The sequence below is a fragment of the Bordetella genomosp. 5 genome (genome assembly GCF_002261315.1).
Classification (GTDB): domain Bacteria; phylum Pseudomonadota; class Gammaproteobacteria; order Burkholderiales; family Burkholderiaceae_B; genus Bordetella.
The window spans coordinates 115,344-169,767 of the sequence record NZ_NEVP01000001.1; the positions used below are offsets into that span (position 1 = coordinate 115,344).

A 54,424-nucleotide genomic window follows, 5' to 3' on the forward strand; every position below is an offset into this window, starting at 1 on the left:
GCAGAACAGCCCGCCCCCAGCGGGTCCCCGTTGTTGCGGTTTTTCGTCAAGGCCGGCATTTTCTGTGCCGGGCTCGCACTATGCGGAGCGTTGCTCGCCGGCATGGCGCTGGCATTGGCCTGGCCCAACCTGCCCGATCTGCACGCCATGACCGACTATCGGCCTCGTGTGCCGCTGCGCGTGTACACGGCCGACAAGGTACTGATCGGCGAGTTCGGTGAAGAGCGCCGCAACGTGCTGCGCTTCAACGAGATCCCCGATGTCATGAAGTCGGCCGTGCTCGCGGCCGAAGACGACCGCTTCTATCAGCACGGCGGCATCGACTGGATGGGCGTGGCGCGCGCGGGCCTGACCAACCTGGTCAACATGTCCAAGACGCAGGGCGCCAGCACGATCACCATGCAGGTGGCGCGCAACTTCTATCTGTCGTCCGAGAAGACCTACTCGCGCAAGTTCTACGAGCTGCTGCTCACGTTCAAGATCGAGTCCGAGCTGTCGAAAGACCAGATCCTCGAGCTCTACATGAACCAGATTTATCTGGGTCATCGCGCGTATGGTTTCGCGGCCGCCTCGCGGGCCTATTTCGGCAAGCCGCTGTCGCAGGTCACGCCCGCCGAGGCCGCGATGCTGGCCGGCATTCCGAAGGCCCCGTCGCGCTTCAATCCGATCTCGAATCGCCCGCGCGCCGAGCTGCGCCAGCGCTACGTGCTCGGCCGCATGCTGTCGCTGGGCTACCTGACCGAGCCCGAGTACAAAGAAGCGATGGCGCAGCCCATCGTGATGAAGTCGGCCGAAGGCACGCCCGCCGGCGGCTACGCGATTCATGGCGAATACGTGGCCGAACTAGCGCGCCAGCTGCTCTACGGCGTCTACCAGGACAACCTGTACTCGCGCGGCATCAATATCTACACCACGGTCACCTCCAAGGATCAGGAGGCCGCCTACCGCGCCGTGCGCGAAGGCGTGCTCGAGTACACCCGCCGTGCGCCCTACCCGGGCCCCGAAGATCAGCTCGACATGCCCCCCGGCGTCGAAGACAACCCGCAGGCGCTCGACGACTTCCTCGATGGCGTCTTCGACAAATACTCGGACAGCGCCGATCTGCTGACCGCGCTGGTGCTCTCGGCCAGCCCCACCGAGGTCAAGGTGGCGCGCAGTTCGCGCGAGATCATCACCATCACCGACAAAAAGGCGCTGGGCGTGATCGCCCGCTCGCTCAACGACAAGGCCAAGCCCGAACAGCGGCTCAAGCGCGGTTCCGTCGTGTACATCCACAAGTACAACGACAACTGGGAAGTGATCAACATGCCGTCGGTGCAGGCCGCCTTTGTGGCGCTCGCCCCGCAGGATGGTTCGATCCGCGCCCTGGTCGGCGGCTTCGATTTCTATCGCGGCAACTTCAACCGCGTGACGCAGGCCTGGCGCCAGCCGGGCTCGAGCATCAAGCCCTTCATCTACGCCGCCTCGCTCGAGCGCGGCCTGACGCCGGGCACGCAGATCTCCGATCAGCCGTTCGAGCTCTCGGCCGCGCAGACCGGTTCCAAGGCCTGGCACCCCAAGAACTACGGCAACCAGTACGAGCCCATGCTGACCATGCGTCAGGGTCTCTACAAGTCGAAGAACATGGTCTCGATCCGCATCCTCGAGGCCATCGGCCCGCAGTATGCGCAGGAGTACCTGACCCGTTTCGGCTTCGACAAGGCGCGTCAGCCGGCCGTGTTGCCGCTGGCCCTGGGCGCGGGCTCCGTGACGCCGCTGCAGCTGGCCGGCGCCTTCTCAGTGTTCGCCAACGGCGGCTATCGCATCACGCCCTACCTCATCGACCGCGTGACCGACAGCTCGGGCAAGGTGCTGATGCAGGCTCGTCCGGTCGTGGCCGGCGACTCGGCCGCCCGCGCCATCGACCCGCGCACGGCCTGGGTGGCCGACGACATGCTGCGTGGCGTGGCCACCAGCGGTACGGCCGCGCGTGCCCGCGTCATGCTCAAGCGCAACGACCTGGCCGGCAAGACCGGCACGACCAACGAATCGGTCGATGCCTGGTTCTCGGGCTACACGCCGGCCCTGGTGGCCACGGCATGGCTGGGCTTCGACCAGCCGCGTTCGCTGGGCTCGCGTGAGACCGGCGGTGGCGTCGCCATGCCGATCTGGGTGGATTTCATGCAGGAAGCGCTCAAGGGCGTGCCCGAAGAAAAGCAGCGTCCGCGTCCCGAGGGCCTGATGGCCGAGGGCGGCGACTACTTCTTCTCGGAATTCCCGCCCGGACAGGCCGTGGCCCGCCTCGGTCTGCCGCAGCCGGGCGACGCGCTGGGTGACTTCCTCAATGGCCTGAGCGGCAATCCGGAAAACGCCATCCGGGTCGCCCCTGGCGTGGGCAGCACCACGCAGCAGCCCTGGAGCCAGAACATTCCGTTCTAGTCCGCGCCGCGGGGGAATCCCCCGCCGCACGGCAGACACGGCCCCGCCACGGCGGGGCCGTGTCGTGTTTTACAGCTTGACGGTCACCGGCACGCCGGCGGCAGCAGAACAGATCTGCGACAGCGCATCGGAGAGGTCGGGCCCGCCGCGCGTGTCGTTCCAGTGTTGGCCGTTGTAGCGATAATGAAAACCGCCGGTACGCGCCGCGACCCAGATCTCCTGCATCGCTGCCTGGCTGTTGACGACGACGTGGGTGCCGTCCTCGAAGACGAGCGTCAGCACGTTGCCGCTACGGGTTGCCTCGACATCGACATCGAGGGATGCGGCCCAGTCGTCGGCCTGGCTCTCGATCGAGTCCAGGACCTGGTCCACCAAGGCAAGAAATTCGGTTTCGGTCATAATCTAACCTGCAATGATTACGGAGTTCCCAGTGTTCCACATGGCACGAAGCCGCATGGCTCTTCGCATTGTAGCGACGCTCGCCGCGGCAGGCCTGATGGCCGCTTGCGGCTTCAAGGGTCCACTCTACATGCCCGCGCCCGACGGCTCCAAGCCGCAGACGCAAAATCGCAATCAGGGCACCAATCCCATCCCGCAAACGCCGCAGACCCCCGGCGCCCAGCCCATCCCCGTACCCCAGCCGTCAGCCACCCCATGAACGCCCGTCAGACCGCCCAGCCCGAACTCGCTGGACACCCGCACTTCCACTATGTCGACGGCGTGCTGCATGCCGAAGGCGTGCCGCTTTCCGATCTGGCCGATGCCCTCGGCACCCCGCTCTACGTCTATTCCCGCGCCGCGTTGCACGCCGCCTGGAACACGTACCGCGACGCCATCGGCGAGCGCCCGGTCCTGGTCTGCTACGGCATGAAAGCCAACTCCAACCTCGCGGTGCTCAAGGAGTTCGCCCGTCTGGGCGCGGGCTTCGACATCGTGTCCGGCGGCGAACTCAAGCGGGTGCTGGCCGTGGGCGGCGATCCCGCCAAGATCGTGTTCTCCGGCGTGGGCAAGCAAGCCTGGGAAATGCACGAGGCCCTGATGGCCGGCGTGAAGTGCTTCAATGTCGAGTCCACCGCCGAGCTGGCCCGTCTGTCCGACGTCGCCCAGGCGTGCGGCCGCACGGCGCGCGTCTCGTTGCGCGTGAATCCCGACGTCGACGCCCAGACGCACCCCTACATCTCCACCGGCCTCAAAGAAAACAAGTTCGGTATCGCGATCGATGAAGCGCTCGAGGCCTACCAGACCGCGGCCTCGCTGCCCGGCCTGCAGATCGTCGGCGTCGACTGCCACATCGGCTCGCAGCTCACCGATATCAGCCCCTACTTCGACGCCCTCGAAAAGCTGCTCGATCTGATCGACCGGCTCGCCGACGCGGGCATCCGCATCGAGCACCTGGATCTGGGCGGTGGCCTGGGCATCCGCTACACCGACGAAGTTCCGCCGTCGCCGCGTGCCCTGCTCGACCGCGTCTTCGATCGCCTGCAGGCGCGTGGCCTGGGCCATCTGCATCTGATGCTCGAGCCCGGCCGCTCGCTGGTCGGCAACGCCGGCGTGCTGCTCACCACGGTGCAGTTCCTCAAGCACAACGACGCACGCAATTTCGCGATCGTCGACGCCGCCATGAACGACCTGCTGCGTCCCACGCTGTATCAGGCCTACCACGGCGTGCGCGCCGTGGTGCCGCGCGGTGGCGCGGGCCAGGTCTACGACGTGGTCGGCCCGGTCTGCGAGAGCGGCGACTGGCTCGCCAAGGAGCGTCTGCTCGACATCCAGCAGGACGACGTGCTGGCCGTCGAATCGGCCGGCGCCTACGGCATGGTGATGGCGGGCAACTACAACACGCGCCCCCGCGCCGCCGAGGTCATGGTCGATGGCACGCAGTATCACGTGGTGCGCCAGCGCGAGACCTTCGACGATCTGCTGCGCGGCGAGTCCACGCTGCCGTGATGCCGCGCGCTGCCGGCTCACCGGCATGCCCGCCTCACGACAAAGCCCCGTGCGATGCACAGGGCTTTTTTCTTGCCTCGCCGCCTGCGGCGCAAGACGCACCGCGCCTCAGCGCCGCCGCGCCAATTCCCGCAGCCGTCCGGCGATGCCCGTGGGAAAGTAATACACCGACAGCACGAACAGAATGCCGAGCCACAGCAGCCAGCGGTCCGGCTCGAACAGCAGAGCCAGGGGCGTCACGCTGCCCACCGCCTCGTGGATCACATGCAGGCCGTCCTGCAGATAGCTCTGCGCGAACACGAACAGGCTGGCGCCGATCACCGCGCCGTACATCGTGCCCATGCCGCCGATCACCACCATCAGCAGAATGTTGAGCATGATCTCGAACGACAGCGAGGTGTCGGGTCCGTTATAGCGCAGCCACAGCGCGTACAGCGCGCCCGCCAGGGTCGCGAACGTGGCGGCCAGCAGGTTCGACAGGCTGCGGTACAGCACCGTGCGGTAGCCGATGGCTTCCGCACGGAACGGGTTCTCGCGGATGGCCTGCAGCACGCGGCCGAACGGCGAATTGACGATCCGCAGCAGCATCAGGAACAACACCACGCACACCGCGGCGATCAGGTAGTAGGTGATGATGCGCCCGTCGATCGTGACGCCGAACACGGGCTCGGACAGCGGCCGGAAGGCCGGACGCAGGACCTGCGGCACCTTGAAATTCAGTCCGTCCTCGCCGCCGGTCAGGTCGGACAGTTGCGACACCAGCGTCTGGAACGCGGCAGCGACCGCCAGCGTGATCATGGCGTAGAAGATGGCGCGCACGCGCAGGCTGGCCAGGCCGATGACGAGCGCGAACACCAGCGACACGAGCAGTCCGGCGGCCGTGCCGGCCAGCACGGCCAGCCAGCCCGCCTCCATGCGCACGCTCGCGATCGCCACGCCATAGGCGCCGATGCCGAAAAACATGGTGTGCGCGAAGCTCACGATGCCGGTGTAGCCCAGCAGCAGGTCGTAGCTCGCGACCAGGATCACGAACACCAGAATCTTCGCCGCCACGGCGAGCGACTTGGGCCCCGGAAACAGAAACGGCGCCGCGGCGAGCGCGACGACGATGGCGATCAGCATGACGGCGAGCACGGTGCTGCGCGGCGGATCGCCAGAGAGCAGGCGGAAGGACATGAGCGCGACTCCTAGCGATTCGTGACCGGGTACACACCCTGCGGACGCCACAGCAGGATCGCGACCATCAGCGCGATGTTCGAGAACAGCGCGGCCTTGGGCATCAGAAAGCCGGTGTAGTTGGCCATCAGCCCGACCAGCAGCGCGCCGATCAGGCAGCCCACGGTGGAGCCCAGCCCGCCGATCATGATGACGATGAAGATCAGCACGTTCACCTGCGCCCCCAGCTGCGGCACGATGGACTGCTGATAGAGGCCCCACAGCACGCCACCCAGACCGGCCAGCATCGAGCCCGCCACGAACACGCCGACAAACAGATGGCGGATGCGGTAACCCAGGCTTTCGACCATTTCACGGTCCTCGACACCCGCGCGGATCAACAGGCCGAGCTTGGTGCGGTTGAGCAGCCACAGCATCCCGCCCAGCACCGCGAGTCCGACGATCAACGCGACGATGCGGAATTTCTCGATCGCCGCATCGCCGAACAGCAGCGCCCCGCGCAGCGCCTGCGGCAAGGGCAGCGACAGCGTCTGCGGCCCCCACAGCATCTTGATGATCTCTTCGCCGATGATCATGCCGCCCATCGTGATCAGAATCTGCTTCAGATGCTGGCCGTAGACCGGCCGCACGATCACGCGCTCGAAGGCCACGCCTACCGCGCCCGCCACCAGCATGCCGACCAGCATGGCCGGCAACACCGCGGCCAGGTTCATCCACAGGCTGCCGGATTGGGTCCAGTCGGACATCGAGCCGAGCACGGTGGCGGCCATGTAGGCGCCGATCGCGATGAACAGGCCGTGGCCGAAGTTCAGCACGTCCATCAGGCCGAACACCAGCGTCATGCCGGAGGCCACGATGAAGATGATCATGCCCATCGCCAGGCCGGCGAAGGTGAGCGTCACCCAGGTCGAAAATGAGCCGACCAGCGGCAGCGCGATGGCGGCGAGCGCCAGCACCAGCAGCGCCGGCAGCAGGTCGGCGCGCGTCCGAGGCAACGGTGTATCGATATCGGCGGTACTCATTGGTGGACTCCCAGCGATAGCCCCAGCAGGCGCGTCTGCAGCGCCTCGTCGTGTGCGAGCGCCGACATGTCGCCCGTATGCACGACCTTGCCGTTGTCCATGATGGCGACGTGGTCCCCCACCTGGCGCGCGAAATTGAAGTTCTGTTCGACCAGCACAATGGTGGTGGCGGCCTGCTTGAGTTCGAGGAACGCGTCGATCATGTTCTGGATGATGGCCGGCGCCAGTCCCTTGCTGGGTTCATCGACCAGCAGCAGCCGGCGCGGCTCGATGATGGCGCGTGCCACGGCCAGCATCTGCTTCTGGCCACCCGACAGCTTGCCGGCGGGATACAGCCAGAATTTTTTGAGTGCGGGAAAAAAGCCGAAGATCCACTCCAGCCGCGCGGTATCGAGCTGCGCGGCGCTGCGCGCCTGACGCGCGGCGAGCAGGATGTTCTCCTTCACCGTGAGGTCGGCGAAGATCCCCATGTTCTCCGGCACGTATGCGATGCCCATGCGCGCCATGTCGGGCGGCGACGCGCGCACACCCGGTCCGCCGATCGCGGTACCGTCGAAACCGATATGCCCCTGCGCGGCCTTCCACAGCCCCATGATCGTGCGCAGCGTGGTGGTCTTGCCGGCGCCATTGCGGCCCAGCAACATGGTGACGCCGCCGGCCGGCACGGCCAGATCCACGCCATGCAGGATGTGATACGCGCCGATGTGCGTGTGCACGTCGCGCAGCTCGAGCAAGGCGGGCGTGCTCATGGGGTTTTCTCCGGCAGGCTGGCGCCGAGATAGGCCTGCTGCACGATCGGCGAAGCGATCACCTCGGCGGGCTCGCCGTCGGCCACGAGTTCGCCGTTGTGCAGGACCACGATGCGGTCCGCCAGTTCGCGCACCACATCCATCTTGTGCTCCACCAGCAGAATGGTCTTGGTCGAATCCGTCTTGATTTCGCGGATCAGGTCCAGCACCACGGGCACGTCGTCCACGCTCATGCCGGCGGTCGGCTCGTCGAACATGAAGACCTGCGGCTCCAGTGCGATCAGCATGGCGATTTCGAGCTTGCGCTGATCGCCATGCGGCAGATCGGCGGCGGCCTGATCGCGCCGCGCCGTAAGCCGCGTGCGCGCGAGCAGCGCGTCGGCGCGCTCCAGCAGCCCGCGGTCATCGTCCCAGGTGCGCCAGAAGCGGATCTGGCGCCAGCCCATGCCCTGCTGGCGCGACTGCAGCGCCAGCCGCACGTTCTCGCGCACCGACAGGCGCGGGAACAACTGCGTGAGCTGGAAGGCGCGGCCGAGGCCGGCATGCATGCGCGCCGGCGCCGACAGGCGCGTCAGGTCGCGGTCATTCAGATGCACCGATCCGGCGGTGGCGCGCAACTGCCCCGAGACCAGATTGAAGTACGTGGTCTTGCCCGCGCCATTGGGTCCGACGATGGCCGTCAGGCTGCCTGGCGCGAAGCGGCAGCTCACCGCGTTGACGGCCACGTGGCCGCCGAAGCGGACCGAGAGCGAACGGGTTTCCAGCATGAGGAGCGTCGCTCAGCGCTTGTTCTGGATCGGCACCGCCATCTGATCCGGCGTGATTTCCTTCACCAGATCCTGCACCGCCCACGGCACCGAAGCATCGTTCTTGATGCGGAAGTGATACATCGACTGCATCGCCTGGTGGTCTTCCGGACGGAACGTCATCTTGCCCTTGGGCGTGTCGAAGCTCATGCCCGCCATCGTCTTGATGAGCGTGTCGGTGTCGCTCTTGCCGGCGCTCTTGTTCAGCGCGGTCGCGATCGCGATCCCCGCGGACATGCCGCCCGCCGTGAAGAAGTCGGGCGGCTGGCCAAAGCGCTTCTGGTGTTCGGCCACCAGCCAGTCGTTGATCGGATTCTTGGGAATGCCGTAGTAGTAATAGGTGGCGCCTTCCATGCCGGCCAGCGATTTGAGCGGCGTCATCGCGGCCAGCGTGTTGCCGCCGGTGGCGATTTCGATGCCGAAGCGCTTGGGGTCGAGGTCGGCGATCTTGAACGGATTACCGGCGCCGGCCCACAGGATGAAGATGATCTTGCGGCCAGGCTTGTCCTTGAGCGCATCGAACAGGCGCTGCGCACCGGCGGTGAAATCGGTGGCGTTGGCCGGCAGGTATTCCTCGTGCACGATCTTCGCCTGCTTGAGCGCGCCCTTGAACGCCTTCACGCCGTCGCGGCCGAACGCGTAGTCCTGCGCCAGCATGGCGATGGAGGTGTTCGGCTGATCGAAGGCCACGGCGTTGGCGATGGCGTCCTGCGAAGAGTTGCGGCCGGTGCGGAAGATGTATTTGTTCCACTTCTCGCCGGTGATGGAGTCGGCCACGGCGGGCTCCACCAGCAGGATCTTCTCGTACTCCTCGGCGATGGGCAGCATCGCGAGCGCCACGCCCGACGACGTCGGGCCCACCGCGATGTCGGCGTTGTCGTCGGCATATGCCGATGCCAACTGCGCGCGGGCGACATCGGGCTTGCCCTGGGTGTCCTTCTCGATCACACGGATCTTGCGGCCGGCCACGGTCATGGTGCCTTGCGTGGCGTACTCCAGGCCCAGCACCAGCCCATTCTGGGTCTGCTTGGCGTAGGCCTCCAGCGGCCCGGTCTTGTCGTACACGTGCGCCACCACAAAGTCCTTGGCGGCGGCGGCCGGGACCGCGGCCGAACTCAGGCACAGGCCGCTCAGCGCGGCGAGCAGGATGCGTTTCATGGGTGTCTCCTTGTTCCTAGTAGGCCCCGGCGGCTGCGTCGGCGACCGGAGTGGCAAGAAAGTGGCGGATGGCGTCGATCTGCGGCGCGACATTGAGCGCGGGCGCGTGACCGCAATCGGGAAAATCGATGCGCTGCGCGCGCGGGCCACGGCGTGTCATGGCGTCGGCCACCTCGGGCAACAGCAGGTCGGAATCGGCGCCGCGCAGCAGCAGCACGGGCATGCGCAGCGTGTCGTACTCGTCCCAACGCTCGTAGTCCGCAGGGTGATGCCGGAACTGGCCCACGATGGCCGGGTCGTAGTGCGCCGTGACACGGCCGTCGGGCAGGCGCCGCACCGAGGTCTCGGTCATGCGCCGCCACTGCGCGTCGCTCAGCCAGCCGTAGGGCTTGTACGCCGCGCGCAGCCAGGTTTCGAGCTCGGTCACGGTGTCGAAGGCCGGCGGGCTGCCCGCATAGGCCAGGATGCGTTCGATCGCGGGCTGCGGCAGCGTCGGGCCGATGTCGTTGACCACCAGATGCGTGATGCGGTCTTTCAGCGTGGTGGCCGCGGCGTACATGCCCGTCGCGCCGCCCATCGAGGTGCCCACCCAGCGCAGGCGCCCAAGGCCCAGGCCGTCGGCCAGCGCGCGCGCCAGTCGCGCATAGAAATCGAGCCGGTATTCGGCCACCGGCTCGGGGCTCCATTGCGACAGGCCGCGGCCGATCGTGTCCGGGCAGATGATGCGGTAGTCGTCGGCCAGCGCGTCCGCGAGTTCGTCGAAATCGCGGCCGGTGCGGGCCAGACCGTGCCACATGACGAGGGCGGGCGCGTCCGGCCGCCCCCACTCGGTGTAATGCAGCTCGCGGCCCTCGCAGCGCAGATAGCGCGAAGCCGGTGTGTGGCGAGCGGCCTGTGCGGGCGCGTGAGCCATGCGTCTCCTCCCGGGTTGCCCAGGTTGTGTGCTTGTCGCGCTGACTATAGACTTGCCCGAAGCGCGGCCACAATGCGCCAGACCGCCCCCGGCAGGGTGAGTCAAGAATATGTAGACGCTGGGTCATGCGCTCCCCGCCGACCCCGCGAACCAGGAGACCGGGCCATGCCCGACACGGAATTCGCCACGTCGGCGGTCGCTGGCGCGCAGCGTTACGAGCAGTGGCGCGCGGCCCTCGCGGAGGCCTTCGGCCCCTTCGAAGTGCACCAGGGTCAGGCGGACCAATTCGCCGGCCACGTGCGCTACGTGCGGCGCGCCAGCCTGCAGTTCAACGACCTGCACTACCAGGGACAGCGGCTCGAGCGCACCGCCGGCAACGTCTCGCGCCTCGACCAGGAGTTCTATACCTTCGGCCTGCCGCTGGCCGGGCCGCTCGCCGTCAAGCAGCGCGGCCGCGAATTCGAGGTCGAGCCGGGCTGTGTCTATCTGATGAACCAGAGCCTGCCGTACCAGGCCACCGCGCTCGGCGCCGATGGCTATCGCAGCCTCAGCGTGTCGTTTCCGCGCAGCGCGCTGTCGCAGCGCGATTCGCGCATCCAGCCCTTTTACAAGCTGCGTGTCGACGACGGCTCACCGCGCGGGGCGATGCTGGCCAGCTACATGGATCATCTGTTCAAGGGGCTCGACGGCTGGTCACCGGCCGAGGCGGGCGAGCTGGGCGAACGCCTGATCGATCTGATCGTGCTGTTCCTGGTTCAGCCGGGCCAGGGTCATACCTCCGAGGCCGACAGCAGCGTCACCCTCGCGCACCGTCAGCGCGCCATGGCCTACATCCGCCAGCACCTCGCCGACCCGTCCTTGTCGCCGCAGCGCGTGGCGCAGGGCTGCGGCCTGTCGGTCGCCTATCTGCACCGCATCTTTCAAGCGGGCGACCTGTCCGTCGAAAGCTTCGTCTTCGACCAGCGGCTCGAGCGCTGCCGCGACCTGCTGCTGAATCCGGCGCACCGCCATCGTGGCATCGCCGAGCTGGCGTATCAGGCGGGATTCGCCCATCCCTCGCATTTCAGCCGTTTGTTCAAGCGCCGGTTCGGGCTGTCGCCACGCGAGTGGCGCGCCGGACAGCCATGACAAAGGCCCGCTCGCGCGGGCCTTGTCGTTAGGGTGCCTCAATCCGGCGCTGCAGGGGCGGCACTGCGTGGGCGGCGCGGCTGCGGCTGCGGCTGCGGCCAGCGGCGCGCGGCCAGCGGCGCGCGGCTAGCGGCGCGCGGCCAGCGCCGGGCCGGTTGCGATCAGAGCTCGCCGTACGAATGCAGCCCCGACAGGAACATGTTCACGCCCAGGAAGGCGAAGCCCGTGATGAGCAGGCCCACCAGCGCCCAATAGGCCGCCATCGAGCCGCGCAGGCCCTTGATGAGGCGCATGTGCAGCCACGCGGCGTAGTTGAGCCAGACGATGAGCGCCCAGGTTTCCTTGGGGTCCCATTGCCAATAGGCGCCCCACGCATCGGCCGCCCACAACGCGCCCAGCACCGTGGCCACCGTGAAAAACGCGAAGCCGATCGCGATGGCGCGATACATGATGTCGTCGAGCACCTCGAGCGACGGCAGGGCCTGCGCGATGCGGCGCCGCGCGAGCAGAATGCTGCCCACGATCACCACGCCGATCCCGCCGTAGATCATCCAGGTGGCCGACAGCCCATCGGTGCGGAACACCATGGGCTCGGCGCACAGCAGCACGCCCAGCACGAACAGCGGCGCCAGTTTCTTCCAGGAGGTGGTTTCGCCGTGCTGCTTCACGAGATAGGCGAAGCCCACCATCGCCGCCAGCGAGAACGTGCCATAACCGATGAAGTTGGCCGGCACGTGCAGCTTCATCCACCAGCTCTTGAGCGCCGGCACCAGCGGCTGGATCTGCCCGGCGTCACGGGTGAACGAATACCAGAGCAGAAACACGATGGACGACGAGATCACCAGCAGCACGAAGCCGCCCAGCGCCCGCGTCGAATACTTGCGCTCGTAGTAGAGATAGAAGAGCGCCGTGATCAGCGCAAATAGGACGAACACCTCGTACAGATTACTGACCGGGATGTGGCCCAGGTCCGGTCCCATCAGGTGTCCCTCGCGCCAGCGCACGAGCAGGCCCGTGGTGCCGGCAAAGACCGCCCCCCAGCTGAGCGCCGTGCCGAGCCAGGCCGCCGTCGGGCTCAGGATGCCCGCCCAATAACAGACCGTGGCAAGCATGAAGAGCGCGCACATCCACAGAATGGCCGACTGCGACGAGAACAGATACTTGAGGAAGAACACCTGCTCGGCGCGCGCCAGATCGTTTTGATAGAGCAGCAGCGCCAGCCCCACCGACAGCGCGCACGCCACCATCAGGCGGCGCAGCGGACGCCAGAGCCAGCCCAGCCAGGCCAGCGACGGCACCGTGCCGCACAGGATGATCTTCTCGTAATAGTCCATCGCATAGCCGAAGCGCGCGAGGGCAAAGCCCGCCCCCGCGGCCAGCAGGATGAAGAACACCAGATCGGTCCAGTCGGGACGGCCGCGCTGCGCACGGTTATCGCCGGTCTGGGAAAAGGATTCGCTCCAATCGGCATCGGGCAGCGGCGGGCGTGTGGTCGTGTTCATGGCTGATCTCAAGACCGGCCCAGGCGCTGCATGGCCTGACGGAACCGGTCGAATTCCTGATTGAAGTCCAGTGTACGCTTCTGCGACGTCATGGCCGCCTGCACGTCGGTGCCCTGGCCATCGCGCGCGGGCGTGAGCCAGACCCAGATACGGCGGTCACGGATGTAGAACATCGAGAACACGCCGATGATGAGCAGCAGGCTGCCGAGATACACCGCGCTCTTGCCGGGCGTGCGGCTCACCTGGAAGCCGCTCGCCTGGATGTGCTTGAAGTCGCTGAGGGTGAACAGTACCGGGGCGGGATAAAGCGTCAAATCGGACAAGGCCCCCATCGCCACCTGTTGCCAGCGTCCCACCTGCTCGGCCTGCGGACCCGACTCGGGCAGCGGCGGCATGCCGTTGCGCTCGCGCATGATCGCGCGCACGTCGTACATCGTGCTGCCCAGCAGCCGCAGCACCACGGCCGCCGCGCGCTCGGTGTCGGCGGGATCGGTGCCCTGCTGCAGCAGATCGGCGAGCGCGCGCAGCCCGCCACGCGCATAGGTGTCCAGGCCGCGTTGCGCCGCGGCTTCGAGCGACTGGCGATCCGCCCCGGCGGGCAGATTGCGCTCCACGAAACGCCGCACGGCTTCGGCCCGCACCGTGGGATCGGCCAGCGCGGCGCGCAGGCGCAGGAACTCGGTCGGCGAGCCGTCGTCGTCGACCGGAATGCGCAGATAACCGAAGTTCTGGGAGGGGTTATCGCGCACGCCGGCCAGCAGCACCGGCACCTCGTTCAACTCGATGGGCAGCATGTAGACGCGGTAATCGCGGGCCTGGCCCGCGTCGTCCACGAGCTGGTACTCGACCGTCGGACCGACGTTGCGCAGACGTTCGTTTTTCTTGCCGGCGGCGCTGCCCGTCACGGCGGCCAGATGCTCGGAGAAGTCCTGTTTGACCGCGTCCTGCGGCCTGCCGTCGGTGATGTCCTCGACGTTGATCGGACGCAGATCGGTCACACGCAGCTTCATGCTCTGCGTGGTCTGGCCGTTGGCCTGCGCGTTGATGTCGTTGGTTTCGTCGACGGTGCCGTTGACCGTGAACGGCGCGGCCTGCGCACCCTGCAGCGGATAGCCGGTCAGCGTGACCTTGCTGCCGCCGTCGCCCATATTGCTCTGATAGACGGTCACGCCCTTGTAGCGCAACGGTTCGTTCACCTCGATCACGGACTCGAACGACTTGCCGGTATCGGGATCGGTGACTTCGACATGGCTGGCGAACCGGCTCGGCATGCCGGTGGAGTAATACTCGACGTCGAACTTGTTGAGCTTGAGCGTGAAGGGCAAGGGCTGCACCAGCACGCCGTCGCCGATCATGACGAGCGCCGTATTGCGCTCGGACCCCTCGGGCACCAGCACGTTGGCGCGGAAGCTCGGATTGCCCATCGGCAGGCGGCCGCTTTGCGGCACGTCGGCGATCAGCATGTTGTCGACGATGGGCTTCTTGTCGGCGAACAGCAGCTGCAGGCGTACCGGCAATTCACTGTCGAGCAGCCCGCCGATACAGATCACCACCATCGCGGCGTGCGCACAGATATAGCCCAGGCGATTGGCGCTGCCCTTCTTGGCCGCCAGCAGCACGCCGTCGCCATCACGGCGCTCGCGCACCGCATAGCCCTGGCCGCGCAACAGGGTGCGTATCGCGCCCTCGGTGCCCGGCAGATCGAGCGTCGCGCGGGTATCGACCCGGTGCGGAAACGCGCGCAGGCTGGAGGCGCGCACATGCTCGCGGAACGAGCGCGCATCCTTGAGCATCTTGGGCGCGTTGCGGATCAGGCAGACGGAGGTCGACACGACCAGAAAGCCCATGATCAGCAGGAACCACCAGCTGTTGTACACGTGCCAGATCGAAAACTTGTCGAACACATCGAACCAGAAAGGTCCGAACTGATCGATGTAGTTGCTCGCCGGACGGCCCTGGGGCAGGACCGTACCGACCACGCTGGCCACACAGATGAACATCAGCAGGCTGACGGCGAAGCGCATCGAACCCAGGAGCTCGAAGACATCACGCGGGAGGCTGCGCAGGCGGGAGAGGGAGTGTGTCGAGGTTTGATTCATGAAAAAAGAGGGGCTGCGTGTGCGCGCCCCTCACATAGACAGCCAGACCCCGGCGGGGTTCCGGGCGGATCCAGGCGTGGGCCGCGAGCGGCCCCGCCGGGAGCGCCCCACGCTAGCGCAGACCGGCTGCGTAATCCGCCACGGCCTTGATGTCGGTGTCGGACATGCGGTCGGCAATGGTGTGCATCGGCTCGTTGGTTTTCCGGTCGCCGCTGCGGAACAGCTTGAGCTGCTCTTCCAGATACGAAGGGAACTGACCCGCGAGTCGGGGATACTGGCCCGGAATGCCCGCGCCGGAGGGACTATGGCACGAAGCGCACGCCGGAACATTGCGTTCGGGCAAACCGCCGCGCCAGATCTTCTGGCCGAGCTCGACCAGATTCTCGTGGCCCGCGGTGGCCGGCTGCGTGAGTTGTTGCGTTGCAAGGTAAAGCGAGACGTTCTGGATATCCTGCGGCGTGAGCGGCTGGGCCAGCGCGCTCATCGGCGACGGGTTGCCCCCGGGACCGAGACGCGCGGGCAGCTTGGCGCCTTCCTTGGTGCGGAAATCGTGAAGTTGCTTGGCGAGATACTCGTGGGGCTGGCCCGCAAGATTCGGGTTGGCCGGGATGCTGCTATTGCCCCCCGGTCCGTGACAGGTGATACAGGCAATCACCCCACGGGCGGCATCGCCCTGCTGGAATAACTGGGCGCCTTTGGCCGCATCGGGCTTGGCCGGGGCCGGGGCCCCATCAGCGGCGAAACTCGTAGACATGACAGACGCACCGAGCACAAGCCCGCCTGCAGCAATCATCCGGGACAGCACACGCTTCATGTAGACCTCGACGATCGGATGTCGATTCGAGCACATTGCAGTTGCTGGTGAGCATCCACATGTCATGCCCGACGCCTGCCCGCGCGAACGGTACTCTACTGCTTTTGCCAGCCCCGGCAGCCCGGCCATTGAAGTCCGGCGAGCCCGCAGGTAGCCGCCCCCACGCGCGGGGACCACTGTTGCAAACGCCGGATTATACAATAGGGATCGCCATCAACCGTTCTGAAGCCAACCCGTGTCCCTACTCCATCGTGCCTCCTTCGTTATTTCGGCAGCCCGGCTCGACCAGTTGCCCGCACCTGGCGCGCCCGAGGTTTGCTTCGTCGGCCGCTCCAATGCAGGCAAGTCGTCGGCCATCAACGTGCTGTGCAACCAGCGCCGCCTGGCCTTCTCCAGCAAGACGCCCGGCCGCACGCGCCTGATCAACATGTTCGGCATGCCCGATCCGCTCACCCCCGGCGAACAGCTCGGGTTTCTCGTCGACCTGCCCGGCTACGGCTACGCCTCGGTCGCGCATCGCGAGAAAGAAAAATGGGCCGATATCCTGGGTGGCTATCTGCGCGATCGCCAGTCCCTGGTCGGCATCGTGCTGCTGATCGACATCCGCCGCGGCGTCACCGACCTCGACCGCCGCCTCGCCGATTTCATCGCCCCCACCGGCCGTCCGGTGTTGGCATTGCTGACCAAGGCAGACAAGCTGCCCTATGGCCAGCGCGTGCGCGCCGTATTCGACGTGCGCAAACAACTGGCCGACATCGGCGCCCTGCATATGGTGCCGTTCTCGTCGACCGAACGCATCGGCCTCGAAGAAGCCGGTGCCCATATCGAGAACTGGATTTCACCCAAGGTAGTGCCATGAACCCGCAGATCGTCTCCGCCGCTTTCCCGAACTCCCGCCCCCGCCGCCTGCGCCGCGACGACTTCACGCGCCGCCTCGTGCGCGAGAACACGCTCACCGCCGATGACCTGATCTATCCGGTGTTCGTGGCCGAAGGCAAAAACCTGCGCCAGGACGTCGCGTCGCTGCCCGGCGTGGCGCGCTACTCGCTCGACACGCTGCTGCCGGTGGCCGAGCAATGCGTGTCGCTCGGCATTCCGGTGATGGCGCTGTTCCCGGTGATCGACCCGGCCCTCAAGACGCCGGACGGCATCGAAGCCACCAATCCCGACGGCCTGATTCCGCGCGTCGTGCGCGAGCTCAAGCAGCGCTTTCCGGAGCTCGGCGTGCTCACCGACGTCGCGCTCGATCCGTACACCAGCCACGGCCAGGACGGCGTCATCGACGACGACGGCTATGTGCTCAACGAGCCCACCGTCGAGATCCTGATTCGCCAGGCCGTCACGCAGGCCCAGGCCGGCGTCGACATCGTCGCGCCCAGCGACATGATGGACGGGCGCGTCGGCGCGATCCGCCAGGCGCTCGAATCCAACGATCACATCCACACGCGCATCATGGCCTACTCGGCCAAGTACGCGAGCGCGTTCTACGGCCCGTTCCGCGACGCGGTCGGTTCGGCCTCCAATCTGGGCAAGTCCAACAAAATGGCCTACCAGATGGACCCGGCCAACATCGACGAAGCCCTGCGTGAAGTCGCGGCCGATCTGGCCGAAGGCGCCGACATGGTGATGGTCAAGCCGGGCATGCCGTACCTGGACGTGCTGCGCCGCGTGAAAGACGCGTTCCGCGTGCCCACCTTTGCCTACCAGGTGAGTGGCGAATACGCCATGATCAAGGCGGCCGCCGCCAATGGCTGGCTCGACCACGACAAGGTGATGATGGAAGCGTTGCTGGCGTTCAAGCGCGCCGGCGCCGACGGCATCCTGACGTACTTCGCGATCGAAGCCGCCACGCTGCTGCGCCAGTCGCGCTGAGGGTTATCGGGCGGCCGGCGTCTGCGCCGGCCGCAGCCCGAGCCAGGTGCCGGACAGCACACAGGCCAGCCCCGCCAGATGCAGCGGGGTGATGCGTTCACCCAGAAATACCGCCGCGGCCAGCAGGCCGAAAATGGGCAGCCAGTTCACGAACATCGCCGCGCGGCTCATGCCGAGCCGCGCGATGCCGGCGTTCCAGAGCAGATTGCACACGCCCGAGGCGATCACGGCCGAAAACACCACGACCACCCAGGGCCACCAGCCGCTCGCCCACGAGCTGGCGAGATAGGTGTCGTCGGACAGCACGGCATGCGTGGTGAGCGCGATCGCCCCCACCAGATACATGTACCAGAGGATGGTGAGCGGATCGAGCGCGCGCGACACGCGCTGGATCACCAGCCCGCCGAACACGAACACGATCACCGCGAACAGCGCGAGCAGGTCACCGGCGCCGGCCTGCGCGATCTGTCCGCCGCTGCCGGCCACCACTAGCGCCACGCCGCCCAATCCGAGGGCGGCCGCGCCGATGCGGGCGTAGGTGAGGCGTTCGCGGTAGAACACCGCCGCCAGCACCACCGACCACAGCGGGCTGGTGGCCATGATGAGCGTGGCGTTGGCCGCGGAGGTCATGCGCAGGCCGCCCACCAGCGCGATCTGGTGGGCATACACCACCAGGATCCCGGCGGCCGCCAGCCAGCCGAACTGTGCGCGCGTGAGCCGCGGGATACGCCCGTGCCGCCACAGAATGAAGCCCGTCACGGCCGTGAACGCGATCACGATCCGGACCGCCGCCACCACGTAGATGTCCATCTGACTGGTGAGATATTTCACCGCCACGAGATTCACGCCCCAGGTCGCCATCACCAGCATGAGCTGCGCGTACAGCGGGCCCGTGCGGACCGGCGTGGAATCTGAGGGGGTGTTGGACACGGCAGGAAGGCGGCAGAGGCGGGAGAGCTTCCATACTACCGTCAGCCCCCTGTCGCGTCAGCCGGCGTGCGCGTCGGGCGGCCAATCAAAGGGCGGATGTTGCGCGCGCGCACCAGGCGCCGCCCGCCCCTCGCACGACGGTTGCGTGCGCAACCGTCGGCCCGCCGCGCGATGCCTCAAAGGGCCAGCGCGCGGTCCAGGCTCGCCTCGAAGCGGCGGGCATCCTGGAAGCCGATCACGCGCGCGTCCGCGAGCTCGCGGCCACCGGGCGCGAAGAACATGATGCCGGGCGGGCCGAACAGCCGGAATCGCTTGAGCAGCGCGCGGTCGTCGGCATTATTGGCGGTCACGTCCGCCTGCAACAGCAGCATGCCCGACATCTTGGCGGCCACCGCCGGGTCCGTGAACGTGAAACGCTCCATCTCGCGGCACGACACGCACCAGTCGGCGTAGAAATCCAGCATGACCGGACGATCGCTGCGCGCCAGCACGGCGTCGAGCTCGGCCACCGTGCGCACCCGCTGAAAGTGGGTATCGTCGGCCGCGACCGTGGCGCCCGAGCCCGCCCGCGCGGCGAGATGGCCCAGCGGCTGCAGCACGTCGCGGCCGCCGCTGAGCGCGCCCACGAGCCAGGCCAGCGCGGCGAGCGCCAGCAACAGCCCCAGGCCCTTGCCGAACATGCGCGCGGTGGTGCGCGTGGCGCCCGGCGGCAGCGCCTCGAAGGCGCGCAGCATCACCGCGCCAACCATGGCCAGGAAGGCCCAGCCCAACATCTGCACCCAGGTCGGCAGCACCGGAATCAGCATCCACCAGGCCGTGCCCAGCAGCAGCATGCCGAACAGGCGCTTGACCCCGTCCATCCAGGCGCCCGCCTTGGGCAACAGCGCCCCGGCCGACGCGCCGACCACGAGCAGGGGCACGCCCATGCCCCACGCCAGCGCGAACAGCGCGGCGCCGCCCAGCAGGACATCGCCCGTCTGCGAGATATAGAGCAGCGCGCCCGCCAGCGGGGCCGCCACGCAGGGGCCCACGATGAGCGCGGAGATCGCGCCCATGAGCACGGCGCCCGTCACCCGCCCGCCCGGAATCCGGTTGGCGCGCTCGGTCAGGCGCGACTGCAGCGCGGCCGGCGCCTGCAGCGTATAGACATCGAACATCGCCAGCGCCAGCAACACCAGCAACACGGCGAACACGGACAGGATCCAGGGCGTCTGCAGCCAGGCCGCCAGACCCGCGCCGCTCAGTCCCGCAGCCACGCCCAGCGCGGTGTAGACCACCGACATGCCCAGCACGTAGGCGGCCGCCAGGCCCAGACCGCGGGCGCGCGACGGCGCGGCGCCGTCGTGGCCCGCGCCGAGCACGATGGACGACAGGATGGGAATCATCGGCAGCACGCAGGGCGTCAGCGAAAGCAGAATGCCCAGCAACAGGAATACGCCCGCCGTCTGGAGCCAGCCCAGGCCGCCGATCGCATCGGCCAGCCCGGTGTCGCCGGCGCCGAGCAGCGCCGACAGACCCGTGGCGCCGCTGGTGTTCGAACCGCCGGCCGTGGCCGGCGCGCTGGACGCGCTCGACGCGCCGCCCGCCAAGGCCAGTCCCACCCCCTTGGACAGGGCGAATCCGCCCGCCACGGGCGCGAGATCCACGACATGGTCCATCGGCGGATAGCACAGGCCCTTGTCCGCGCAGCCCTGGCTGGTGATGGTGATCCGCGCCGGTCCGCCGGCGCCGGCCGACACCGGCACGCGTATCGCGATGTCCTGGTGGTACACCTCCATGTCCTTCTCGAACGTGGGGTCGTACTTGACCTCGCCCGCGGGATAAACGGCCTCGCCGAGCGTGATGGCCTGCGGGTCGTTCGCCTTGAGCGCGAAGCGCTCGCGGTACATGTAGTAGCCGGGCGCGACGCGATAGCGCAGCTCGAGCGCATCGGGTGCGGGCATCGCGGCGCTGAACACGAACGCCTTTTCGGGCGCCAGAAAATCCGCCTCGGTAGCGGCCTGGGCACGCGGCGCGAGCGCCAGCATCGCCGTCAGCAGCATCAGCGCAAGCAGGCACCACAGGCCCCAGGCGGATCTGACGGCGCTCGGGAGATCGCGGGACAGGGCGCGGGCGTCCGCGGGGATGCGCATCGAAGACATGGACAACTCTGCTCAGTCGGCGCCCGGGGCGGCGGTCTGCTCGCGCACCCAGTCGAGATAGGAGGCGATACCGCCGATGACGGGCACCACGATGATTTCGGGAACGTCGTAGGGGTGCAGACGCGCCAGCGCCTGCACCACGGCATGATGGGCGCCGTAGGTCGTCTTGATCGAGAGGGGCACTTCTTCCGCGCCTTCGACCTGCCCCTGCCACCGGTAGATGGACAGCGCGGGCGCGCCAAGGTTCACGCAGGCGGCCAGCCCGTCTTCGACGAGCTCGTGCGCGATCCGCTTGGCCAGCAGCATGTCGGGCGCATTGCTGATGATCAGTACGACGTCGTCATCGCGCAACATGAACACTCCTGATTTAAGGCGGGTGCGGGGGAACTCGGAGTATTTTATCGGGAACGAGCGGCCATCCCGCCGCACAGGAGCCCAGGAGGACGCGCAATGCCGGATTCATGCCTGTTCTGTCGTATTGCCCGGCACGAGCTGCCGGCGCACATCGTGCACGAAGACAGCCGGACGCTGGCCTTTCTCGATATCCACCCGGTGCGTCCGGGACATGTGCTGATCATTCCCAAGCAGCATTATCCCTACTTCGAAGACATGCCGGCCGATCTGGCCGGCCACATCGTCAATCTGGGACAGCGCCTGGCGCGCCAGATGAAGCGGCTGTATGCGGTCGAGCGCGTCGGGCTGGCCTTCACCGGCATCCACGTGGCCCACGCTCATGCGCATATCGTGCCCATGCAGCATCCGCACGATCTCACGTCCACGCACTACATCGCCGAGCAGGATCTGACCTTCGTCATGCCGCCGCAGGCCGATGCCGAGGCGCTCGCGGCGACCGCCGAGTCGCTACGCGCCGCGGTCAGCGGCGACTGAAAAAGCAAAAGCGGACCACGAGGGTCCGCTTTTGCCGCGAGTCGCGCCGAATTTATTCGGCGGCGTCTGCTTCGGAAGCATCCACTTCCGGACGGTCGACCAGCTCCATGAAAGCCATGGGAGCGTTGTCGCCCTGACGGAAGCCCATCTTCAGGACACGGGTGTAGCCGCCGTTACGGGCCGCGTAGCGCGGGCCGATTTCGGCGAACAGCTTGACCACGGCGTCGCGATCGCGCAGACGGGCAAAAGCCAGGCGCTTGTTCGCGAGCGTGGGCTCCTTGCCCAGCGTGATGAGGGGTTCGATGACGCGGCGCAGTTCTTTCGCCTTGGGCAGCGTGGTCTTGATCGCTTCGTGAGTGATCAGCGAAACGGCCATGTTGCGGAACATGGCGAGACGATGGCTGCTGGTGCGATTGAGCTTACGCAGGCCGTTACCGTGACGCATGGTATTTCCTTTGAATCTAGCGACAGCGTTTCCGCCATCTGGTTATCCGGTTCTTCTATCGCCTGTTGCCAGGACGCGGTCCGGTAAAAAGAATTGCATCGATTGATGCTCGGTTCGCCCCGCCACCGGCGTGAGCCGGCGGCGGAACATCGGCAACCCGCCCGCCATCGGGCCGGTTGCCGGATATGACTTACGGGCGCTCGAGGCCCAGCGGGGGCCAGTTTTCGAGCTTCATGCCCAGCGTCAGGCCGCGTGCGGCCAGCACTTCCTTGATCTCGTTGAGCGACTTGCGACCCAGGTTCGGGGTCTTGAGCAGTTCGTTCTCGGTACGCTGGATCAGGTCGCCGATGTAGTAGATGTTTTCGGCCTTCAGGCAGTTGGCCGAACGCACCGTCAGCTCCAGGTCGTCGACCGGGCGCAGCAGCACCGGGTCGATCTGCGGCGTGCCGCGGACCGGGGCTTCGTACGAATCACCAGCGCCTTCGAGGGCGGCGAACACCGAGATCTGATCCATCAGGATGCGAGCCGATTGGCGCACCGCTTCCTCGGGCGAGATCACGCCGTTGGTTTCGATGTCCAGCACCAGCTTGTCCAGGTCGGTACGCTGTTCCACACGGGCGCTTTCGACGGCGTAGCTCACGCGGCGAACCGGCGAGAACGAGGCGTCCAGCACGATGCGGCCGATCGTGTGGGTGCGGTCTTCCGACAGCGCGCGCACGTTACCGGGCACGTAGCCACGGCCCTTCTCGACCTTGATCTGCATCTCGAGCTTGCCAGCGTCGGTCAGATTGCAGATGGGGTGATCGGGGTTGATGATCTCGACGTCGTGCGGCAGCTCGATGTCGCTCGCCAGCACCTGGCCAGCACCATTCTTGCGCAGCACGAGCGTGACTTCGTCACGGTTGTGAAGCTTGAAGACCACGCCCTTCAGGTTCAGCAGGATGTCGACGACATCTTCGCGAACGCCCGGGATGGTCGAGTATTCGTGCACCACACCGGTCATCTGCACTTCGGTCGGCGCGTAGCCGGTCATCGAGGAGAGCAGAATGCGGCGCAGGGCGTTGCCCAGCGTGTGGCCGTAACCGCGTTCGAACGGTTCCATCACGATCTTGGCGTGATTGGCACCAACCGGTTCGACTTCAATGGAGCGCGGCTTCAGAAAACCTTGAGTGGACATGTACTGATTTCCTTTTCAATACCCTCGGCTCGTTACACCGATAAGGCTGATGGAATGAAGGGGGACTGCAAAACATACGGTGCCGGAGAGCACCGGGCATTACTACCGCAAAGCCCGCCACGCCAAATTGGCGAGGGCGGGCTGTGCGGTATGACGTGCGCGGCTGACCGCGGTGATGCAAAGCGAGCCCCGTGCGAGACGGGGCCTGCTGCAATCAACGCGAGTACAGTTCGACGACCATCGATTCGTTGATGTCGCGAGCGACGTCAGCGCGATCGGGTGCCGACTTGAACGTACCGGCCATCTTGCTGGTGTCGACTTCGACCCATTGCGGGATGCCGATGCTCGAAGCCAGATCCAGCGCTTCGCGGATACGACCTTGCTTCTTGGCGGCTTCACGCACGGTGATGATGTCACCGGCCTTGACCAGCATCGAAGCGATGTCAGCCGTGTGGCCGTTCAGTTCGATGGCGCGGTGGCTCACCAGCTGGCGAGCTTCGGCGCGCGTCGAGCCGAAGCCCATGCGGTAGACGACGTTGTCCAGACGCGATTCCAGCAGCTGGATCAGCGTTTCGCCGGTGTTGCCACGGCGGCGTTCGGCTTCAGCGAAGTACTTGCGGAACTGCTTTTCCAGCACGCCGTACATGCGCTTCAGTTTTTGCTTTTCACGCAGCTGCAGACCGTAGTCGGAGGTGCGGGCACCCGAAGTGCGGCCATGCTGACCGGGCTTGGAATCCAGCTTGCACTTGGAATCCAGCGAGCGACGGGCGCTCTTCAGGAACAGGTCAGTACCCTCGCGGCGCGAGAGCTTGCACTTGGGTCCAGTATAACGAGCCATTTTGGATTCCCTTTAGATACGACGACGCTTCGGCGGACGGCAGCCGTTGTGCGGAACGGGCGTGATGTCGGCAATGCTCGAGATCTTGATGCCCAGCGCGTTGAGCGCGCGGACCGACGATTCGCGGCCAGGACCGGGGCCCTTGATGCGAACTTCGAGCGTCTTGATGCCGTATTCCATCGCCACGCGGCCAGCCGTTTCCGCTGCCACCTGAGCGGCGAACGGGGTCGACTTGCGCGAGCCCTTGAAGCCAGCACCACCCGAGGTCGCCCACGACAGAGCGTTGCCTTGACGGTCGGTGATGGTGATGATGGTGTTGTTGAACGACGCGTGAACGTGCGCGATGCCGTCCGAGACGTTCTTCTTGACCTTTTTGCGCACGCGCGAAGCGCCGCTGGTGGAAGCTTTCGCCATAATCTATTCCTCGATTATTTCTTCAGGGACGCAGCAGCACGACGCGGGCCCTTACGGGTGCGAGCGTTGGTGCGAGTGCGCTGGCCACGTACGGGCAGGCCGCGCTTGTGACGCATACCGCGATACGTACCCAGGTCGATCAAACGCTTGATCGAGAGCTGTACTTCACGACGCAGGTCGCCTTCAACGGTGAACACGCCAACGTGTTCACGGATGCGCTCCAACTCGGCGTCGGTCAGATCCTTGACCTTTTTGGTAACGGGTACACCAGCAGCTTCGCAAATCTTGCGGGCGCGCGTACGACCGATGCCAAAAATGGCGGTCAGGCCGATCTCGGCGTGCTGTTGCGGCGGAATGTTAATGCCAGCAATACGGGCCATGACTGTTCCTTGAATTAATCCGTTGCGTCACTAACCTGGGGTTAGCCTTGACGCTGCTTGTGACGCGGGTCAGTGCAGATGACGCGCACCACGCCGTGACGTTTGATAACTTTGCAGTTGCGGCAGATCCGCTTAACCGATGCCATTACTTTCATGGTTGACTCCTAATTTTCCGTAACCCGGTCCGCTTCACTTGGAGCGGAAGACAATTCGTGCTCGTGTCAGGTCGTAGGGCGTGAGCTCCACTGTGACCTTGTCGCCAGGCAGAATCCGGATGTAATGCATGCGCATCTTGCCGGAAATATGGCCCAACACCACGTGGCCGTTTTCGAGCTTGACGCGGAATGTCGCGTTGGGGAGGTTCTCAAGAACCTCGCCCTGCATCTGGATGACGTCGTCCTTGGACATTATTTTTGCTTACCGCATGGGCAAACCCGAACCCTTGAAGTTGGCCTTCTTGAGCAGCGAGTCGTATTGGTGCGACATCATGTAGGCCTGTACTTGCGCCATGAAATCCATCGTCACCACAACAATAATCAACAGGGACGTTCCACCAAAGTAGAACGGTACGTTCCAACGCATCACCAAGAATTCCGGGAGCAAACACACCAGCGTGATGTACAGGGCACCAGCCAGCGTGAGACGCATCAGGATCTTGTCGATGTAACGCGCGGTTTGCTCACCAGGACGAATGCCCGGGACGAACGCACCGCTCTTCTTCAGGTTGTCTGCCGTTTCGCGGCTGTTGAACACCAGAGCCGTGTAGAAAAAGCAGAAGAAGATGATCGCGACCGAATACAGCGTGATGTAAAGCGGTTGACGAGGTTCGAGCGCGGCAGCCAGGTCCCGCAGCCAGATCATGCTCTCGCCGGTGGAAAACCAGCTCGTGATCGTGGCCGGGAACAGGATGATCGACGATGCGAAGATCGGCGGAATCACACCTGCCATGTTCAGCTTGAGCGGCAGATGCGAGCTCTGACCACCGTAGACCTTGTTGCCCACCTGACGCTTTGCGTAGTTGACCGTGATCTTGCGTTGACCGCGTTCTACGAACACGACGAACGCCGTCACGAGCACCACCAGCGCCACGATGAACAGTGCCGACAGCACCGACATCGCATTGGTACGCACCAGATCCAGCAGCCCGGCCAGCGCCGTGGGCAAGCCCGCGACGATACCGGCGAAGATCAGGATCGAGATCCCGTTACCCAGACCACGCTCAGTGATCTGTTCACCCAGCCACATGACGAACATGGTGCCGGTGACCAGGGTCACCACCGTGGTAAAGCGGAACAACATGCCCGGATCGACAACAAGACCAGGCTGCGATTCCAGCGCCACCGAAATGCCCACAGCTTGCACCAGCGCCAGCAACACAGTGCCGTAGCGGGTGTACTGGGTGATCTTGCGCCGGCCGGCTTCGCCCTCTTTCTTGAGCGCTTCCAGCGACGGCACCACCACCGACATCAACTGCATGATGATGGATGCCGAAATGTACGGCATGATCCCCAGGGCAAAGATCGAAAAGCGCGAAAGCGCACCGCCCGAGAACATGTTGAACAGGCCCAGGATCCCGCCCTGGTTCTGGCGGAACAAGTCCGCCAGCGCGTCCGGATTGATGCCCGGAACGGGGATGTGAGTACCGAGACGGTAAACCACAAGGGCGAGAATCAGGAACACGAGACGGCGTTTGAGATCGCCGTACCGCGAACCGGATTTGCCCAGTGCCTGCGCATTAGCCACGCGTCACCTCGCTATCAAGCAAGCGAACCGCCCGCGGCTTCGATCGCGGCGCGAGCGCCGGCCGTTGCCGTGATGCCGCGAAGCACCACTTTGCGCGAGAGTTCACCCGACTTGATGACCTTGGCGTAACGAACGCCTTGGCCAACCACGCCAGCAGCCTTCAGGGCCTGCACGTCGACTTCTTCGACGGACAGAGCCTGCAGGTCGGACAGGCGCACTTCAGCGTGGAGGTGCTGACCCAGCGGGGTGAAACCGCGCTTGGGCAGACGACGCTGCAGCGGCATCTGACCGCCTTCGAAGCCAACCTTGTGGAAACCGCCCGAACGCGACTTCTGACCCTTGTGACCACGGCCGGCGGTCTTACCCAGACCCGAACCGATGCCACGGCCGACGCGGCGCTTGGCGTGCTTGGCACCCTCGGCGGGCTTCAGCGAATTGAGTTGAATATTCGACATCGTGATTCCTTAGGCTTCCGAGACGGTCACCAGATAATCCACTTTACGGATCATCCCGCGAACCTCGGGCGTGTCGACCAGAACGCGGCTGCTGTTCAGGCCGCGCAGACCCAGACCACGAACGGTGTCGCGGTGGGACTGCTTCGTACCGATCACAGAGCGCACGAGCGTAACTTTGATCTGCTTCTGAGCCATGATTTACCCCAGGATTTCTTCGACGGACTTGCCGCGCTTGGCAGCAACTTCCGCCGGAGTCAGGGAAGCGCGCAGACCATTCAACGTGGCGCGAACCATGTTGTAGGGGTTGCTCGAGCCGAGGCTCTTGGCAACCACGTTACGCACACCCATCACTTCGAAAATAGCGCGCATCGGGCCGCCGGCGATCACGCCGGTACCTTCAGCTGCCGGCGAGATCAGCACCGTCGAGGCGCCGTGCTTGCCGACCACAGTGTGGAACAGCGTGCCGTTCTTCAGAGCAACCTTGAACATGCCACGACGGGCCTGTTCCATCGCCTTCTGGACCGAGACCGGCACTTCACGCGCCTTGCCCTTGCCCATGCCGATGCGGCCGTCGCCATCGCCAACCACGGTCAGCGCTGCGAAGCTCATGGTGCGACCACCCTTCACAACCTTGCTGACGCGGTTGACCGCGATCATCTTTTCGCGCAGGCCGTCGTCGTTCTCTTTTTCCGCGGCGCCCTTGCCTTGTACTTTAGCCATTTGACAGATCCTCGCTTAGAACTTCAGGCCGGCTTCACGCGCGGCATCGGCCAGCGCCTTGACGCGGCCATGGTAACGAAAGCCCGAGCGATCGAAGGCAACCAGTTCGATACCGGCGGCCTTGGCCTTTTCGGCGACACGCTTGCCGATCAGAGCGGCGGCGGCGGCATTGCCACCCGCGCCAGTCTGGCCAGCCAGTTGGGTGCGCACTTCGGCTTCCAGCGTCGAGGCGCTGACGACCACACGATCGCCTTCCGGCGAAATGATGTTCGCGTAGATGTGCAGGTTCGAGCGGAAGACCGAGAGGCGATGAACGCCGAGCTGCGTGATCTTCCGACGGGTCGGAACCGCACGACGCAAACGGGATACTTTTTTGTCCATGATTCGTCCTTGCGTGCGCCGTTATTTCTTCTTGGTTTCTTTGATGACGACGCGTTCGTCCGAGTAACGCACGCCCTTGCCCTTGTAGGGTTCGGGTTCGCGGTACGCGCGGATTTCAGCGGCCACCTGACCGACGACTTGCTTGTTCGGGCCCTTGATGATGATTTCCGTCTGGGTGGGGCACTCGGCCTTCACGCCGGCGGGCAGCTTGTGCACGACGTCGTGGGAGAAACCGAGTTGCAGCTTGACGGCATCACCTTGGACCTGGGCACGATAGCCCACGCCTACGAGGTTCAGCTTGCGTTCGAAGCCCTTGCTCACACCGGTCACCATGTTGGCGACCAGGGCGCGCACGGTGCCCGACATGGCGTTGGCGTGACGGGACTCGTCGGCGGCGGCAAACGTGAGCTTGCTGCCTTCCAGAACGATGTTCACGTCACCGGTCAGCGCCTGGTCCAGGGAACCCAGCGGGCCCTTGACGGTGATCTGATCCTGCTGGATGTTGGCTTCAACACCCTTGGGCAGTTCGACCGGATATTTAGCGATACGCGACATTAGAATTTCTCCTTAGGCCACGTAGCACAGCACTTCGCCGCCCACGCCATTGGCGCGAGCCTTGCGGTCGGTCATCACGCCGCGCGAGGTCGAAACGATAGCCACACCCAGGCCGTTCATGACCTGAGGAATGCTGGTACGGCCCTTGTAGATACGCAGACCGGGGCGCGAGACGCGTTCGATGCGCTCGATAACCGGACGGCCGGCGTAGTACTTCAGGGTGATCTCGAGCTCAGGCTTGGCCTGGGTGCCCTTGATCTCGAAGCCATCGATATAGCCTTCATCTTTCAGCACGGTGGCAATTGCCACTTTCAGCTTCGAGGAGGGCATGTTCACCGTGACTTTGTCGACTTGCTGCGCATTGCGAATGCGGGTCAGCATATCGGCGATGGGATCGCTCATGCTCATATTCGTTCTCCTACCAGCTGGCCTTGGTCATGCCGGGAACTTCGCCCTTCATGGCCATTTCACGCAGTTTGTGACGGGTCAGACCGAACTTGCGGAACACACCGCGAGGACGACCGGTGACCACGCAACGATTGCGTTGGCGAGTCGGGTTGGCATTGCGCGGCAGCTGTTGCAGCTTGAGCCGAGCTTGGTAACGTTCTTCGTCAGTCTTCGACTGGTCGTCGATAATCGCCTTCAATTCCACGCGCTTGGCTGCAAACTTGTCAGCCAGCTTGGCGCGCTTGATGTCGCGATTGATGAGGGAGAGTTTAGCCACGTCATCAGCCCCTTAGTTACGGAACGGGAAGCTGAAGGCCGTCAACAGCGCCTTGGCTTCTTCGTCGGTCTTGGCGGACGTGGTGATGCTGATGTTCAGCCCACGCAGCGCGTCGATCTTGTCGTACTCGATTTCGGGGAAAATGATCTGCTCTTTCACCCCGATGTTGTAGTTGCCACGGCCGTCGAATGCACGACCCGAGATACCACGGAAGTCACGCACGCGCGGCAGCGCGACCGCAACCAGGCGATCCAGGAATTCGTACATGCGTTGACCACGCAGCGTGACCATGCAACCGATCGGGTAGTTTTCACGGATCTTGAAACCCGCGATAGCTTTGCGCGTCTTGGTGATGACGGGCTTTTGACCGGCGATCTTGGTCAGGTCCGACACAGCGTGCTCGATGACCTTCTTGTCGGCGACCGCTTCCGAGACACCCATGTTCAGGGTGATCTTGGTGATGCGGGGCACTTCCATCACGCTCTTGTAGCCAAACTTGGCTTGCAGGTCGGCAGCGACCTTGCTCTTGTAAAACTCTTGCAAACGAGACATGTTTTTCGCCCCTTACGCCTTGGCGCCGACCACGGCACCATTGGAACGGAACACGCGAACCTTGCTGCCGTCTTCCTCAACCTTGATGCCGACGCGATCGGCCTTGCCAGTCGCGGGGTTGAACAGCGCCACGTTCGAGATATGGATCGGGAGCGTCTTTTCGACGATACCGCCGGGGTTGTTGGCCATGGGGTTGGCCTTCACGTGCTTCTTCACGACGTTCACGCCTTCGACCAGAACGTGGTCGGCGTCAACGCGGGCCAGCACGGTGCCGCGACGGGTCTTGTCACGGCCAGTCAAAACGATGACTTCGTCGCCTTTACGGATCTTGTTCATCGCGGGCTCCTTACAGCACTTCCGGGGCCAGCGACACGATCTTCATGAAGCGCTCGGTACGCAGTTCACGCGTAACGGGCCCGAAGATGCGGGTGCCGATGGGCTCCAGCTTGGCATTGAGCAACACGGCGGCATTGCCACCGAAACGAATCAGCGAACCGTCTTTACGGCGCACGCCCTTGGCGGTACGAACCACCACAGCGTTGTAAATTTCGCCTTTCTTGACGCGTCCGCGCGGAGCCGCATCTTTGACGCTCACCTTGATGATGTCGCCGATTCCGGCATAGCGGCGCTTGGAGCCACCGAGCACCTTGATGCACATGACAGCACGCGCACCAGTGTTATCGGCCACGTCCAGCGTGGTCTGCATTTGGATCATGATTTTTCCTGTTCCAACTTAACTGAAAACACGCCCTTCCCTGCTGGGTAGGCCCGTATTTCCTGCCAGTTTTGGTCCCGTCAGGTCCGTTATCTCGTCGAGAATGACGCGATGACGACCCTGGGTTGAAATCCTGCGGAAATTTCCCTGCAAAGTAAGCCGAAGCGGCACTAGGCAGTACACCAGGTTTATCCGCCCCGAACCCCACATTACGCGCACGCCGCACACATCTGCTGATGCCCGCCGCGCTCACCCTCCTGGCTGAAGCTGTTTGTCTTGCGACACCCAGCGCATCGAGCTGCAGTAGTAGTTCTACTCTCGCTCTCATAGCCTTCGGGATTTGCCCGTAAATCTGTGGCCCTGCGAATCCGGATTTGAATCTGGATTTTGACTCTGGCTTTTTTACTCTGGTACCTAGGCCAACCCAACTAACAATTTGGGAAAGCTGGTTATTCTACCCCGCCCGTTTGGCGAACGCAAGCCTGTTTTGCTTGAAAAAACAAGGACGTGTGCGCTTGCGACAACATACGGAGCAAACTCGAATCAGGGGATGCATCGCCATCGCGCGCGCGCCGGCTTAGCGGCCCACCTGGCGCCACCCCATCCTGCAGTCCGTAGACGGCCTGGAACGTGGCATACAGCGATAGTGAGCACTTCGGTACCGCGTTCGCCTGCGTGGTGCACATGCGCACGTAACGCGGATACCGGGCGTTGCCGGGATGCCACGCGGGCACCGAATCCCCTACTCAATAAAAAACGGCATGGAAGCCTGTTCCATGCCGTTTCAATGCAGCCGCGGCGGGAGCCGCGGCGCAAGGTACTTCAGATGACGCGGGCCGCTTCGACCAGGCGAACCACCTTCCACGCCTTGGAGCGGGAGATGGGACGGCCTTCTGCGATCTCGACGGTGTCGCCTTCGTTGTACTGGTTCGATTCGTCGTGAGCCTTGTACTTGGCCGAGCGCATGACGATCTTGCCGTAGATGGGGTGCTTGACGCGGCGTTCGACCAGAACGACGACAGTCTTGTCCATCTTGTTGCTGACGACCTTGCCAACCAGCGTGCGCTGGCGCTTGGTGACCTGGGTGTTTTGCGTTTCGCTCATGTTTATTCCCCTGCCTTCTGAGTCAGCAAGGTACGCACACGCGCGATGTCGCGACGCACGTTGCGCAGCTGGGTGGTGTTACCAAGCTGCTGCGTTGCCTTCTGCATGCGCAGACCAAATTGCGCCTTCAGCAGGCTCTCGAGCTCTTTGCCCAGCTCGGCGGCGTCTTTCGAACGGAGTTCGCTAGCTTTCATATTTGTACTCCTTAAGCACCGATATGACGCGCAACGAACGTGGTCGCGATCGGCAGCTTGGCAGCGGCCAGGCGGAACGCCTCGCGCGCCAGCTCTTCGCTGACCCCTTCCATTTCGTAGAGCACCTTGCCGGGCTGGATTTCAGCGACCCAGTACTCCGGGTTGCCCTTACCGTTACCCATCCGGACTTCAGCCGGCTTTTGCGAGATCGGCTTGTCGGGGAAGATACGGATCCAGATCCGGCCACCGCGCTTGATGTGACGGTTGATAGCACGACGAGCAGCTTCGATCTGACGAGCGGTCAGACGGCCACGGCCAGTAGCCTTGAGGCCGAACTCGCCGAACGACACGTGCGTACCACGGGTCGCCAGACCGGTGTTGCGGCCCTTCTGCTCTTTGCGATATTTTCTGCGAGAGGGTTGCAGCATGGTTATTCTCCTTCAGGAGCCGGAGCCGCGTCCGCCTTGCGGGGAGCACGACCGCGACCACCCGGACGACCGTTGCGGGCACCATCCGGACGATCGCCACGGGGGGCGCGACGCGGACGACGCTCTTCTTCACGCGGGGCGGCGGTCTCGACGGGCAGCTCGCCATTGGCCAGCATGTCGCCCTTGTAGACCCACACCTTGATGCCGATCACACCGTAGGTGGTGTGGGCTTCGGAGGTGCCGTAATCGATGTTCGCCTTCAGCGTGTGAAGCGGCACACGGCCTTCGCGGTACCACTCGGTACGCGCAATTTCGATACCGTTCAGACGGCCCGAGCTCATGATCTTGATGCCCTGAGCGCCCAGACGCATTGCGTTCTGCATGGCGCGCTTCATGGCGCGGCGGAACATGATGCGCTTTTCGAGCTGCTGGGAGATCGAGTCGGCGATCAGCTGAGCGTCGGTTTCCGGCTTGCGGATTTCCTCGATGTTGACGTGCACGGGCACGCCCATCAGACGCTGCAGATCGGCCTTCAGGCTTTCGATGTCTTCGCCACGCTTGCCGATCACCACGCCCGGACGAGCCGAGTAGACGGTGATGCGGGCGTTCTTGGCGGGACGCTCGATGACGACGCGACCGACGGAAGCGCTCTTGAGCTTCTTCTTCAGGTATTCGCGCACGCGGATGTCTTCGGCGAGCATGCCGCCGAAGGCCTTGTCGTCCGCGTACCAACGCGAGGACCAGTTACGGGTGACCGCGAGACGGAACCCAGTGGGGTGAATTTTCTGACCCATCGTGACTCCTTAAGCTCCGACCTTGACCGTGATATGGCAGGTCTGCTTCTCGATACGGTTGCCGCGGCCCTTGGCGCGAGCCGAGAAACGCTTCATCGATTGCGCCTTGTCCACGAAAATCGTGGTGACCTTCAGCTCGTCGATATCGGCGCCGTCGTTGTGCTCGGCGTTGGCGATGGCGGACTCGACAGCCTTTTTCAGGATGACGGCAGCCTTCTTCGGGGAGAAGGTAAGGATGTTCAGGGCTTGAGCCACCGACTTGCCGCGGATCAGGTCCGCAACCAGACGGGTCTTCTGGGCCGAGATGTGAACACCACGGATAATGGCAGTAGTTTCCATCGATTACCTCTTCGCCTTCTTGTCCGCGGCGTGACCCTTGAACGTACGGGTCAGCGCGAACTCGCCGAGCTTGTGACCGACCATGTTCTCGTTGATGTAAACGGGAACGTGTTGACGGCCGTTGTGCACAGCGATCGTCAGGCCGATGAACTCCGGCAGGATCGTGGAACGACGCGACCAGGTCTTGATCGGCTTCTTGTCTTTGCCCGCGACAGCCGTATCCACCTTTTTGATCAGGTAAGCGTCGACAAACGGGCCTTTCTTGATCGAACGTGACATAGTGTTCGCCTCTTACTTGCGCTTGCGCCGTTGGACGATCATATTGTTCGTCCGCTTGTTGCGACGGGTCTTGAAGCCCTTCGCCGGAGTACCCCACGGGCTGACCGGTTCGCGAGCTTCGCCGGTACGGCCTTCACCACCACCGTGCGGGTGGTCGATCGGGTTCATGGCAACACCACGAACCGTCGGGCGGATACCGCGCCAACGCATGGCGCCGGCCTTGCCGATTTGGCGCAGGCTGTGTTCTTCGTTACCGACTTCACCGATGGTGGCACGGCATTCGATGTGCACGCGGCGAACTTCGCCGGAGCGCAGACGCACCTGAGCGTACGTGCCTTCGCGGGCCATCAGGACGGCGGAAGCGCCGGCCGAACGAACCATCTGAGCACCCTTGCCAGGGATCATTTCGATGCAGTGAATCGTCGTACCCACCGGGATGTTGCGGATCGGCAGGGTGTTACCAGCACGGATCGGGGCTTCGATGCCCGAGATCAGCGTGGCGCCCACTTCCAGACCGCGCGGAGCGATGATGTAGCGACGTTCGCCATCGGCGTAGCACAGCAGCGCGATGTGCGCGGTACGGTTGGGGTCGTATTCCAGACGCTCAACCTTCGCGGGAATGCCGTCCTTGTTGCGACGGAAATCCACCACGCGATAGTGCTGCTTGTGACCACCACCACGATGGCGCACAGTGATGTGGCCATTGTTGTTGCGGCCCGAGCCACGGGTCTTCTTTTCCAGCAGGGGAGCGTAGGGCTCACCCTTGTGCAGGTTCGGGCTGACAACCTTCACCATGCCACGGCGACCAGCCGAGGTCGGCTTTACTTTAACGAGGGCCATTTACTTCACCTCCGCAAAGTCGATTTCCTGGCCGTCCTTGAGCGACACGTAAGCCTTGCGCTCATTGCGACGACGGCCAACGAATCGGCCAAAGCGCTTGACTTTGCCCTTACGGTTGAGGACCTGCACGGCTTCGACCTGCACCTTGAACAGGAGTTCGACGGCAGCCTTGATCTCCGGCTTGGTGGCATCAGCCACGACACGGAAAGCGATTTGCTGATTCTTCTCGGCAACGAACGTGGCTTTTTCAGTCACGACCGGCGCCAGAATGACTTGCATCAAGCGTTCGGCGTTCATCCCAGCATCTCCTCGAGTTGAGCGATGGCCGGCTTGGTGATCAGCACTTTCTTGTAGTGGATCAGCGACAACGGATCGGCATAACGGGGCTCGATCACGGCAACGTGCGGCAGGTTGCGCGTGGCGAGGTAAATATTTTCATCGACGGAGTCGGTGATGATCAGGACCGAATCCAGACCCAGGTTCTTCAGCTTGGCGGCAGCCAGCTTGGTCTTGGGCGATTCGAGCGAGAAAGTATCGACAACGGCGATGCGGTCTTCGCGGGCGAGCTGCGACAGAATCGAACGCAGGCCAGCGCGGTACATCTTCTTGTTGACCTTCTGGCTGAAGTTCTCTTCGGGCGAGTTCGGGAACGCGCGACCACCCCCACGCCACAGCGGCGACGAAGTCATACCGGCGCGAGCGCGACCGGTACCCTTTTGGCGCCAGGGCTTCTTGGTGGAGTGCTTGACTTCGGCACGGTCCTTCTGAGCGCGGTTGCCGCTACGGGCATTGGCCTGATAGGCCACCACGATCTGGTGAACCAGCGCTTCGTTGAAGTCGCGACCGAAGATGGTGTCGGGCGCGCTGAACGTAGCGGCCTGACCTTGATCGTTCAGGAGCTTGAGATCCATTTACTTATGCTCCCTTCTTCGCCGGGGCCTTGACGGCCGGACGGACGATGACATCGCCGCCAGCGTGGCCGGGGACAGCGCCCTTGACCAACAGCAGACCGCGTTCGACATCGACGCGAACCACGTCGAGGTTTTGCACCGTGCGGGTGACATCACCCAGGTGACCCGCCATGCGCTTACCCGGGAAAATACGACCCGGATCCTGTGCCTGGCCGATCGAGCCAGGAACGCGGTGCGAACGCGAGTTACCGTGCGAAGCACGTTGCGAACCGAAGTGGTGGCGCTTGATGGTACCGGCGAAACCCTTACCGATCGTCGTGCCCGTGACGTCGACCTGTTGGCCGGCTTCAAAGACAGATTCAACGGCGATCACCGAGCCGGCCGTGAATTCGGCAGCGCGGGTGGGATCGAGACGGAATTCCTTCAGGATGCTGCCGGCTTCGGCGCTGGCCTTGGCGTAGTGGCCGGCCTGAGCCTTGGCCACGCGCGAGGCGCGACGGGTGCCATAAGTCACTTGGATGGCGGCGTAGCCGTCGGATTCCAGGGACTTGACTTGAGTCACACGGTTGTTGGACACGTCCAGCACGGTCACCGGAATGGATTCACCATCCTCGGTAAAAATGCGGGTCATGCCGACCTTGCGACCCACCAGACCCAGCCGATGCGCGGCGGGCGTGGGTGTCGTATTCGACATCGTTTTCTCCATTCCCGACTGCGATTGGTCGGGGCTAATCAGGCAAAAGGTAACGGCCTTCGCCCTACAGTTGCTCTTGCCACAAAATGGCAAGCTTTGCATATTAGCACGGTTTTTCCAGCCAACACAAGCACTTAGCGCGTTTGGACGGGCGTGAACGAGCTGAGTTTGTGCGGCCGGCGCAACAGGCATCGCCGCCTTTGGTCGCAACGCCGCAGATGGCCGCGGCGCCCTGCCCGCTCGCGTGCGCCTGCCGGCGAGAGTGGCCGCTCACTTGAGGCGTTCTGGTACCGGACGGTACCCGCGTCTGCCGGTGGCCGAAATGCAAAATGGCCGTATCCCGAGGGATACGGCCATCTTGTCGAACCTGACCAGGTCAGGCCCGCATACCTTACTGCAGCGCGATTTCGACGTCGACGCCGGCCGGCAGATCCAGACGCATCAGGGCGTCCACGGTCTTGTCGGTCGGATCCACGATGTCCATCAGGCGCTGATGGGTGCGGATTTCGAACTGATCACGCGAGCTCTTGTTGACGTGCGGCGAACGCAGAACGTCATAGCGGCGAATACGCGTGGGCAGGGGAACCGGACCGCGCACGACAGCGCCGGTACGCTTGGCGGTGTCGACGATTTCCGCTGCGGACTGATCGATCAGCTTGTAATCGAAGGCCTTCAGACGGATGCGGATCTTTTGGTTTTTCATGGCGTTTCCTAAAGAACGAGATGCGAGAGGCGGCTTGCCGCCCCTCGCTGTTGGGCACTACTTACTTGAGGATCTTGGCAACGACACCGGCGCCGACGGTACGACCGCCTTCACGGATGGCGAAGCGCAGGCCTTCTTCCATGGCGATGGGGGCCAGGAGCTTGACGACCATCGAGACGTTGTCGCCCGGCAGAACCATTTCCTTGTCGGCCGGCAGATCGATCGTGCCCGTCACGTCCGTCGTGCGGAAGTAGAACTGGGGACGATAGCCGTTGAAGAACGGGGTGTGACGGCCGCCTTCTTCCTTCGACAGGATGTACACCTCGGCGGTGAAGTCCGTGTGCGGGGTGATCGAGCCCGGCTTGGCCAGCACTTGGCCACGCTGGACGTCTTCACGCTTGGTGCCGCGCAGCAGGATGCCCACGTTGTCGCCGGCTTGACCTTGGTCGAGCAGCTTGCGGAACATTTCCACGCCGGTGCAGGTCGTCTTGACCGTGGGGCTGATACCCACGATTTCGATTTCTTCACCAACCTTGACGATACCGCGCTCGATACGGCCGGTCACCACGGTGCCGCGACCCGAGATCGAGAACACGTCTTCGACCGGCATCAGGAACGCGCCGTCAACGGCACGCTCAGGCGTCGGGATGTACGTGTCCAGCGCTTCGGCCAGGGCCAGAATCGCTTGCTCGCCCAGCTCGCCCTTGTCGCCTTCGAGCGCCAGCTTGGCCGAACCCTTCACGATCGGCGTGTCGTCGCCCGGGAAGTCGTACTTCGACAGAAGTTCGCGAACTTCCATTTCCACCAGCTCGAGCAGCTCGGCGTCGTCAACCATGTCAGCCTTGTTCAGGAAGACGATGATGTACGGCACGCCAACCTGGCGCGACAGCAGGATGTGTTCACGCGTCTGCGGCATCGGGCCGTCAGCGGCCGACACCACCAGGATCGCGCCGTCCATTTGCGCGGCGCCCGTGATCATGTTCTTCACATAGTCAGCGTGGCCCGGGCAGTCGACGTGCGCGTAGTGACGCGATTGCGTTTCGTACTCGACGTGAGCGGTGTTGATCGTGATGCCGCGTGCCTTTTCTTCAGGTGCCGCGTCGATCTGGTCGTAGCCCTTGGCTTCGCCGCCGAACTTGGTCGACAGCACCGTCGTGATTGCCGCCGTCAGCGTGGTTTTGCCGTGGTCAACGTGACCAATCGTACCCACGTTCACGTGCGGCTTGGTACGTTCAAACTTGCCTTTTGCCATGATCTCTATCCTTTGACTTTCAAGGAAATTTGGATATTTGCCGCGCCCCCCGGATCACGGGAGACGCGGCGACGGTATTTACTTGGCCCGAGCGGCGATGACTTCGTCAGCGACGTTCTTGGGGGCCTCGGAGTAATGCTTGAATTCCATCGTGTACGTGGCACGACCTTGCGTGAGCGAACGCAGGTTGGTGGCGTAACCGAACATCATGGCCAGAGGAACTTCAGCCTTGATGACCTTACCGCCGCCGACCATGTCGTCCATGCCCTGGACCATGCCGCGACGCGAGGACAGATCGCCCATCACGGTGCCTGCGTAGTCTTCCGGCGTTTCGACTTCAACGGCCATCATGGGTTCCAGCAGGACCGGCGATGCGCGACGCATACCTTCCTTGAACGCCATCGAACCGGCCATCTTGAACGCGTTTTCGTTCGAGTCCACATCGTGGTACGAACCGAAGAACAACGTTGCCTTGACGTCGACCACCGGGTAACCCGCAAGGATACCAGCAGGCAGGGTTTCCTGGATGCCCTTGTCCACCGCGGGGATGAACTCGCGCGGCACGACGCCGCCCTTGATGGCGTCCACGAATTCGTAGCCACCGCCCGGGGGAAGCGGCTCGACCTTCAGGACCACGTGACCGTACTGGCCGCGACCGCCCGACTGCTTGACGAACTTGCCTTCGACTTCTTCGCAGGTCTTGCGGATCGTTTCGCGGTAGGCAACCTGGGGCTTGCCCACGTTGGCTTCCACGCCGAATTCGCGCTTCATGCGATCGACCAGAATTTCGAGGTGGAGCTCGCCCATGCCCGAAATGATGGTTTGGCCCGATTCTTCGTCGCTGCGCACGCGGAACGACGGATCTTCGGCGGCCAGACGCGACAGCGCCAGGCCCATCTTTTCTTGGTCAGCCTTCGACTTGGGTTCGACGGCCTGCGAGATCACGGGCTCGGGGAACTCCATGCGCTCGAGGGTCACGTGTGCATCGACATCGCACAGCGTTTCGCCGGTCGTCACGTCCTTCAGGCCCACGACGGCGGCGATGTCGCCAGCCAGAACTTCCTTGATTTCCTCGCGGTTGTTCGCGTGCATCTGCAGGATGCGGCCGATACGCTCTTTCTTGCCCTTGATGGGGTTGTAGACCGTGTCGCCCGACTTCAGAACGCCCGAGTAAACGCGCACGAAGGTCAGCTGACCCACGAACGGATCGCTCATCAGCTTGAAAGCCAGCGCCGAGAACTTCTCGTCGTCGTTGGCTTCGCGCTTGACTTCGTTGCCGTCGTCGTCCGTGCCGTCAACCGGCGGGATATCGACGGGCGAAGGCAGGTATTCGATGACCGCGTCGAGCATGCGCTGCACGCCCTTGTTCTTGAAGGCGGTGCCGCACAGCATCGGCTGGATTTCGCCAGCGATGGTGCGTTGACGAACAGCTTCGTTGATCTCGGCTTCTTCGAGCGTGCCGGTTTCAAGGTACTTGTTCATCAGCTCTTCGGACGACTCAGCAGCCGCTTCGACGAGCTTCTCGCGCCATTCGTCGGCGGTAGCCTGCAGTTCGGCCGGGATGTCGGCGTAGTCGAACTTGGTGCCCTGGCTGGCTTCGTCCCAGAGGATCGCCTTCATCTTGATCAGGTCGATGACGCCGGTGAAGGAGTCTTCGGCACCGATGGGGATGACGATCGGCACGGGGTTAGCGCGCAGACGGGTACGGAGCTGGTCGTAGACCTTGAAGAAGTTGGCGCCGGTACGGTCCATCTTGTTCACGAAGGCCAGACGCGGCACACCGTACTTGTTGGCTTGGCGCCAAACGGTTTCCGACTGGGGCTGCACACCACCCACGGCGCAGTACACCATGCAGGCACCGTCCAGGACGCGCATGGAACGTTCCACCTCGATGGTGAAGTCCACGTGTCCCGGGGTGTCGATGATGTTGATGCGGTGCTCGGGGAAGTTGCCGGCCATGCCACGCCAAAACGCCGTCGTAGCAGCCGACGTGATGGTGATGCCACGCTCTTGCTCTTGCTCCATCCAGTCCATGGTGGCTGCGCCATCATGCACTTCGCCAATCTTGTGATTGACGCCGGTATAGAACAGGATACGTTCGGTCGTGGTGGTTTTCCCTGCATCGATGTGCGCAGAGATACCAATGTTGCGATAGCGCTCGATCGGGGTTTTGCGGGCCATGGTGGGTAGTCCTTAAATTACCAGCGGAAATGGCTGAATGCCTTGTTGGCTTCGGCCATCTTGTGCGTGTCTTCGCGCTTCTTCATTGCGGCGCCACGACCTTCGGAGGCGTCGATCAGTTCGCCAGCCAGACGCAGATCCATCGACTTCTCGCCACGCTTCTTGGCGGCTTCACGGAGCCAACGCATAGCCAGGGCCAGGCGGCGCACGGGGCGCACTTCAACCGGCACTTGGTAGTTGGCACCGCCAACGCGGCGGCTCTTCACTTCGACGATCGGCTTGATGTTGTTGATGGCCAGGGAGAAGACTTCGATCGGCTCTTTGCCGGTCTTGGCCTGGACTTGCTCGAGGGCACCATAAATGATGCGCTCGGCGACGGCCTTCTTGCCGTCCAGCATCACAACGTTCATGAACTTGGCGAGCTCGACGCTGCCGAACTTGGGATCGGGCAGAATCTCGCGCTTGGGTACTTCGCGACGACGGGGCATTTTTGCTTCCTTGTGTCTGTTCAGTTGAACCGTGCTTCCTGCACGGCCATGGCCGTCTAGAGAGACGACCCCTTACGTGCTGCACACTATTCCAGCATTCCTACTGGCGCAGCTGCACACATCCCGGGTGACGCCAGTGCGTCCCTGGGGTACTTCCAGATACTGCGATTAAGCCTTCTTCGGGCGCTTGGCGCCGTACTTCGAGCGGGCTTGCTTACGGTCCTTGACGCCTTGCAGGTCGAGGGAGCCGCGCACGATGTGGTAACGCACACCGGGCAAGTCCTTCACACGACCGCCACGCACCAGAACGACCGAGTGCTCTTGCAGGTTGTGGCCTTCGCCGCCGATGTACGAAATGACTTCGTAACCGTTGGTCAGACGCACCTTGGCAACCTTACGCAGAGCGGAGTTCGGCTTCTTGGGGGTGGTGGTGTAGACACGGGTGCAAACGCCGCGACGCTGGGGGCAGTTCTCCAGCGCGGGGCTCTTGCTCTTGATGATGCTGACTTCGCGCGGCTTGCGCACGAGTTGGCTAATGGTAGGCATGACCTTTGAAATCCCTTTTACGTACCACTGGTAAGTACATGAGTACTCGTGTCCTCCGGGCACCTTACTGCGGGGCCTGGAGAGGCAGTTCACGCAAAACCGCCCCTGACGTTTCATCTACGTAAAAGAGCGGGTCTTGCGCGCAAAAACGCGCAGAGTCAAATCGAGTCGTCCCAGCTAAACAGCAGACTGGGGCTGATCGAAACCGGATGCTGGAATGGGACGGTAGCGGGTGAAGGATTCGACAATATGACGCTGCCGGATACACCGTATCGGAAACGCCACAGAGATTGGCTTGCGGCCGGGCGGATTCGTGACGCACCCACCTGACCGGACCCGGAAAGTCCGGATCTGCATCCTGGCATCGGGGCGGAGCTTCGAGAGAAACGCCACCAGACACCCGGACAACCCATCTTTACCCACGCACCGCAGCCCCACGACCTATGGCCGGAGATGGCTATGCGCGCGCATAAAGCAGTAAGCCCTTCAGCTTAGCGTAGTTATCCACCGCTGTCAAAGACCTCTGCTCATTTTTTGCACGATGACGCCCGGGTGGTGGCCGCGGGCCACATAGCCCCTGCCATGTCGGTGGGCGCGGGCGACCTGGCCCCCGTGAGTACGGGCGCTTGGCCGCTCGGCCGCGCGGTGCAGGGGTGCAACCCTATTTATCCACAGACCTGCGCACAGCCACAGGAGCGGCGTTGCGCGAATGCGAGCGCTTACTTATCCACAGGCGCGGGCCGCGCGACGTGCACGAATCAGGGATTGGCGAACAGGTAGCCGCTGCCGTAAACGGTACGCACCGGCAGAATCAGGCCGGCCAGCTCCGCCTTGCGGCGCAGCCGGCTCACCACGACGTCGATGCTGCGCGCCCCGGTCACCCGGGCGGACATGCCGTCGGCGGCCAGTTCTTCGGCAAGCTGCTCGCGCGTCACCGCGCGTCCGGGCGTCTCGAGCAGCACGCGCATGACCTGCCGCTCGTTGGCCGACAGGGACAGCGCGGCGCCGTTGGGCGCGCCCAGCGTCCAGTCCTGGTCGCGCAGCTCCCAGCGCCCCGCCGAGGCCGGCTCGACCGTGACGAGTTCGGATAGCGCGGGTTCGTTTTGCCAGACGGGCAGCCGGCGCGCCAGCGCCAGCAACACACAGGCGAGCTCGCGCGCGTCGACGGGCGCCGTCAGGCAGGTGTCGGCGCCGCTCTGCAGGCAGCGCAGGCGTGCCTCCACGGACAGGTCCCGTCCCGTGGCCACGATGCCCAGAGACGGCGACCCGCGCAGACGCGCGATCAGCGCATAGCCGAGCTCGCCCAGCTCCGTCAGGTCCAGCACGACGGCGTCGTAGGTGTCTTCGGAGAGGAGACTGAAAAGTTCGAGCGGGGTGGAACAACCCCGCGTGGATATACCCGCTTGCAGCAGCACCGAGATAGTTTGAGTGCGGCTGGTCGTGTCGGGCACCATGATGAGTGTGCTCAATTGCTTCATAACCAGGCCTAGTCTCACCGCGGCACTTTGCCACGATGTCGCACCCATGGGTCCGGTGTCTCGGGACCTCGATGCGATCGGAACAAGTGTCGCGCCATATTGCTGGCTTCCCCAGTCAATATTCGTCAAGTTTGCAGTTCTTGACGCTGGATGTTGGCAAAGTCTGTATCAAAATACGTTACGCACGTTTATGATGCGCTTCGCCCGGCACGCCGCCCCTGGCGCCCCCGGAAGCGCCCCGCGCCACGCCATTGCGAGGCGCGCTCATTCCACTGCCATGAGAATCGCATCCCTCGAAGACGATCTGGACCAGGCACGGCAGATACAACAGATACTTGTTGATGCCGGCTACGAGTGCAGCAGCTTTCAAAAAAGCCAGGATTTGCTGGCCGCTTTGCGCGCCGATCGCTTCGACTTGTTCCTGGTCGACTGGCAACTGCCGGACATCGACGGCGATGAAGTCGTGCGCCATCTGCGCGCCCGCTACGGCAACAGCGCCGCCATCATTTTCCTGACGAGCCGCAACCAGGAGGCCGATCTGGTCGAGGGCTTGCGCGCCGGCGCGGACGACTACATCTTCAAGCCGCTGCGGCCGGCCGAAATGCTGGCGCGCGTGGCCGCGCTGCTGCGCCGCATGCAGCCCGCGGCCCCCGATACCGCGCCTTTCGAGGTGGCACAGTATCGGATCGATCCCGCGGAACGCATCATCACCCTCCATGACCAGGCGATCAGCCTGCCTCCCAAGGAGTTCGACCTGGCGCTGCTGTTTTTCCGCAATGTCGGCCGCTTGATGTCACGCGACCTGCTCGCGGAAAGCGTCTGGAACCGCGAGATCCCCGCGACCTCACGCACGCTCGACACCCATCTGTCCAATGTCCGCCAGAAGCTGCAGCTGCGCCCCGAACACGGCGTCAGGCTGAGCTCGTCGTATGCCCTGGGCTATCGGCTCGAGCTGATCGCAGATACCGACGCCAACGCGCGCTGACGCAGGCGTCCCAAGGAGAACCCATGAACGGACGCATCCGTTTCGCTTGCGCCCTGCTCGCCTGCCTGGCCCTGCCCGGCGCACATGCACAGCCGGCCGGCGCGCTCGGCGAAGACTTCATCTTCCGGATCCGCGCTGGCGATACGCTGATCGCGTTGGCCACCACGTACACGGGTGAAGCCTCGAACTGGGCGCGTCTGCAGACGCTCAATCGCGTCGCGGATCCGCAAGCCCTGCCGATCGGGCTCGAGCTGCACATTCCGTTGTCGATGATTCCGATGGTGACGAGCGCGGCGCAGGTCGTGCACGTCGCCGGCAGTGCTCACATGGCCAGTGCCGCGCTGCGGCCCGGCATGACGGTGCCCGAGGGCGGCGAGATCCGCACCGGGCCCGACAGTTTCGTCACGCTGCGGCTGTCGGATGCCACCGAAGTGACCGTCCCGCCGTCGACCGCGATCCTGCTGGAACGTGTGCGGCAGTTTGCGCGTGTGCCGCTCACCGATTCGATCGTGCGCGTGCAGACGGGCGGTGTCGAATCGCGGGTCGCCCCCGACGGCGGCGGCGTGGGGCGCTTCGAGATCCGTACTCCGGTCGCCGTGACCGGCGTGCGCGGCACGCGCTTCCGGGTGGAGAGTTCGGATCAGGGCGCCACCCAGACGGTGCTGGAAGGCCGGGTGCGCTTGCAACCCCATGCGCCCGACGCACCGCCCGGCACCGCGGCCAAGGCGGTCGTCGGCGTGAGCGCGGGCCAGGGCGCGCGGGTCGCCGCGGATGGCTCGTTCGCCGGCGTGCGCCCCCTCTTGCCCGCACCGGTCCTCGGCGAGCCGGGCCGGGGTGGAAACGTCCGTATCGCCGTCACGCCCGTGCCGGGCGCGGTGGCCTATGAAGCCCGGATCGCGCGCGATCCGCATGGCATGCATCAGGTCGCGGTGCACCGCTACACGCTGCCCGAGCTCAGCTTTACCACACCCGGGCCGGGCACCTATTATGTGGGCGTCAGTGCGATCGATGCGGCCGGCCTGCGCGGCCTGGAAGCCTGGCGCCCGTTCGACGGCGTCAACGCCCTGACCACCACGGGCGGCCTGCCCGTTCAAACCGCCACCGGAGGCGTCGTTACCCTGAGCGTGTTCTGAACCGCCTGCCACCACGATGCCCACCGCCCTGCCCCATGACCGCCGGCGCCTGACCCACCGATCCAGCCTCGTGCTGACGATTCTGCTGGTCTCGTTTGCGGCATTGCTGGGCAGCTTCGTCGGGCTCGGGCGCATCGATCAGACCCTCTACGACCGCGCCGTCTCGCTGGTCAGCCGTCCCGCGCAATCCGACATCGTGTTGATCACGATCGACGACGAAAGCATCGCCGCGCTCGGGCGCTGGCCCTGGAGCCGCCGCACGCACGCCGAGCTGCTGGACCGGCTGCGCGACGCGCGCGCGGTCGGCCTCGACTTGATCTTCTCGGAACCCGACAGCAACGACGCCCAGGCCGACGCCTTGCTCGCCGCCGCCATCGAACGGCACGGGCGCGTCGTGCTGCCGATCGTGCTCGACGATCTGGCGCGCGTGCAGACCTACGAGTCGCCGATTCCTCAGCTTGCGCGGGTCGCCGCGGGGATGGGGTTCATCAACATTCCGCTCGACCCCGACGGCGTGGTGCGCGAGACCGCCTGGAACCGCGCGGTGGGCGGCGTGCGGGTTCCTCATTTCGTGCTGTCGCTGATGGCCGCCGGTGGCGAAGCCGATGCCGCGCGGGCATTCGGACAGGGCTTCGGCCCACGCGAGCAGTCGTTGATTCCGTTCGCCGGTCCGCCGGCGCATCTGGTCACGGTGCCTTATCTGCGCGTGCTCGACGGCCACATCCCGCCGGAATGGTTCAAGGACAAGTACGTGCTGATCGGTGCCTGGGCCACCGGCATGAGCGATGCGTTTCCCACGCCGGTATCGCATCGCGCCAGCGGCATGGCCGGCGTCGAGATTCTGGGCAACCTGTTGCAGGCGGCGCGGGAACAGCGCTCATGGCGCGCGGCCACGCCCTGGCAAGGCGCGTTGGCCGCGGCACTGCCGGTGTTGCTGCTGTGCCTGATGCTGCGCCACGGCTCGCCCAAGGCCTCGTTGATCCTGACCGCGCTGCTGCCTCTCATCATTCTGCCGGGCGCCCTCTTGTTGCTGCGCTATGGCGAGCTCTGGATCCCGCCCTCGGCCGCGCTGCTGGGTGTGGCGATCTGCTATCCGATCTGGAGCTGGCGCAGCCAGGAGACCGTGCTGCGCTATATGGATACGGAGCTGCGGCGCCTGCGCCGCGAATATGCGCCGGTGCTCAATCTGCCCTCCGGCAGTTCGCTGCTCGGTCGCCGTTCCCTCGAAGACCGCCTGAGCCAGCTGCGCGACGCGCTGGCCCTGGTACGCAACCTGCGCAGCTTCCTGACGGACGGCCTGGACGGTCTGCCCGATGCCACGCTCGTGTTCGACGTCAATCAGCGTCTGCAGTTTCGCAATCGTGCCGCGGTCACTTTCTTCCGGCGTCTGAGCGCGCGTTCGCCGCATGTGGGGCAACAGGCGGGCGACCTGCTGGCGCGCGTGGTGCCGGGCGACGAGACGCGCCACCAGATCCGGGCGGCGATGGACCGGGCGTCGCATTCCGACGCACGCTCGGGCTGGAGCGCCGATGTCGAGGTCAGGGACAGCGCGGCGCGCGATCTGATCGTGAAATGCGCCCCCATCCACACGAGTGACGGCCAGTTCGTCGGCACCATCCTGACGCTCAGCGATATCAGCGCGATCCGCCAGGCGGAGCGCCATCGCGAAGAAACCCTGCGCTTCATTTCGCACGACATGCGCGCCCCGCAGAACTCGATCCTGGCCCTGGTCGATCTGCACACGCGCGAACACGGCAAGGAAGACGAGACGCTGGCGCGCGTCGCGCAGCTTGCCCATCGCACGCTGCACCTGGTCGATGGCTTCGTGCAGCTCACGCGTGCGGAGTCGGTGCGGATCGAGTCGGTGCCCTTCGATCTCGCCGAAACGCTACGCGAGGTGGCGGACGACTTCTGGGCGGCCGCGCGCGCGCGCGACATCGCCCTGACGCTGGCCGAGCCGTTGCCCACCGCCGAGGTGTCGGGTGACCAGACGCTGCTGCGGCGTGCGGTCTGCAACCTGGTGGACAACGCAATCAAGTACAGCCCGGATCACAGCCGGGTGCGTTGCGGCCTGGCCGCGCAGGGATCGATGTGGGTGGTGTCGGTAGCCGATGAGGGACCGGGCATCGGGGGCGCCGACGCCGCCACGATCTTCGAGCCATTCACGCGGGTGGGCGCCAGTGGCCGTGCCGACAGAGGGGGCGCCGGCCTGGGTCTGGCGTTCGTACGCGCGGTCGCGCAGCGCCATCATGGCAGCGTCGAGGTCGAAAGCGCGCCCGGCGAGGGCGCCACCTTTCTGCTCAGGATTCCGCGCGCGACCCCGGCCTGAGCGGCGCGCGCCGCCCTGCCCCGGCCGCGCTGGCCGCCTCAGCGGAACGTATGCGTGATCGTGGCGCCACGGCCCGGACGCACGTCGATCGTGGTCTGGTACGGCGGCAGGTCGGCATTGCGCACCGTGACACTGTACTTGCCGGGCAACAGGCGCAGCTCCTTGAGCGGCGGGCTCACGCCGCGGCGCGTGCCGTTGATCCAGATCTCGCCCCAGGGCATCACATTGATGCGGACCGGCACCCGGGCCGGCGGCGCGGGATCCGCCGGCGTGGCGGGGGCGGTCTCGGCTTCGGCCACCTCGCCCCCCTCCGCCGCGGGGGCGGCCTCGGCGCCAGGACCTGCCGGAACGGCCGACGGTGTCTGGCCCGCCGACCGCGCGGCGCCGCCGTTCTCCGCCGTGCCGGCGCCATTGGCGGCGGCAGGCGGGTTGGTGGACGACGCGGCGCGTCCCGCCGGCGGCGTGCTCTGCAGACCCGGCGGCTCCGGCGGCAGATCGCTGGCGGGCGCGCCACCCGGCGCGGCGCCCGCGGCCGGGGCGGCGCCGGATACGGTTCCGGTCCCGGGCACGGGCGTCGCGCCCTGCGGCAGTCGCGCCTGCGCCGTGGTGTTGGGCACCATGGATTCGGATGCGGTGATCACCCCCTTGGGCACGGCCGCCAGCCGGTTCCACCAGTAAAAGCCGACGCCCGCGGTGATGGCGATCAGCAACAGCACGAACAGCACCGCGCCGACCGAGGGCCGCTGCTGGGTGGGCTGCACATAATCGGCGCGCGGCGCATCCACATTGACGGAAATCGGCGCGATGGTGGCGAGCTCGGCATCATCCTGTACGGGCTCGAACGCCAGCAGCAGCGCCAGGGCCTCGACGGTCTGCGGCCGGTCGGCGGGTCGAACGGCGAGGCCCGCGTCGATCGCCGCCAGAAAGTCGGGCGCGTACCGCGTCAGGCCGCGCTGGGCGAGCGGAACGTAGGTGTCATTGACCACGCGGTCCGGCGCGGGCGGCGGCAGCATCCCGGTGATCAGCGAGTGCGCGACCGCACAGAGAGAGTAGATATCGCTCCAGGGCCCGCGGGGCCACTCGGGTGTCTGGGTGTAGAACTCGAACGGCGCGAAGCCGGGCGTCGGCGCGGGCAGCTGGCCATCGTGCTGGCGCGGCTGGGCCTGGGCGGCCAGCAGATGCGCCTTGCCTGCCTCATCGAGGCCGACCGAGTGGGTCGTGATGTCGGCACAGATGCGGCCGCGTTCGTGGATCGACGCCAGCGGCGCGAGCAGTTCGGCGAGCACGCGTTTGACGCGCGACTCGGGCACGCCCCCGCCCGTCGTGGCGGCGATGGCCGACAGGGGGCGGTGAGCCAGGGGAGCGGCGCCGGCAAACGGGCCGCGCGGAGTCGAAGAGCCGGCGGGAAAGGACATATCACTCATTACGCGACCGTACTGTCATGCGGCGCTCCGGGTCCGGAGCTCCAGCAGCCGTACGGCGCTTGAACACAATTGAAGAAGGGAGGGCTCTGATGGACCGGGCGCGGATGCGTCCCAGGTAAAACCGTACACCAGGAATCGCGCCTTGACGATATCATTTGCACCGCCGGTCGCTGTATTGCCACAGTGCCGGCGGCGCAAGCATAAACCACAGTCACAGGATTGCCGTCACCATGTCCGTCACCCTCTTCCAACGCCCCGCCATCCGGCTCGGCGCGCTGCTGCTCTGTGCCGCCCTGACGGGCTGTGCGGGCATCCGCGGCGCCGCCCCCGAGGCGCCGGCCACCCCGCAAGCATTGGCCGCTCTCGATCAGGCGCGCGACAGTTACGGCGGAGGACGCTATGGCGAGGTCATCCGGCTCGTCGCCACCTCCGACGACATCGCCACCGCACCGCGCGCCGTGCGCGTCGAAGCCTTCAAGCTGCAGGCTTTCAGCTACTGCGTGAGCAATTACCGCCAACTCTGCGAGGACGCCTTCGTGCGCATCCTGGCGCTGCAGCCCGATTTCGCACTCGCGCCCAACGAAGCCGGCCACCCCAACTGGGGCCCGGTGTTCCGCACGGCGCAGCAGCGCGTGCAGTAAGCGCACGCCGCGACACGCGGCGGCCCTGCATAAAAAAAAGCCGGCTTGCGCCGGCGTTTTTAATTGGGGTGGACACAAGGCCCACCCCGGCAACACGAGGTCCGATTACTCGGCGGCGTCGTCGGCGTCGGCCTGCGGCGCAGCACCTTCCGGCTCGGCACCCACCGTGACCGGTGCGTCCTCGAACGGGTTGGCGAGCTGACGTGCGGCTTCGCGCTCGGCGGCTTCCACGGCTTCCTTGTCCTTGCGGGCAAGGTGATAAGCCAGACCGGTACCGGCGGGGATCAGACGACCCACGATCACGTTTTCCTTCAGACCACGCAGATCGTCACGCTTGCCCATGATGGCCGCTTCGGTCAGCACGCGCGTCGTTTCCTGGAACGATGCAGCCGAGATGAACGAGTCGGTCGACAGCGAGGCCTTCGTGATACCCAGCAGCACGTTGTCGTAGATGGCCGGACGCTTGTTCTCGGCGAGAACACGATCGTTCTCGTTGAGCAGCTCCGAACGCTCGACCTGTTCGCCAGGGATGAAATCGGCGTCGCCCGGATCCGTGATGTTCACACGGCGCAGCATCTGACGAACAATCACTTCGATGTGCTTGTCGTTGATCTTCACGCCCTGCAGACGGTACACGTCCTGCACTTCGTCGACGATGTAGGTCGCCAGCTTCTCGATGCCCTGCAGGCGCAGGATGTCGTGGGGATCGGCCGGGCCGTCCACGATCATTTCGCCCTTGTTCACCACTTGGCCGTCGTGCACCAGAACCTGCTTTTCCTTGGGGATCAGGAACTCGTGGCTCACGCCCTCGAGGTCGGTGATCACCAGGCGTTGCTTGCCCTTGGTGTCCTTGCCGAACGAGACCGTACCGGTCACTTCGGCCAGCATGCCAGCGTCCTTCGGCGAACGGGCTTCGAAGAGCTCGGCCACACGCGGCAGACCGCCGGTAATGTCGCGGGTCTTTTGCGATTCTTGCGGAATACGCGCCAGCACTTCACCCACGGCCACTTGCTGACCATCGCGCACCGTGATCAGCGCGCCCACCGGGAACGAGATGTTCACGGCATGGTCGGTACCGGCGATACGAACGTCGTCGCCGTTTTCGTTGACCAGCTTGATCTGCGGACGCATGACGATCTTGCCGCCGCGCGTCTTGGGCGTGATCACGACCAGGGTCGACAGGCCGGTGACTTCGTCGACCTGCTTGGCGACGGTCACGCCTTCTTCGATGTTCTCGAAGCGGACGGCACCGGCGTACTCGGACACGATCGGACGGGTCAGCGGATCCCAGGTAGCCAGACGGGTACCGACCTTGATGGCCTCGCCGTCGCCCACCAGCACGGTCGCGCCGTACGGGATCTTGTGACGTTCGCGCTCACGACCGTTGTCGTCGAAGATCGCCAGTTCGCCCGAACGCGAGATCGCAACGCGCTCGCCCTTGGCGTTGGTGACGTAACGCATCGTGCTCGTGAAGCCGACCGTACCGTTGGACTTGGTTTCCACGGCGCTGGCCAGGGCCGAACGCGATGCCGCACCACCGATGTGGAACGTACGCATCGTGAGCTGCGTGCCCGGTTCGCCGATCGACTGAGCGGCGATGACGCCGACGGCCTCACCGACGTTCACGTGCGAACCGCGGCCCAGATCGCGGCCGTAGCAGTGTGCGCACAGACCATGACGGGTTTCGCAGGTCAGCGGCGTGCGGACCTTCACTTCGTCGACGCCGAGACGGTCGATCATGTCGACCAGATCTTCGTCGAGCAGCGTGCCGGCGGTGATCGCGGTTTCCTGGGTGTCAGGATTGACGATGTCGATCGCGGCGACGCGGCCGAGGATACGGTCGCGCAGCGGTTCGATGACTTCACCACCTTCGACCAGGGCCTTCATCGAGTAGCCGTGCGAGGTGCCGCAGTCGTCTTCGATGATGACCAGATCCTGCGTCACGTCGACCAGACGGCGGGTCAGGTAACCCGAGTTGGCGGTCTTCAGTGCCGTGTCGGCCAGACCCTTACGCGCACCGTGAGTCGAGATGAAGTACTGGAGTACGTTCAGGCCTTCACGGAAGTTTGCGGTAATGGGCGTTTCAATGATCGAGCCGTCCGGCTTGGCCATCAGGCCGCGCATACCGGCGAGCTGGCGGATCTGAGCGGCGGAACCCCGCGCGCCCGAGTCGGCCATCATGTAGATCGAGTTGAACGATTCCTGGCGCACTTCCTCGCCGTGGCGGTTGACCACGGGCTCGGTCGCGAGCTGTTCCATCATCGCCTTGCCGACCTTGTCGCCAGCCTTGCCCCAGATGTCCACAACGTTGTTGTAGCGCTCTTGGGACGTGACCAGACCCGACGAGTACTGCTTGTCGATTTCCTTCACTTCGCGGCTCGCCTCGGCCAGGATCACTTCCTTGGCCTTGGGGATCAGCATGTCTTCCATGGCGATCGAGATGCCGCCGCGCGTTGCCAGGCGGAAGCCCGACTGCATCAGCTTGTCGGCAAAGATCACCGTGTCGCGCAGGCCGCAACGGCGGAACGACTGGTTGATCAGGCGCGAGATTTCCTTCTTCTTGAGTGCCTTGTTCAGCACCGTGAAGGGCAGGCCCTTGGGCAGGATCTCGGAGAGCAGCGCACGGCCGACCGTCGTCTCGTGACGACGGATCACCGGTTGCCATTCGCCGTTTTCGTCGCGCTCGTGTTCCTTCAGACGCACCGTGATGCGGGTCTGCAGCTCGACTTCGTTGTTGTCGTAGGCGCGCTGGACTTCAGCCACGTCGGCGAAGAAGATGCCTTCGCCGCGGCCGTTCACGCGCTCACGGGTCGTGTAGTACAGACCCAGCACGATATCCTGCGACGGCACGATCGACGGTTCGCCGTTGGCCGGGAACAGCACGTTGTTCGAGGCCAGCATCAGCGTGCGGGCTTCGAGCTGGGCTTCGAGCGACAGCGGCACGTGAACGGCCATCTGGTCACCGTCGAAGTCGGCGTTGAACGCCGCGCAGACCAGCGGGTGCAGCTGGATGGCCTTGCCTTCGATCAGCACGGGCTCGAACGCCTGGATGCCCAGACGGTGCAGCGTCGGCGCACGGTTCAGCATGACCGGGTGCTCGCGGATCACCTCTTCGAGGATGTCCCAGACCACCGGTTCCTGGCTTTCAACGAGCTTCTTCGCAGCCTTGATGGTCGTGGCCAGGCCCATCATCTCCAGACGATTGAAGATGAACGGCTTGAACAGTTCCAGGGCCATCAGCTTGGGCAGACCGCACTGATGCAGCTTAAGCTGCGGACCCACCACGATGACCGAACGGCCCGAGTAGTCGACGCGCTTGCCCAGCAGGTTTTGACGGAAACGACCGCTCTTGCCCTTGATCATGTCGGCCAGCGACTTGAGCTGGCGCTTGTTGGCGCCGGTCATGGCCTTGCCGCGGCGGCCGTTGTCGAGCAGCGAGTCGACGGCTTCCTGCAGCATGCGCTTTTCGTTGCGCAGAATGATTTCGGGCGCCTTCAGTTCGAGCAGACGCTTCAGGCGGTTGTTGCGGTTGATGACGCGGCGGTACAGATCGTTCAGATCCGAGGTCGCGAAGCGGCCGCCGTCCAGCGGCACCAGCGGACGCAGGTCCGGCGGCAGCACGGGCAGCACTTCCATGACCATCCACTCGGCCTTGATGCCCGACTTCTGGAAGCCCTCGAGCACCTTCAGGCGCTTCGAGATCTTCTTGATCTTGGCTTCCGAGCTGGTGGCCTTGAGCTCACCGCGCAGCGTTTCGACTTCGCGATCGATGTCGATCGTGCGCAGCAGTTCGCGCACGGCCTCCGCGCCCATCAGGGCACGGAAGTCGTCACCGTATTCTTCGGTCTTGGCGAGGAAATCGTCGTCCGACATGATCTGGCCGCGCTTGAGCGGCGTCATGCCAGGTTCGATCACGCACCAGGCTTCGAAGTACAGGACGCGTTCGATATCGCGCAGCGTCATGTCGAGCACCATACCCAGGCGCGACGGCAGGCTCTTCAGGAACCAGATGTGCGCAACCGGGCTGGCCAGCTCGATGTGGCCCATGCGCTCACGGCGCACCTTGGCCACGGTGACTTCGACACCGCACTTTTCGCAGATCACGCCACGGTGCTTCAGGCGCTTGTACTTGCCGCACAAGCACTCGTAGTCCTTGATCGGGCCAAAGATCTTGGCGCAGAACAGGCCATCACGCTCGGGCTTGAACGTACGGTAGTTGATGGTCTCGGGCTTGCGAACTTCGCCGTAAGACCACGAACGGATCTTCTCGGGCGAGGCGATGCCGATCTTGATGGCATCGAATTGCTCGTCTTGCGAGACTTGCTTGAAGAGATCAAGTAGCGCTTTCATTAGTTACGCTCCAAATCCATGTCCAGGGCCAACGAGCGGATTTCCTTGACCAGCACGTTGAACGATTCCGGCATGCCGGCGTCGATGACGTGGTCGCCCTTGACGATGTTTTCGTAAACCTTGGTGCGACCCGTGATGTCATCGGACTTCACCGTCAGCATTTCTTGCAGGGTGTAGGAGGCACCATAAGCTTCCAGTGCCCACACTTCCATTTCCCCGAAGCGCTGGCCACCGAACTGCGCCTTACCACCCAGCGGCTGCTGGGTCACGAGCGAGTACGGGCCGGTCGAACGGGCGTGCATCTTGTCGTCGACCAAGTGGTGCAGCTTCAGGTAGTGCATGTAGCCGATGGTGACCGGACGCTCGAATTTCTCGCCGGTACGGCCGTCGAACAGCCATGCCTGCGCACGCGAGGGCGTGAGCTGCATGCGCTTGGCGACTTCGTCCGGATAGGCGAGTTCGAGCATCTTGGCGATTTCTTCTTCGGTCGCGCCGTCGAACACCGGGGTGGCGAACGGCACGCCGTTCTTCAGGTTGTGCGCCAGCTCGATGACGTCGTCATCGCTCAGTTCGTTGATGCGCGCAGCCGAACCCGTGGTGTTGTAGACCTTCTCGAGGTACGCACGCAGGCTCTTGACCTGAGCGGTGCGCTCGTCCTTGAGCATGTCG

Annotated in this window: 61 protein-coding genes (2 of these 61 only partly in view); 11 read left to right on the forward strand and 50 right to left on the reverse strand. The window is 64.5% G+C overall.

All coding sequences use genetic code 11. The annotated features are described in order from the left end of the window. Nucleotides 1-2,418: the 3' portion of a penicillin-binding protein 1A gene (locus CAL25_RS00505; protein WP_094798003.1), read on the forward strand. The gene continues 27 nt to the left of window position 1, outside the view; only the last 2,418 of its 2,445 coding nucleotides appear in the window; its start codon lies beyond the left edge, outside the window; it ends in the stop codon at nt 2,416-2,418. A gap of 69 nt (nt 2,419-2,487) precedes the next feature. Here CAL25_RS00505 and cyaY read toward each other — a convergent pair whose 3' ends face one another. Next, on the reverse strand, nt 2,488-2,817 hold the full coding sequence (gene cyaY / locus CAL25_RS00510; RefSeq protein WP_094798004.1) for an iron donor protein CyaY: 330 nt from the start codon (nt 2,815-2,817) through the stop codon (nt 2,488-2,490). 55 nt (nt 2,818-2,872) lie between these two features. On the opposite strand from cyaY, the gene lptM reads away from it, so the two are divergent. Together lptM and lysA are read left to right on the forward strand one after the other, a co-directional pair. Continuing rightward, entirely contained in the window at nt 2,873-3,076 is a 204-nt protein-coding gene (gene lptM / locus CAL25_RS00515) for an LPS translocon maturation chaperone LptM (protein ID WP_249278902.1), read from the forward strand. Then, entirely contained in the window at nt 3,073-4,365 is a 1,293-nt protein-coding gene (gene lysA, locus CAL25_RS00520) for a diaminopimelate decarboxylase (protein ID WP_094798697.1), read from the forward strand. Before lptM ends, lysA begins: the two co-directional genes overlap by 4 nt. A 108-nt stretch (nt 4,366-4,473) precedes the next feature. Here lysA and CAL25_RS00525 read toward each other — a convergent pair whose 3' ends face one another. From CAL25_RS00525 to CAL25_RS00550, 6 genes are read right to left on the reverse strand one after another with little or no spacing between them, the layout of a single operon-like run. Further along, the gene (locus CAL25_RS00525; protein WP_094798005.1) at nt 4,474-5,541 is read right to left on the reverse strand and encodes a branched-chain amino acid ABC transporter permease; all 1,068 of its coding nucleotides are present in this window, start codon (nt 5,539-5,541) and stop codon (nt 4,474-4,476) included. 11 nt (nt 5,542-5,552) lie between these two features. Beyond that, a complete protein-coding gene (locus CAL25_RS00530) occupies nt 5,553-6,563 on the reverse strand; it encodes a branched-chain amino acid ABC transporter permease (protein WP_094798006.1) in 1,011 nt (336 codons plus the stop codon). Further along, complete coding sequence (locus tag CAL25_RS00535; RefSeq protein ID WP_094798007.1) at nt 6,560-7,312, reverse strand: ABC transporter ATP-binding protein; 753 nt, start codon at nt 7,310-7,312, stop codon at nt 6,560-6,562. Before CAL25_RS00535 ends, CAL25_RS00530 begins: the two co-directional genes overlap by 4 nt. After that, a complete protein-coding gene (locus CAL25_RS00540) occupies nt 7,309-8,079 on the reverse strand; it encodes an ABC transporter ATP-binding protein (protein ID WP_094798008.1) in 771 nt (256 codons plus the stop codon). The genes CAL25_RS00535 and CAL25_RS00540 overlap by 4 nt, the downstream gene beginning before the upstream one ends. A gap of 12 nt (nt 8,080-8,091) precedes the next feature. Continuing rightward, nucleotides 8,092-9,276, reverse strand: a complete 1,185-nt coding sequence (locus CAL25_RS00545) for a substrate-binding domain-containing protein (RefSeq protein WP_094798009.1) — start codon at nt 9,274-9,276, stop codon at nt 8,092-8,094. A gap of 16 nt (nt 9,277-9,292) precedes the next feature. Beyond that, nucleotides 9,293-10,189, reverse strand: coding sequence for an alpha/beta fold hydrolase (locus tag CAL25_RS00550; RefSeq protein ID WP_094798010.1), 897 nt, complete (start codon nt 10,187-10,189; stop codon nt 9,293-9,295). A 165-nt stretch (nt 10,190-10,354) separates the two neighbouring features. Here CAL25_RS00550 and CAL25_RS00555 point away from each other — a divergent pair, with 165 nt between their 5' ends. Then, complete coding sequence (locus CAL25_RS00555; protein ID WP_094798011.1) at nt 10,355-11,317, forward strand: helix-turn-helix domain-containing protein; 963 nt, start codon at nt 10,355-10,357, stop codon at nt 11,315-11,317. A 161-nt stretch (nt 11,318-11,478) separates the two neighbouring features. On the opposite strand, the gene ccsB is transcribed toward CAL25_RS00555, so the two are convergent. The 3 genes from ccsB to CAL25_RS00570 all read right to left on the reverse strand — a co-directional run bounded on the left by ccsB (nt 11,479) and on the right by CAL25_RS00570 (nt 15,732). Next, the gene (gene ccsB, locus CAL25_RS00560) at nt 11,479-12,819 is read right to left on the reverse strand and encodes a c-type cytochrome biogenesis protein CcsB (RefSeq protein WP_094798012.1); all 1,341 of its coding nucleotides are present in this window, start codon (nt 12,817-12,819) and stop codon (nt 11,479-11,481) included. Nucleotides 12,820-12,827: 8 nt separating this feature from the next. Next, a complete protein-coding gene (locus CAL25_RS00565; RefSeq protein WP_094798013.1) occupies nt 12,828-14,918 on the reverse strand; it encodes a cytochrome c biogenesis protein ResB in 2,091 nt (696 codons plus the stop codon). 112 nt (nt 14,919-15,030) lie between these two features. Further along, nucleotides 15,031-15,732 carry a c-type cytochrome gene (locus tag CAL25_RS00570; protein ID WP_094798698.1) on the reverse strand — a complete coding sequence of 234 codons (702 nt, stop codon included), beginning with the start codon at nt 15,730-15,732 and terminating at the stop codon, nt 15,031-15,033. 235 nt (nt 15,733-15,967) lie between these two features. Between CAL25_RS00570 and yihA the strand changes: the two genes are divergently transcribed. Both yihA and hemB read left to right on the forward strand, forming a co-directional pair. Continuing rightward, nucleotides 15,968-16,591 carry a ribosome biogenesis GTP-binding protein YihA/YsxC gene (gene yihA / locus CAL25_RS00575; protein WP_094798014.1) on the forward strand — a complete coding sequence of 208 codons (624 nt, stop codon included), beginning with the start codon at nt 15,968-15,970 and terminating at the stop codon, nt 16,589-16,591. Beyond that, a complete protein-coding gene (hemB, locus tag CAL25_RS00580) occupies nt 16,588-17,604 on the forward strand; it encodes a porphobilinogen synthase (RefSeq protein ID WP_094798015.1) in 1,017 nt (338 codons plus the stop codon). Before yihA ends, hemB begins: the two co-directional genes overlap by 4 nt. A 3-nt stretch (nt 17,605-17,607) precedes the next feature. Here hemB and CAL25_RS00585 read toward each other — a convergent pair whose 3' ends face one another. The 3 genes from CAL25_RS00585 to cutA form a co-directional block, all read right to left on the reverse strand. Next, on the reverse strand, nt 17,608-18,474 hold the full coding sequence (locus tag CAL25_RS00585; RefSeq protein ID WP_094798016.1) for a DMT family transporter: 867 nt from the start codon (nt 18,472-18,474) through the stop codon (nt 17,608-17,610). Nucleotides 18,475-18,710: 236 nt separating this feature from the next. Beyond that, on the reverse strand, nt 18,711-20,666 hold the full coding sequence (gene dsbD, locus CAL25_RS00590) for a protein-disulfide reductase DsbD (RefSeq protein WP_094798699.1): 1,956 nt from the start codon (nt 20,664-20,666) through the stop codon (nt 18,711-18,713). Nucleotides 20,667-20,687: 21 nt separating this feature from the next. Next, the gene (cutA, locus tag CAL25_RS00595; protein WP_094798017.1) at nt 20,688-21,029 is read right to left on the reverse strand and encodes a divalent-cation tolerance protein CutA; all 342 of its coding nucleotides are present in this window, start codon (nt 21,027-21,029) and stop codon (nt 20,688-20,690) included. Nucleotides 21,030-21,125: 96 nt separating this feature from the next. Here cutA and CAL25_RS00600 point away from each other — a divergent pair, with 96 nt between their 5' ends. Continuing rightward, complete coding sequence (locus CAL25_RS00600; RefSeq protein ID WP_094798018.1) at nt 21,126-21,563, forward strand: HIT family protein; 438 nt, start codon at nt 21,126-21,128, stop codon at nt 21,561-21,563. Between the two features lie 52 nt (nt 21,564-21,615). On the opposite strand, the gene rplQ is transcribed toward CAL25_RS00600, so the two are convergent. From rplQ to CAL25_RS00770, 34 genes are all read right to left on the reverse strand, one after another. After that, the gene (gene rplQ, locus CAL25_RS00605) at nt 21,616-22,008 is read right to left on the reverse strand and encodes a 50S ribosomal protein L17 (protein WP_094798019.1); all 393 of its coding nucleotides are present in this window, start codon (nt 22,006-22,008) and stop codon (nt 21,616-21,618) included. Nucleotides 22,009-22,198: 190 nt separating this feature from the next. Beyond that, entirely contained in the window at nt 22,199-23,185 is a 987-nt protein-coding gene (locus CAL25_RS00610) for a DNA-directed RNA polymerase subunit alpha (protein WP_094798020.1), read from the reverse strand. Nucleotides 23,186-23,399: 214 nt separating this feature from the next. Next, complete coding sequence (gene rpsD, locus CAL25_RS00615; protein ID WP_094798021.1) at nt 23,400-24,023, reverse strand: 30S ribosomal protein S4; 624 nt, start codon at nt 24,021-24,023, stop codon at nt 23,400-23,402. A 12-nt stretch (nt 24,024-24,035) separates the two neighbouring features. Continuing rightward, nucleotides 24,036-24,437: a 30S ribosomal protein S11 gene (gene rpsK / locus CAL25_RS00620; protein WP_003806930.1), complete on the reverse strand. Its 402-nt coding sequence runs from the start codon at nt 24,435-24,437 to the stop codon at nt 24,036-24,038. Nucleotides 24,438-24,451: 14 nt separating this feature from the next. Further along, nucleotides 24,452-24,817, reverse strand: a complete 366-nt coding sequence (rpsM, locus tag CAL25_RS00625; RefSeq protein WP_025514374.1) for a 30S ribosomal protein S13 — start codon at nt 24,815-24,817, stop codon at nt 24,452-24,454. A 41-nt stretch (nt 24,818-24,858) separates the two neighbouring features. Next, complete coding sequence (rpmJ, locus tag CAL25_RS00630; RefSeq protein ID WP_003806928.1) at nt 24,859-24,972, reverse strand: 50S ribosomal protein L36; 114 nt, start codon at nt 24,970-24,972, stop codon at nt 24,859-24,861. 34 nt (nt 24,973-25,006) lie between these two features. Then, nucleotides 25,007-25,225 (reverse strand): translation initiation factor IF-1, encoded by a 219-nt coding sequence (gene infA, locus CAL25_RS00635; protein WP_003806927.1) that lies wholly within the window; start codon nt 25,223-25,225, stop codon nt 25,007-25,009. A gap of 9 nt (nt 25,226-25,234) precedes the next feature. Next, the gene (secY, locus tag CAL25_RS00640) at nt 25,235-26,560 is read right to left on the reverse strand and encodes a preprotein translocase subunit SecY (RefSeq protein ID WP_094798022.1); all 1,326 of its coding nucleotides are present in this window, start codon (nt 26,558-26,560) and stop codon (nt 25,235-25,237) included. A 14-nt stretch (nt 26,561-26,574) separates the two neighbouring features. Then, nucleotides 26,575-27,015 (reverse strand): 50S ribosomal protein L15, encoded by a 441-nt coding sequence (gene rplO / locus CAL25_RS00645; protein ID WP_094798023.1) that lies wholly within the window; start codon nt 27,013-27,015, stop codon nt 26,575-26,577. A gap of 9 nt (nt 27,016-27,024) precedes the next feature. After that, nucleotides 27,025-27,210, reverse strand: a complete 186-nt coding sequence (rpmD, locus tag CAL25_RS00650) for a 50S ribosomal protein L30 (RefSeq protein WP_094798024.1) — start codon at nt 27,208-27,210, stop codon at nt 27,025-27,027. 3 nt (nt 27,211-27,213) lie between these two features. After that, nucleotides 27,214-27,735, reverse strand: a complete 522-nt coding sequence (gene rpsE / locus CAL25_RS00655; RefSeq protein WP_094798025.1) for a 30S ribosomal protein S5 — start codon at nt 27,733-27,735, stop codon at nt 27,214-27,216. Between the two features lie 15 nt (nt 27,736-27,750). Beyond that, on the reverse strand, nt 27,751-28,116 hold the full coding sequence (gene rplR / locus CAL25_RS00660) for a 50S ribosomal protein L18 (protein ID WP_094798026.1): 366 nt from the start codon (nt 28,114-28,116) through the stop codon (nt 27,751-27,753). 21 nt (nt 28,117-28,137) lie between these two features. Then, nucleotides 28,138-28,671, reverse strand: a complete 534-nt coding sequence (gene rplF / locus CAL25_RS00665) for a 50S ribosomal protein L6 (RefSeq protein ID WP_094798027.1) — start codon at nt 28,669-28,671, stop codon at nt 28,138-28,140. 12 nt (nt 28,672-28,683) lie between these two features. Beyond that, nucleotides 28,684-29,079, reverse strand: coding sequence for a 30S ribosomal protein S8 (gene rpsH, locus CAL25_RS00670; protein WP_094798028.1), 396 nt, complete (start codon nt 29,077-29,079; stop codon nt 28,684-28,686). Nucleotides 29,080-29,089: 10 nt separating this feature from the next. Further along, nucleotides 29,090-29,395 (reverse strand): 30S ribosomal protein S14, encoded by a 306-nt coding sequence (gene rpsN, locus CAL25_RS00675; protein WP_094798029.1) that lies wholly within the window; start codon nt 29,393-29,395, stop codon nt 29,090-29,092. 12 nt (nt 29,396-29,407) lie between these two features. Next, entirely contained in the window at nt 29,408-29,947 is a 540-nt protein-coding gene (gene rplE, locus CAL25_RS00680) for a 50S ribosomal protein L5 (RefSeq protein ID WP_094798030.1), read from the reverse strand. A gap of 12 nt (nt 29,948-29,959) precedes the next feature. After that, complete coding sequence (gene rplX, locus CAL25_RS00685) at nt 29,960-30,283, reverse strand: 50S ribosomal protein L24 (RefSeq protein ID WP_094798031.1); 324 nt, start codon at nt 30,281-30,283, stop codon at nt 29,960-29,962. A gap of 10 nt (nt 30,284-30,293) precedes the next feature. Then, complete coding sequence (gene rplN / locus CAL25_RS00690) at nt 30,294-30,662, reverse strand: 50S ribosomal protein L14 (RefSeq protein WP_003806916.1); 369 nt, start codon at nt 30,660-30,662, stop codon at nt 30,294-30,296. 822 nt (nt 30,663-31,484) lie between these two features. Further along, nucleotides 31,485-31,766, reverse strand: a complete 282-nt coding sequence (gene rpsQ / locus CAL25_RS00695; protein ID WP_094798032.1) for a 30S ribosomal protein S17 — start codon at nt 31,764-31,766, stop codon at nt 31,485-31,487. Nucleotides 31,767-31,768: 2 nt separating this feature from the next. Next, nucleotides 31,769-31,960: a 50S ribosomal protein L29 gene (rpmC, locus tag CAL25_RS00700; RefSeq protein ID WP_094798033.1), complete on the reverse strand. Its 192-nt coding sequence runs from the start codon at nt 31,958-31,960 to the stop codon at nt 31,769-31,771. Between the two features lie 11 nt (nt 31,961-31,971). Then, nucleotides 31,972-32,388 (reverse strand): 50S ribosomal protein L16, encoded by a 417-nt coding sequence (gene rplP, locus CAL25_RS00705; RefSeq protein ID WP_094798034.1) that lies wholly within the window; start codon nt 32,386-32,388, stop codon nt 31,972-31,974. Nucleotides 32,389-32,390: 2 nt separating this feature from the next. Continuing rightward, a complete protein-coding gene (gene rpsC, locus CAL25_RS00710) occupies nt 32,391-33,182 on the reverse strand; it encodes a 30S ribosomal protein S3 (RefSeq protein ID WP_094798035.1) in 792 nt (263 codons plus the stop codon). 9 nt (nt 33,183-33,191) lie between these two features. Beyond that, complete coding sequence (rplV, locus tag CAL25_RS00715) at nt 33,192-33,521, reverse strand: 50S ribosomal protein L22 (RefSeq protein WP_010925688.1); 330 nt, start codon at nt 33,519-33,521, stop codon at nt 33,192-33,194. Nucleotides 33,522-33,524: 3 nt separating this feature from the next. After that, nucleotides 33,525-33,800, reverse strand: coding sequence for a 30S ribosomal protein S19 (rpsS, locus tag CAL25_RS00720; protein WP_094798036.1), 276 nt, complete (start codon nt 33,798-33,800; stop codon nt 33,525-33,527). Between the two features lie 12 nt (nt 33,801-33,812). Next, nucleotides 33,813-34,640, reverse strand: a complete 828-nt coding sequence (gene rplB, locus CAL25_RS00725) for a 50S ribosomal protein L2 (protein ID WP_094798037.1) — start codon at nt 34,638-34,640, stop codon at nt 33,813-33,815. Further along, nucleotides 34,641-34,937 (reverse strand): 50S ribosomal protein L23, encoded by a 297-nt coding sequence (rplW, locus tag CAL25_RS00730; protein ID WP_005017278.1) that lies wholly within the window; start codon nt 34,935-34,937, stop codon nt 34,641-34,643. After that, nucleotides 34,934-35,551, reverse strand: coding sequence for a 50S ribosomal protein L4 (gene rplD, locus CAL25_RS00735; RefSeq protein ID WP_094798038.1), 618 nt, complete (start codon nt 35,549-35,551; stop codon nt 34,934-34,936). The genes rplW and rplD overlap by 4 nt, the downstream gene beginning before the upstream one ends. Before the next feature lie 4 nt (nt 35,552-35,555). Next, nucleotides 35,556-36,245 carry a 50S ribosomal protein L3 gene (gene rplC, locus CAL25_RS00740; RefSeq protein ID WP_170948379.1) on the reverse strand — a complete coding sequence of 230 codons (690 nt, stop codon included), beginning with the start codon at nt 36,243-36,245 and terminating at the stop codon, nt 35,556-35,558. A gap of 391 nt (nt 36,246-36,636) precedes the next feature. Continuing rightward, entirely contained in the window at nt 36,637-36,948 is a 312-nt protein-coding gene (gene rpsJ, locus CAL25_RS00745) for a 30S ribosomal protein S10 (protein ID WP_012251770.1), read from the reverse strand. 61 nt (nt 36,949-37,009) lie between these two features. Next, nucleotides 37,010-38,200: an elongation factor Tu gene (gene tuf / locus CAL25_RS00750; RefSeq protein WP_094798040.1), complete on the reverse strand. Its 1,191-nt coding sequence runs from the start codon at nt 38,198-38,200 to the stop codon at nt 37,010-37,012. Between the two features lie 78 nt (nt 38,201-38,278). Next, a complete protein-coding gene (fusA, locus tag CAL25_RS00755; RefSeq protein ID WP_094798041.1) occupies nt 38,279-40,381 on the reverse strand; it encodes an elongation factor G in 2,103 nt (700 codons plus the stop codon). 17 nt (nt 40,382-40,398) lie between these two features. Then, nucleotides 40,399-40,869, reverse strand: a complete 471-nt coding sequence (gene rpsG / locus CAL25_RS00760) for a 30S ribosomal protein S7 (RefSeq protein ID WP_094798042.1) — start codon at nt 40,867-40,869, stop codon at nt 40,399-40,401. A gap of 168 nt (nt 40,870-41,037) precedes the next feature. Next, nucleotides 41,038-41,415, reverse strand: a complete 378-nt coding sequence (gene rpsL / locus CAL25_RS00765) for a 30S ribosomal protein S12 (protein ID WP_005017264.1) — start codon at nt 41,413-41,415, stop codon at nt 41,038-41,040. Between the two features lie 758 nt (nt 41,416-42,173). Next, the gene (locus CAL25_RS00770; RefSeq protein ID WP_094798043.1) at nt 42,174-42,893 is read right to left on the reverse strand and encodes a response regulator transcription factor; all 720 of its coding nucleotides are present in this window, start codon (nt 42,891-42,893) and stop codon (nt 42,174-42,176) included. A 277-nt stretch (nt 42,894-43,170) separates the two neighbouring features. Between CAL25_RS00770 and CAL25_RS00775 the strand changes: the two genes are divergently transcribed. Genes CAL25_RS00775 through CAL25_RS00785 form a run of 3 tightly spaced genes read left to right on the forward strand, consistent with a single transcriptional unit; the run spans nt 43,171 to nt 47,340 of the window. Next, nucleotides 43,171-43,878, forward strand: coding sequence for a response regulator transcription factor (locus CAL25_RS00775; protein WP_094798044.1), 708 nt, complete (start codon nt 43,171-43,173; stop codon nt 43,876-43,878). A gap of 23 nt (nt 43,879-43,901) precedes the next feature. Then, nucleotides 43,902-45,011, forward strand: coding sequence for a FecR family protein (locus CAL25_RS00780; protein ID WP_094798045.1), 1,110 nt, complete (start codon nt 43,902-43,904; stop codon nt 45,009-45,011). A gap of 16 nt (nt 45,012-45,027) precedes the next feature. Continuing rightward, a complete protein-coding gene (locus CAL25_RS00785) occupies nt 45,028-47,340 on the forward strand; it encodes a CHASE2 domain-containing protein (RefSeq protein ID WP_094798046.1) in 2,313 nt (770 codons plus the stop codon). Nucleotides 47,341-47,378: 38 nt separating this feature from the next. Here CAL25_RS00785 and CAL25_RS00790 read toward each other — a convergent pair whose 3' ends face one another. After that, the gene (locus CAL25_RS00790; protein ID WP_094798047.1) at nt 47,379-48,755 is read right to left on the reverse strand and encodes a hypothetical protein; all 1,377 of its coding nucleotides are present in this window, start codon (nt 48,753-48,755) and stop codon (nt 47,379-47,381) included. Nucleotides 48,756-48,994: 239 nt separating this feature from the next. Here CAL25_RS00790 and CAL25_RS00795 point away from each other — a divergent pair, with 239 nt between their 5' ends. Next, nucleotides 48,995-49,405 carry a TssQ family T6SS-associated lipoprotein gene (locus tag CAL25_RS00795; protein WP_094798048.1) on the forward strand — a complete coding sequence of 137 codons (411 nt, stop codon included), beginning with the start codon at nt 48,995-48,997 and terminating at the stop codon, nt 49,403-49,405. 105 nt (nt 49,406-49,510) lie between these two features. Here CAL25_RS00795 and rpoC read toward each other — a convergent pair whose 3' ends face one another. Together rpoC and rpoB are read right to left on the reverse strand one after the other, a co-directional pair. Then, nucleotides 49,511-53,755 carry a DNA-directed RNA polymerase subunit beta' gene (gene rpoC, locus CAL25_RS00800; RefSeq protein ID WP_094798049.1) on the reverse strand — a complete coding sequence of 1,415 codons (4,245 nt, stop codon included), beginning with the start codon at nt 53,753-53,755 and terminating at the stop codon, nt 49,511-49,513. Further along, nucleotides 53,755-54,424, reverse strand: partial view of a DNA-directed RNA polymerase subunit beta gene (rpoB, locus tag CAL25_RS00805; protein WP_094798050.1) — the 3' end only. The gene runs 3,443 nt beyond the window's last position; 670 of the gene's 4,113 nt are visible here — the last part of the coding sequence; its start codon lies beyond the right edge, outside the window; it ends in the stop codon at nt 53,755-53,757. The genes rpoC and rpoB overlap by 1 nt, the downstream gene beginning before the upstream one ends.

What these genes read in the sequence shown, in the direction of transcription:
- hemB (WP_094798015.1), top strand. Translation starts at nt 16,588, where the DNA reads ATGAACCCGCAGATCGTCTCCGCCGCTTTCCCGAACTCCCGCCCCCGC.
- rplP (WP_094798034.1), bottom strand. Translation starts at nt 32,388, where the DNA reads ATGCTGCAACCCTCTCGCAGAAAATATCGCAAAGAGCAGAAGGGCCGC.
- CAL25_RS00540 (WP_094798008.1), bottom strand. Translation starts at nt 8,079, where the DNA reads ATGCTGGAAACCCGTTCGCTCTCGGTCCGCTTCGGCGGCCACGTGGCC.
- cutA (WP_094798017.1), bottom strand. Translation starts at nt 21,029, where the DNA reads ATGTTGCGCGATGACGACGTCGTACTGATCATCAGCAATGCGCCCGAC.
- rpsQ (WP_094798032.1), bottom strand. Translation starts at nt 31,766, where the DNA reads ATGAGCGAAACGCAAAACACCCAGGTCACCAAGCGCCAGCGCACGCTG.
- rplE (WP_094798030.1), bottom strand. Translation starts at nt 29,947, where the DNA reads ATGTCTCGTTTGCAAGAGTTTTACAAGAGCAAGGTCGCTGCCGACCTG.
- CAL25_RS00565 (WP_094798013.1), bottom strand. Translation starts at nt 14,918, where the DNA reads ATGAATCAAACCTCGACACACTCCCTCTCCCGCCTGCGCAGCCTCCCG.
- rplB (WP_094798037.1), bottom strand. Translation starts at nt 34,640, where the DNA reads ATGGCCCTCGTTAAAGTAAAGCCGACCTCGGCTGGTCGCCGTGGCATG.
- rplV (WP_010925688.1), bottom strand. Translation starts at nt 33,521, where the DNA reads ATGGAAACTACTGCCATTATCCGTGGTGTTCACATCTCGGCCCAGAAG.
- CAL25_RS00600 (WP_094798018.1), top strand. Translation starts at nt 21,126, where the DNA reads ATGCCGGATTCATGCCTGTTCTGTCGTATTGCCCGGCACGAGCTGCCG.
- CAL25_RS00770 (WP_094798043.1), bottom strand. Translation starts at nt 42,893, where the DNA reads ATGAAGCAATTGAGCACACTCATCATGGTGCCCGACACGACCAGCCGC.
- rplD (WP_094798038.1), bottom strand. Translation starts at nt 35,551, where the DNA reads ATGGATCTCAAGCTCCTGAACGATCAAGGTCAGGCCGCTACGTTCAGC.
- CAL25_RS00550 (WP_094798010.1), bottom strand. Translation starts at nt 10,189, where the DNA reads ATGGCTCACGCGCCCGCACAGGCCGCTCGCCACACACCGGCTTCGCGC.
- CAL25_RS00795 (WP_094798048.1), top strand. Translation starts at nt 48,995, where the DNA reads ATGTCCGTCACCCTCTTCCAACGCCCCGCCATCCGGCTCGGCGCGCTG.
- dsbD (WP_094798699.1), bottom strand. Translation starts at nt 20,666, where the DNA reads ATGCGCATCCCCGCGGACGCCCGCGCCCTGTCCCGCGATCTCCCGAGC.
- rpsK (WP_003806930.1), bottom strand. Translation starts at nt 24,437, where the DNA reads ATGGCGAAAGCTTCCACCAGCGGCGCTTCGCGCGTGCGCAAAAAGGTC.
- rpsC (WP_094798035.1), bottom strand. Translation starts at nt 33,182, where the DNA reads ATGGGTCAGAAAATTCACCCCACTGGGTTCCGTCTCGCGGTCACCCGT.
- rpmJ (WP_003806928.1), bottom strand. Translation starts at nt 24,972, where the DNA reads ATGAAAGTAATGGCATCGGTTAAGCGGATCTGCCGCAACTGCAAAGTT.
- rplF (WP_094798027.1), bottom strand. Translation starts at nt 28,671, where the DNA reads ATGTCGCGTATCGCTAAATATCCGGTCGAACTGCCCAAGGGTGTTGAA.
- rpmD (WP_094798024.1), bottom strand. Translation starts at nt 27,210, where the DNA reads ATGGCTCAGAAGCAGATCAAAGTTACGCTCGTGCGCTCTGTGATCGGT.
- rplR (WP_094798026.1), bottom strand. Translation starts at nt 28,116, where the DNA reads ATGGACAAAAAAGTATCCCGTTTGCGTCGTGCGGTTCCGACCCGTCGG.
- CAL25_RS00570 (WP_094798698.1), bottom strand. Translation starts at nt 15,732, where the DNA reads ATGAAGCGTGTGCTGTCCCGGATGATTGCTGCAGGCGGGCTTGTGCTC.
- lysA (WP_094798697.1), top strand. Translation starts at nt 3,073, where the DNA reads ATGAACGCCCGTCAGACCGCCCAGCCCGAACTCGCTGGACACCCGCAC.
- rpsS (WP_094798036.1), bottom strand. Translation starts at nt 33,800, where the DNA reads ATGTCACGTTCGATCAAGAAAGGCCCGTTTGTCGACGCTTACCTGATC.
- rpsH (WP_094798028.1), bottom strand. Translation starts at nt 29,079, where the DNA reads ATGAGCATGAGCGATCCCATCGCCGATATGCTGACCCGCATTCGCAAT.
- tuf (WP_094798040.1), bottom strand. Translation starts at nt 38,200, where the DNA reads ATGGCAAAAGGCAAGTTTGAACGTACCAAGCCGCACGTGAACGTGGGT.
- rplX (WP_094798031.1), bottom strand. Translation starts at nt 30,283, where the DNA reads ATGAACAAGATCCGTAAAGGCGACGAAGTCATCGTTTTGACTGGCCGT.
- CAL25_RS00545 (WP_094798009.1), bottom strand. Translation starts at nt 9,276, where the DNA reads ATGAAACGCATCCTGCTCGCCGCGCTGAGCGGCCTGTGCCTGAGTTCG.
- rpsG (WP_094798042.1), bottom strand. Translation starts at nt 40,869, where the DNA reads ATGCCCCGTCGTCGCGAAGTACCCAAGCGCGAGATTCTGCCCGATCCC.
- CAL25_RS00790 (WP_094798047.1), bottom strand. Translation starts at nt 48,755, where the DNA reads ATGTCCTTTCCCGCCGGCTCTTCGACTCCGCGCGGCCCGTTTGCCGGC.
- rpsL (WP_005017264.1), bottom strand. Translation starts at nt 41,415, where the DNA reads ATGCCTACCATTAGCCAACTCGTGCGCAAGCCGCGCGAAGTCAGCATC.
- lptM (WP_249278902.1), top strand. Translation starts at nt 2,873, where the DNA reads ATGGCTCTTCGCATTGTAGCGACGCTCGCCGCGGCAGGCCTGATGGCC.
- CAL25_RS00530 (WP_094798006.1), bottom strand. Translation starts at nt 6,563, where the DNA reads ATGAGTACCGCCGATATCGATACACCGTTGCCTCGGACGCGCGCCGAC.
- CAL25_RS00525 (WP_094798005.1), bottom strand. Translation starts at nt 5,541, where the DNA reads ATGTCCTTCCGCCTGCTCTCTGGCGATCCGCCGCGCAGCACCGTGCTC.
- rpoC (WP_094798049.1), bottom strand. Translation starts at nt 53,755, where the DNA reads ATGAAAGCGCTACTTGATCTCTTCAAGCAAGTCTCGCAAGACGAGCAA.
- rplN (WP_003806916.1), bottom strand. Translation starts at nt 30,662, where the DNA reads ATGATCCAAATGCAGACCACGCTGGACGTGGCCGATAACACTGGTGCG.
- CAL25_RS00610 (WP_094798020.1), bottom strand. Translation starts at nt 23,185, where the DNA reads ATGTCCACTCAAGGTTTTCTGAAGCCGCGCTCCATTGAAGTCGAACCG.
- fusA (WP_094798041.1), bottom strand. Translation starts at nt 40,381, where the DNA reads ATGGCCCGCAAAACCCCGATCGAGCGCTATCGCAACATTGGTATCTCT.
- CAL25_RS00780 (WP_094798045.1), top strand. Translation starts at nt 43,902, where the DNA reads ATGAACGGACGCATCCGTTTCGCTTGCGCCCTGCTCGCCTGCCTGGCC.
- rplW (WP_005017278.1), bottom strand. Translation starts at nt 34,937, where the DNA reads ATGAACGCCGAACGCTTGATGCAAGTCATTCTGGCGCCGGTCGTGACT.
- CAL25_RS00535 (WP_094798007.1), bottom strand. Translation starts at nt 7,312, where the DNA reads ATGAGCACGCCCGCCTTGCTCGAGCTGCGCGACGTGCACACGCACATC.
- rpsD (WP_094798021.1), bottom strand. Translation starts at nt 24,023, where the DNA reads ATGGCTCGTTATACTGGACCCAAGTGCAAGCTCTCGCGCCGCGAGGGT.
- rpsM (WP_025514374.1), bottom strand. Translation starts at nt 24,817, where the DNA reads ATGGCCCGTATTGCTGGCATTAACATTCCGCCGCAACAGCACGCCGAG.
- CAL25_RS00775 (WP_094798044.1), top strand. Translation starts at nt 43,171, where the DNA reads ATGAGAATCGCATCCCTCGAAGACGATCTGGACCAGGCACGGCAGATA.
- CAL25_RS00585 (WP_094798016.1), bottom strand. Translation starts at nt 18,474, where the DNA reads ATGCTGGTGATGGCGACCTGGGGCGTGAATCTCGTGGCGGTGAAATAT.
- rpsJ (WP_012251770.1), bottom strand. Translation starts at nt 36,948, where the DNA reads ATGAAAAACCAAAAGATCCGCATCCGTCTGAAGGCCTTCGATTACAAG.
- cyaY (WP_094798004.1), bottom strand. Translation starts at nt 2,817, where the DNA reads ATGACCGAAACCGAATTTCTTGCCTTGGTGGACCAGGTCCTGGACTCG.
- rplC (WP_170948379.1), bottom strand. Translation starts at nt 36,245, where the DNA reads ATGTCGAATACGACACCCACGCCCGCCGCGCATCGGCTGGGTCTGGTG.
- rplO (WP_094798023.1), bottom strand. Translation starts at nt 27,015, where the DNA reads ATGTCGAATATTCAACTCAATTCGCTGAAGCCCGCCGAGGGTGCCAAG.
- rpsE (WP_094798025.1), bottom strand. Translation starts at nt 27,735, where the DNA reads ATGGCTAAAGTACAAGGCAAGGGCGCCGCGGAAAAAGAGAACGACGAC.
- ccsB (WP_094798012.1), bottom strand. Translation starts at nt 12,819, where the DNA reads ATGAACACGACCACACGCCCGCCGCTGCCCGATGCCGATTGGAGCGAA.
- CAL25_RS00555 (WP_094798011.1), top strand. Translation starts at nt 10,355, where the DNA reads ATGCCCGACACGGAATTCGCCACGTCGGCGGTCGCTGGCGCGCAGCGT.
- rpmC (WP_094798033.1), bottom strand. Translation starts at nt 31,960, where the DNA reads ATGAAAGCTAGCGAACTCCGTTCGAAAGACGCCGCCGAGCTGGGCAAA.
- infA (WP_003806927.1), bottom strand. Translation starts at nt 25,225, where the DNA reads ATGTCCAAGGACGACGTCATCCAGATGCAGGGCGAGGTTCTTGAGAAC.
- CAL25_RS00785 (WP_094798046.1), top strand. Translation starts at nt 45,028, where the DNA reads ATGCCCACCGCCCTGCCCCATGACCGCCGGCGCCTGACCCACCGATCC.
- rplQ (WP_094798019.1), bottom strand. Translation starts at nt 22,008, where the DNA reads ATGCGTCACGGTAACGGCCTGCGTAAGCTCAATCGCACCAGCAGCCAT.